Annotated in this window: 47 protein-coding genes (2 of these 47 cut by a window edge); 21 read left to right on the forward strand and 26 right to left on the reverse strand. The window is 59.7% G+C overall.

Going from position 1 to position 57,671, the window contains the following annotated elements; translation table 11 throughout:
* The 3 genes from JFT66_RS04470 to JFT66_RS04480 all read right to left on the reverse strand — a co-directional run.
* Positions 1-512, reverse strand: partial view of an MFS transporter gene (locus JFT66_RS04470; RefSeq protein WP_198858841.1) — the beginning only. It extends 643 nt beyond the left edge of the window; the window shows 512 of its 1,155 coding nt (coding positions 1-512); it begins with the start codon at positions 510-512; its stop codon lies beyond the left edge, outside the window.
* 22 nt (positions 513-534) lie between these two features.
* Entirely contained in the window at positions 535-1,410 is an 876-nt protein-coding gene (locus JFT66_RS04475; RefSeq protein ID WP_198858842.1) for a transporter, read from the reverse strand.
* Positions 1,411-1,507: 97 nt separating this feature from the next.
* Complete coding sequence (locus JFT66_RS04480; RefSeq protein WP_153839689.1) at positions 1,508-2,479, reverse strand: helix-turn-helix transcriptional regulator; 972 nt, start codon at positions 2,477-2,479, stop codon at positions 1,508-1,510.
* Positions 2,480-2,706: 227 nt separating this feature from the next.
* Here JFT66_RS04480 and JFT66_RS04485 point away from each other — a divergent pair, with 227 nt between their 5' ends.
* Positions 2,707-3,219 (forward strand): GNAT family N-acetyltransferase, encoded by a 513-nt coding sequence (locus JFT66_RS04485; RefSeq protein ID WP_153839690.1) that lies wholly within the window; start codon positions 2,707-2,709, stop codon positions 3,217-3,219.
* On the opposite strand, the gene JFT66_RS04490 is transcribed toward JFT66_RS04485, so the two are convergent.
* On the reverse strand, positions 3,153-3,908 hold the full coding sequence (locus tag JFT66_RS04490; protein ID WP_233097012.1) for an aspartate/glutamate racemase family protein: 756 nt from the start codon (positions 3,906-3,908) through the stop codon (positions 3,153-3,155). The genes JFT66_RS04485 and JFT66_RS04490 overlap by 67 nt on opposite strands.
* A 347-nt stretch (positions 3,909-4,255) precedes the next feature.
* Between JFT66_RS04490 and JFT66_RS04495 the strand changes: the two genes are divergently transcribed.
* The 5 genes from JFT66_RS04495 (at position 4,256) to JFT66_RS04515 (ending at position 9,124) form a co-directional block, all read left to right on the forward strand.
* Entirely contained in the window at positions 4,256-6,352 is a 2,097-nt protein-coding gene (locus tag JFT66_RS04495) for a cytochrome P450 (protein ID WP_233097013.1), read from the forward strand.
* On the forward strand, positions 6,349-7,146 hold the full coding sequence (locus JFT66_RS04500; protein WP_198858844.1) for a class I SAM-dependent methyltransferase: 798 nt from the start codon (positions 6,349-6,351) through the stop codon (positions 7,144-7,146). Before JFT66_RS04495 ends, JFT66_RS04500 begins: the two co-directional genes overlap by 4 nt.
* 89 nt (positions 7,147-7,235) lie before the next feature.
* On the forward strand, positions 7,236-7,778 hold the full coding sequence (gene idi / locus JFT66_RS04505; protein ID WP_198858845.1) for an isopentenyl-diphosphate Delta-isomerase: 543 nt from the start codon (positions 7,236-7,238) through the stop codon (positions 7,776-7,778).
* A gap of 79 nt (positions 7,779-7,857) precedes the next feature.
* Positions 7,858-8,352: a hypothetical protein gene (locus tag JFT66_RS04510; protein ID WP_034119616.1), complete on the forward strand. Its 495-nt coding sequence runs from the start codon at positions 7,858-7,860 to the stop codon at positions 8,350-8,352.
* A 100-nt stretch (positions 8,353-8,452) separates the two neighbouring features.
* The gene (locus JFT66_RS04515; RefSeq protein WP_034119615.1) at positions 8,453-9,124 is read left to right on the forward strand and encodes a DUF3313 domain-containing protein; all 672 of its coding nucleotides are present in this window, start codon (positions 8,453-8,455) and stop codon (positions 9,122-9,124) included.
* Positions 9,125-9,178: 54 nt separating this feature from the next.
* Here JFT66_RS04515 and JFT66_RS04520 read toward each other — a convergent pair whose 3' ends face one another.
* The 3 genes from JFT66_RS04520 to JFT66_RS04530 all read right to left on the reverse strand — a co-directional run bounded on the left by JFT66_RS04520 (position 9,179) and on the right by JFT66_RS04530 (position 14,818).
* Complete coding sequence (locus tag JFT66_RS04520; protein ID WP_198858846.1) at positions 9,179-10,579, reverse strand: DUF1254 domain-containing protein; 1,401 nt, start codon at positions 10,577-10,579, stop codon at positions 9,179-9,181.
* A gap of 145 nt (positions 10,580-10,724) precedes the next feature.
* On the reverse strand, positions 10,725-11,087 hold the full coding sequence (locus JFT66_RS04525) for a response regulator (protein WP_034119613.1): 363 nt from the start codon (positions 11,085-11,087) through the stop codon (positions 10,725-10,727).
* Positions 11,088-11,290: 203 nt separating this feature from the next.
* The gene (locus JFT66_RS04530; protein ID WP_198858847.1) at positions 11,291-14,818 is read right to left on the reverse strand and encodes a hypothetical protein; all 3,528 of its coding nucleotides are present in this window, start codon (positions 14,816-14,818) and stop codon (positions 11,291-11,293) included.
* Between the two features lie 283 nt (positions 14,819-15,101).
* On the opposite strand from JFT66_RS04530, the gene JFT66_RS04535 reads away from it, so the two are divergent.
* The 5 genes from JFT66_RS04535 to JFT66_RS04555 all read left to right on the forward strand — a co-directional run bounded on the left by JFT66_RS04535 (position 15,102) and on the right by JFT66_RS04555 (position 21,669).
* Positions 15,102-18,599, forward strand: coding sequence for a response regulator (locus JFT66_RS04535; protein WP_198858848.1), 3,498 nt, complete (start codon positions 15,102-15,104; stop codon positions 18,597-18,599).
* Positions 18,600-19,430, forward strand: coding sequence for a CheR family methyltransferase (locus JFT66_RS04540; RefSeq protein ID WP_019817062.1), 831 nt, complete (start codon positions 18,600-18,602; stop codon positions 19,428-19,430).
* A complete protein-coding gene (locus tag JFT66_RS04545) occupies positions 19,427-20,026 on the forward strand; it encodes a chemotaxis protein CheB (RefSeq protein ID WP_198858849.1) in 600 nt (199 codons plus the stop codon). Before JFT66_RS04540 ends, JFT66_RS04545 begins: the two co-directional genes overlap by 4 nt.
* Positions 20,020-21,213: a hybrid sensor histidine kinase/response regulator gene (locus JFT66_RS04550; RefSeq protein ID WP_153871960.1), complete on the forward strand. Its 1,194-nt coding sequence runs from the start codon at positions 20,020-20,022 to the stop codon at positions 21,211-21,213. Before JFT66_RS04545 ends, JFT66_RS04550 begins: the two co-directional genes overlap by 7 nt.
* Before the next feature lie 78 nt (positions 21,214-21,291).
* Positions 21,292-21,669, forward strand: a complete 378-nt coding sequence (locus JFT66_RS04555; protein WP_003217591.1) for a response regulator — start codon at positions 21,292-21,294, stop codon at positions 21,667-21,669.
* A gap of 116 nt (positions 21,670-21,785) precedes the next feature.
* Here JFT66_RS04555 and JFT66_RS04560 read toward each other — a convergent pair whose 3' ends face one another.
* The 5 genes from JFT66_RS04560 to JFT66_RS04580 form a co-directional block, all read right to left on the reverse strand.
* Positions 21,786-25,091 (reverse strand): hypothetical protein, encoded by a 3,306-nt coding sequence (locus JFT66_RS04560; protein WP_198858850.1) that lies wholly within the window; start codon positions 25,089-25,091, stop codon positions 21,786-21,788.
* A 50-nt stretch (positions 25,092-25,141) separates the two neighbouring features.
* On the reverse strand, positions 25,142-26,812 hold the full coding sequence (locus JFT66_RS04565) for an ATP-binding protein (protein ID WP_198858851.1): 1,671 nt from the start codon (positions 26,810-26,812) through the stop codon (positions 25,142-25,144).
* The gene (locus JFT66_RS04570; protein WP_034119733.1) at positions 26,812-28,311 is read right to left on the reverse strand and encodes an ATPase domain-containing protein; all 1,500 of its coding nucleotides are present in this window, start codon (positions 28,309-28,311) and stop codon (positions 26,812-26,814) included. The genes JFT66_RS04565 and JFT66_RS04570 overlap by 1 nt, the downstream gene beginning before the upstream one ends.
* Positions 28,312-28,428: 117 nt before the next feature.
* The gene (locus JFT66_RS04575; protein WP_198858852.1) at positions 28,429-29,487 is read right to left on the reverse strand and encodes a HEAT repeat domain-containing protein; all 1,059 of its coding nucleotides are present in this window, start codon (positions 29,485-29,487) and stop codon (positions 28,429-28,431) included.
* Between the two features lie 64 nt (positions 29,488-29,551).
* Positions 29,552-30,445, reverse strand: coding sequence for a bestrophin family protein (locus tag JFT66_RS04580; RefSeq protein WP_034119606.1), 894 nt, complete (start codon positions 30,443-30,445; stop codon positions 29,552-29,554).
* 327 nt (positions 30,446-30,772) lie between these two features.
* Between JFT66_RS04580 and JFT66_RS04585 the strand changes: the two genes are divergently transcribed.
* Genes JFT66_RS04585 through JFT66_RS04605 form a run of 5 tightly spaced genes read left to right on the forward strand, consistent with a single transcriptional unit; the run spans position 30,773 to position 36,330 of the window.
* Positions 30,773-32,422 carry an AMP-binding protein gene (locus tag JFT66_RS04585; protein ID WP_153839700.1) on the forward strand — a complete coding sequence of 550 codons (1,650 nt, stop codon included), beginning with the start codon at positions 30,773-30,775 and terminating at the stop codon, positions 32,420-32,422.
* 21 nt (positions 32,423-32,443) lie between these two features.
* Positions 32,444-33,211 (forward strand): SDR family NAD(P)-dependent oxidoreductase, encoded by a 768-nt coding sequence (locus JFT66_RS04590; protein ID WP_198858853.1) that lies wholly within the window; start codon positions 32,444-32,446, stop codon positions 33,209-33,211.
* A gap of 12 nt (positions 33,212-33,223) precedes the next feature.
* Complete coding sequence (locus tag JFT66_RS04595) at positions 33,224-34,408, forward strand: acetyl-CoA C-acyltransferase (protein ID WP_198858854.1); 1,185 nt, start codon at positions 33,224-33,226, stop codon at positions 34,406-34,408.
* 9 nt (positions 34,409-34,417) lie between these two features.
* Positions 34,418-35,545, forward strand: a complete 1,128-nt coding sequence (locus tag JFT66_RS04600; protein WP_153839703.1) for an acyl-CoA dehydrogenase — start codon at positions 34,418-34,420, stop codon at positions 35,543-35,545.
* Positions 35,546-35,556: 11 nt separating this feature from the next.
* Positions 35,557-36,330 carry an enoyl-CoA hydratase gene (locus JFT66_RS04605; protein WP_034119601.1) on the forward strand — a complete coding sequence of 258 codons (774 nt, stop codon included), beginning with the start codon at positions 35,557-35,559 and terminating at the stop codon, positions 36,328-36,330.
* 916 nt (positions 36,331-37,246) lie between these two features.
* Here the strand turns inward: JFT66_RS04605 and JFT66_RS04610 are convergent.
* The 12 genes from JFT66_RS04610 to arnC form a co-directional block, all read right to left on the reverse strand.
* Entirely contained in the window at positions 37,247-38,398 is a 1,152-nt protein-coding gene (locus JFT66_RS04610; RefSeq protein WP_034119599.1) for an acyl-CoA dehydrogenase family protein, read from the reverse strand.
* A gap of 2 nt (positions 38,399-38,400) precedes the next feature.
* Complete coding sequence (locus JFT66_RS04615; RefSeq protein WP_198858855.1) at positions 38,401-39,504, reverse strand: enoyl-CoA hydratase/isomerase family protein; 1,104 nt, start codon at positions 39,502-39,504, stop codon at positions 38,401-38,403.
* Positions 39,505-39,635: 131 nt separating this feature from the next.
* A complete protein-coding gene (locus tag JFT66_RS04620; protein WP_153839706.1) occupies positions 39,636-40,346 on the reverse strand; it encodes an HPP family protein in 711 nt (236 codons plus the stop codon).
* Between the two features lie 166 nt (positions 40,347-40,512).
* Entirely contained in the window at positions 40,513-40,722 is a 210-nt protein-coding gene (locus JFT66_RS04625; RefSeq protein ID WP_267910985.1) for a type VI secretion system contractile sheath small subunit, read from the reverse strand.
* A 303-nt stretch (positions 40,723-41,025) separates the two neighbouring features.
* Positions 41,026-42,648: an ArnT family glycosyltransferase gene (locus tag JFT66_RS04630; protein WP_198858856.1), complete on the reverse strand. Its 1,623-nt coding sequence runs from the start codon at positions 42,646-42,648 to the stop codon at positions 41,026-41,028.
* The gene (locus JFT66_RS04635; RefSeq protein ID WP_198858857.1) at positions 42,649-44,031 is read right to left on the reverse strand and encodes a UDP-glucose dehydrogenase family protein; all 1,383 of its coding nucleotides are present in this window, start codon (positions 44,029-44,031) and stop codon (positions 42,649-42,651) included. It abuts the gene before it with no gap.
* Positions 44,028-44,441, reverse strand: a complete 414-nt coding sequence (gene arnF / locus JFT66_RS04640; RefSeq protein WP_198858858.1) for a 4-amino-4-deoxy-L-arabinose-phosphoundecaprenol flippase subunit ArnF — start codon at positions 44,439-44,441, stop codon at positions 44,028-44,030. The genes JFT66_RS04635 and arnF overlap by 4 nt, the downstream gene beginning before the upstream one ends.
* Positions 44,438-44,785, reverse strand: coding sequence for a 4-amino-4-deoxy-L-arabinose-phosphoundecaprenol flippase subunit ArnE (arnE, locus tag JFT66_RS04645; protein ID WP_198858859.1), 348 nt, complete (start codon positions 44,783-44,785; stop codon positions 44,438-44,440). The genes arnF and arnE overlap by 4 nt, the downstream gene beginning before the upstream one ends.
* Positions 44,782-46,437 (reverse strand): lipid IV(A) 4-amino-4-deoxy-L-arabinosyltransferase, encoded by a 1,656-nt coding sequence (arnT, locus tag JFT66_RS04650; protein ID WP_198858860.1) that lies wholly within the window; start codon positions 46,435-46,437, stop codon positions 44,782-44,784. Before arnT ends, arnE begins: the two co-directional genes overlap by 4 nt.
* On the reverse strand, positions 46,434-47,318 hold the full coding sequence (arnD, locus tag JFT66_RS04655) for a 4-deoxy-4-formamido-L-arabinose-phosphoundecaprenol deformylase (protein WP_034119591.1): 885 nt from the start codon (positions 47,316-47,318) through the stop codon (positions 46,434-46,436). Before arnD ends, arnT begins: the two co-directional genes overlap by 4 nt.
* Positions 47,318-49,321 carry a bifunctional UDP-4-amino-4-deoxy-L-arabinose formyltransferase/UDP-glucuronic acid oxidase ArnA gene (gene arnA, locus JFT66_RS04660; protein WP_198858861.1) on the reverse strand — a complete coding sequence of 668 codons (2,004 nt, stop codon included), beginning with the start codon at positions 49,319-49,321 and terminating at the stop codon, positions 47,318-47,320. The genes arnD and arnA overlap by 1 nt, the downstream gene beginning before the upstream one ends.
* Positions 49,318-50,352: an undecaprenyl-phosphate 4-deoxy-4-formamido-L-arabinose transferase gene (gene arnC, locus JFT66_RS04665; RefSeq protein ID WP_153839711.1), complete on the reverse strand. Its 1,035-nt coding sequence runs from the start codon at positions 50,350-50,352 to the stop codon at positions 49,318-49,320. Before arnC ends, arnA begins: the two co-directional genes overlap by 4 nt.
* Positions 50,353-50,763: 411 nt before the next feature.
* Here arnC and JFT66_RS04670 point away from each other — a divergent pair, with 411 nt between their 5' ends.
* The gene (locus JFT66_RS04670) at positions 50,764-51,576 is read left to right on the forward strand and encodes a M949_RS01915 family surface polysaccharide biosynthesis protein (protein WP_198858862.1); all 813 of its coding nucleotides are present in this window, start codon (positions 50,764-50,766) and stop codon (positions 51,574-51,576) included.
* Between the two features lie 108 nt (positions 51,577-51,684).
* Positions 51,685-52,599 carry a site-specific integrase gene (locus JFT66_RS04675; RefSeq protein ID WP_034119587.1) on the forward strand — a complete coding sequence of 305 codons (915 nt, stop codon included), beginning with the start codon at positions 51,685-51,687 and terminating at the stop codon, positions 52,597-52,599.
* A 21-nt stretch (positions 52,600-52,620) separates the two neighbouring features.
* Here JFT66_RS04675 and JFT66_RS04680 read toward each other — a convergent pair whose 3' ends face one another.
* The gene (locus tag JFT66_RS04680) at positions 52,621-53,478 is read right to left on the reverse strand and encodes an SDR family oxidoreductase (RefSeq protein WP_198858863.1); all 858 of its coding nucleotides are present in this window, start codon (positions 53,476-53,478) and stop codon (positions 52,621-52,623) included.
* A gap of 95 nt (positions 53,479-53,573) precedes the next feature.
* The gene (locus tag JFT66_RS04685) at positions 53,574-54,764 is read right to left on the reverse strand and encodes a multidrug effflux MFS transporter (protein WP_198858864.1); all 1,191 of its coding nucleotides are present in this window, start codon (positions 54,762-54,764) and stop codon (positions 53,574-53,576) included.
* A gap of 207 nt (positions 54,765-54,971) precedes the next feature.
* On the opposite strand from JFT66_RS04685, the gene rbsK reads away from it, so the two are divergent.
* The 3 genes in view from rbsK to JFT66_RS04700 are tightly spaced (at most 28 nt apart) and all read left to right on the forward strand, a layout consistent with a single transcriptional unit that may run on beyond the window.
* Complete coding sequence (gene rbsK, locus JFT66_RS04690; protein WP_198858865.1) at positions 54,972-55,892, forward strand: ribokinase; 921 nt, start codon at positions 54,972-54,974, stop codon at positions 55,890-55,892.
* 28 nt (positions 55,893-55,920) lie between these two features.
* Positions 55,921-57,252 (forward strand): L-fucose:H+ symporter permease, encoded by a 1,332-nt coding sequence (gene fucP / locus JFT66_RS04695; RefSeq protein WP_198858866.1) that lies wholly within the window; start codon positions 55,921-55,923, stop codon positions 57,250-57,252.
* On the forward strand, positions 57,249-57,671 hold the start of the coding sequence (locus JFT66_RS04700; protein WP_034119582.1) for an aldose 1-epimerase family protein. The gene runs 624 nt beyond the window's last position; only the first 423 of its 1,047 coding nucleotides appear in the window; its start codon is at positions 57,249-57,251; its stop codon lies off the right edge, out of view. The genes fucP and JFT66_RS04700 overlap by 4 nt, the downstream gene beginning before the upstream one ends.

Below are 57,671 nucleotides of genomic sequence, written 5' to 3' on the forward strand. Positions count from 1 at the left end.
ATCAACCCCGCCAGGAGCAGGTAACAGGCATTCAACCCAAACCGTTCGAACAACCCAGGCAGCACCACAAGGCCGACGGCGCCGACGACCAATTGCCCCATCACCCACAACCCATACACCCGACTGGGGTTGACGGTAGTGGCGGCACTGGCCAGGCAGAGGATCATCAATGAACCGCCGGCCAAGGCGCTGGTAAAGCGCAGCATCAGTAAAACCGCATAGGTGTCGGCGAGCATCGACAACAGGTTGGCCGCGATAAACAGCAGCGCAGCGACCAGGGCCGCTACTCGCCAGTCAACGCGTTTGAGCCACCACCAGGCGGGCAACGTGGCCAGGCTCATCGCGCCCAGCTCGACGGAAAACAAATCGCCAATGCGCGCCGGGCTCAGTTGCCACTGGCTGGCCAACTGCGCGGCCACGGCGGGAGCGGTCATCAGGATGGTCGGGGTGATCGCGGCAAACAACACGATCGCCGCCAGCCGTGCCTTTGCCGCATAAGATTGAGTGGGCATCTTCAAGCTCCAGGAGTGGGGGTCAGAACACGTGGACCAGACGCAACAACGCCTCGGTCCCGGCATAGCCATTGGAAGCCGCGACGTTCTGCGAAAGGCTGACCATCAGTTGGTTCTGCGGGTCGAGCCAATGCCCGAGTTCGAAGCCGACCTGGGTGTAGCGCTTGTGGGTGTCGTCAATGCGGCGATTATTGATGCGCAGCGCACCGCCGTCGGCCTGGATCAGGCGCAATGCCCCGTACGTGGTGGCGCTGAAGTCATAAGAGGCAAAGGCTTGAAGGCGATACAGCGGAGCTTGCTTGAGTTCGCTGCCAAAGTAGTCGTCATTGCTGGCATAGAGCTGGGCTTCGAGGTTGGCTTCGAGCACCCATTTTTCGCCGATGCCCTGGGTATAGTTGTAGACAAAGGTGGCACCCCAGCGATTGGCACCGGGGGACACATCCGGGTTTTGACTGTGGTATTCGCCCACCGGTACGGTGATCAGGCTTAGCAGGCCACTGTAGGTGCGCGAGGCCGGATCATTGATGAAAAACACCGTGCCGCCTACCTGTGGGTCGCCCATGCCACGTTCGCGGCTACGTTGTTCGGCGCCGGGCAAGCGCGCGGTGATGTCGGCAAAGGGCAAGATGAATTGCGGCGTACACAAAGTGCCGCAGGCATCGGTGAAATACACCTGGCGGTAGGCCACAGCGTTGACCTTCAGATCGGCCTTGCCGGTGCTGTCAGCCGGGCCATGAAAATCCCCGGCACGGGTGGCGGGCAGGTAAAGCGCACCCAGGCTGGTGCCCGGTGGGGCGCCAAAAAAGTCCCGGGCGTTGAGGTCGGCAGCCTGGCTGTCGAGGCTGAGCAGGGTGCCGCCGAGCAGCACCGTCAGTTTATATAGGCGTGTGCGAGTCATAGTGAGGCGTCTCTTGTAATAGGCAGCCAAAAACTGGGCAACAGCAGCCCGTGACCGTGAAAACGATCGGGGCAGAACCGCGAGATCAGGGGCGGGATCAGTCGGGCGGGGCGTGTACCAGGTGCGCTATGCGCGCCTTGTCCTTGACCCCGAGCTTGGTGTAGATGGCGCGAAGATGATGGCGCACGGTATTGGGCGAGAGGCCAAGGTCGCGGGCCACCTCTTTATAGGTTTTGCCCTCGCCAAACCCTTGGGCCACGTCGTTCTCCCGTGGGCTGAGCTGGGGCAGGGTGCGGTTGATGCGCGCCGCCAACAGCCATTGGTCGCCCACTGCCGAGGCCTGGATCTGGATGTGTTTGCCCTCATGGCCGCGCTCATCGAGGGGCACCGGCAGGGTGGGGCCGTTCCAGCGTGGCCATTCACTGAGCAGCAAATCGATAAAGCCGCGCTCGGCGCATTGCAAGACGCCTCGCGGGTCACACACCGCCAGGGCCAGACTGCGCGGGCTGGTGAGGGTTTCACGCATGGCCACCAAGGTGCGGATCTGGTTCGCCGAGACTGCCGCCACCAGGTGCAGCATCAGGTTGTTGAGTAACAGGCAGTCATGGGCGCTGAACCGGGGCGCACCGGGTTTGCGGTACAGCGTCAGGTGGTCGCTGAGGTGGGTTTGCGGGTCGATATGGATCACGCACAACAATTCGCCCAAGCCGTGGCGTTGCCCCAGCCAATTCAAGGCGCTGCCGTTGTCGGGGTCGCGCATGTCGACGATCACCGCCTGGCCTGGCGTTGCATGTACACGGCCGACGGTCACGTCCAGATGGCGGATCGACTGCCAGTCCACCAGATAGCCAGGCGGCAAATGGTAGAGGCAGCTGCTGTGCTCTTGCGGCAGGCCCTCGATCACCGCGGAGCGTCCCCACCAGGCGCTGTCGAATGCGAGCAACTGGCTGAGGCGCGCCAGGGCATGGTGTTGAAAATGTTCGATTTCCTGGTGCTGGGCAAGGCGTTGCAGATCCAGGGTCAACGTGCTGAAGGCTTGCAACAGGCCCGGGGGATCAAGGTGGCTCATGGGTATTCCTCTGTGGGACATTTTTGTTGTTTTCGTCACAGGGTGAAGGCCGGAACCTTGGGTTGAGGTGGCAGGGCCTGGGTTGAGTATCAACGCAGCCCAGCCTGATCGCCATCGTTCAGATGCAGGATGGCGCCGGTTCAATTGTGGGAAAACGTCGGGCTCGTCAGGCTGGCGACTTTGCCTCTACACTGGCCGGCCACTTGTCTTTCATAGGATGAAACGCAATGCACACACCTGAACCCCATATCGTGATCCAGCGCTTTACCGAGGCCCACCTCGAGGGCGTCGCCGCGCTCTACAACGAACCGGCCGTCTGCCGTCAGGTGCTGCAAATGCCTTTCCAGTCAGTTGAAGCCTGGCGCAAACGCTTGGTCATGGATAACGAGCGGCGCCTGCAACTGGTGGCGGTGCATGGGGGAGAGGTAATTGGTCAACTGGGACTGGAGCAGTACCTGCGCGTACGCCAGAGCCACGTCGGTTCGTTCGGCATGGGCGTGGCGACCGCCTGGCAGGGCAAGGGCGTAGGCTCGCGGCTGTTGACGGCCGCGCTGGATGTGGCCGACAACTGGATGAACCTGCACCGTGTAGAACTGACGGTCTACGCCGACAACGAAGCCGCACATAACCTGTATCGCAAGTTCGGCTTCGAAGTGGAAGGGCGGTTGCGCGATTACGCCCTGCGCGATGGTGTGTTCGTCGACACCTTGAGCATGGCGCGCCTGCGCAAGTCAGCTTGATCCGCTAGAGCAAACGCCACCGCAGCCTGCGCATGCAGCGCGGTGGTGTCCAGCAAGGGCAGCTCGCTGTGTTCGGGCTGGATCAGCAGGCAGATTTCCGTGCAGCCCAGGATGATCGCCTGGGCGCCGCGTGCGGCGAGCGTCTGGATCACCCGCTGGTATACCTGGCGAGAGGCGTCGCTGATGAGCCCCACGCACAACTCCTCATAGATGATTCGGTGCACATCCCTGCGCTCGTCCGCGTCAGGCACCAGCACGGTCAGGCCCTGGGCAGCGAGACGGGATTTAAGGAAGTCCTGTTCCATGGTGAACGCGGTACCGAGCAAGCCCACCGTCAAGGTGCCCGCCTCAAGGGCCGCGGCTGCCGTAGCATCCGCAATATGCAGGAAGGGAATCGAAACTGCCGCCTCAATCCGCGGCGCCACAAGGTGCATGGTGTTGGTACACAGCACCACGCACTCGGCGCCACCCGCCTGCAAACGGCGCGCGGCGTCTTCCAGGATCAGCGCGGCATCGTCCCAGCGCCCGGCATGCTGGGCCTGTTCCACCGGGCCGAAATCCACGCTGTACAGCAAGACTTGCGCCGAGCGCAGTGGACCGAGCTGGTCGCGCACGCGCTGGTTGATGAGGCGGTAATACTCGGCGCTGGACTCCCAGCTCATGCCGCCAATAAGGCCGATGGTGCGCATGCGATGCTCCAGCAAAAGGAATGTGGCTTCACCTTACCCATCGAAGCTTGATTAGTCATACGCAGTTGTCAGCCAAATCACCGGAGCAGTTCAAACAACGTTGATTACCCGCTCCGGCTTCGAGCTCTGTTGAGACAGCTTCAGATATTTCCCACACCCTGGACTGTTAATTTTCGAATACCGTCAGGCGCTTAAAAAACTGACTCAAGAGCATCAACATGCCACCTGCCCATTGCGAAGGCGATCCTGGAACCCGCCACAACGGAGATTTACCGCCGACACCACTCATCATTCCCGAGATCCGGCTTCCTTTCGCCAGTTCGCCCCCGCGCTGCGACAGTGACCGGTTGCGCGCACATGCGCTCGCTTGGGCACAGCGCTATGGCTTGATCGGCCGCCGCGGTGCGCATCGGTTGAGCACCACCACGCTGCTCGACCTGGGAATGGCGTTGTGTGGCAGGGCACCCACGCCCCGAGCCGAGATTCTGGTGTGCTGGTATCTCTGGGCGCTCACGCTTGATGACCGCATCGATGATGGACCCTGGGCGGAAAACGGTGCGTTGGACCGTTTCATCACCGCCGTGAAGGCTTTGACAGAGAGCGCCGAGGCTGACCCGTCAGGTGAAACCGGCCGATTTGATGACCCTATGCTCGTCGTGCTGGCCGATGATCTGTGGCCCCAGACCCAGTGTTGGGGCGACGACCGTTGGCGGCATAGGCTCGTGGGGCATCTGATCCAACATTTGCGCGCACAGGCGACGCTGGTACGGCTGCGGGAAACCGGCGCGGCACTCACGCTGGACGAGTATCTGCCGTTGCGTCGGGATTCGTTCGGCGCACTGTTCTTCTTTGATCTCATCGACGGGGCCGAAACCCTTGACCCATACGCGCATCCGGCGGACACCCAATGGTGGAATACGCTGCGTGAACACGGCGCCGATATCATCGCCTGGACCAACGATATCCATTCGATTGCCAAAGATGTGGTGTGTGGTGAGCGCTTCAACCTGGTGTCGATCCTGGCGGACACCGCTGGCACAGACTGGCCTGGCGCAATTGAATCCGCCCACCAGATGGTCAACACGGCGGTTGCGCAGTTCACTGCGGTCGCTGCCCAGCAAGCCGATCATCGGCCATGCGCAGCACCTGACCCGGACCGGCTGCGTCAGGTTGTCCGTGCGGCTGGCGACTGGCATCGCAGCGTTTCTCGCTATCACCTGCATGCCGCCGACTCTGCGGCTCAGGGCGACCGGCAAGTGGACCTCGCACTTACCCCGCCGACCCTGAAATCCCGGCAGTTTGAAATCGACCCTTACCCCTTGTATGAGCGTTTACGTACCACACTGCCGATCGTGTATGACGAGGCCACTGATGTGTGGCTGGTCAGCCGGCATGTGGATGTAAAGGCGGCATTGACCCATCCCGGGGCGAGCAACAATAACTACACCTGGCAGATTGGACCGCTGCTGGGGCACACGATTGTCACGATGGACGGGTGCGAACATGCACAGCACCGCGCGTTGCTCAGCCCTGCGTTTCGCAGCAAGGCGCTCGTAGCCCTTGAAGCATCGATCATTTCAGTGACCACAGACCTGCTGGCGCAGATGCGCGGCCGACCTCAGGTAGACCTCATTGCCGATTTCACCGCTGCCCTGCCGGTGCGGGTGATGGCGCGTGCGCTGGGTCTCCCGGCTGAAACCTGCGAGGAAGTGGAGCAGCTAAAGCGTTGGTGTGCCATCGGCTTCGCTTACATGGGCAACTATCGACAGGACCCGGCACTGTTGACCGGTGGGTTATCCAATCGAGACAGTTTCTACGATTTCATTCAGCCACACATCGACGCTCGCCGGGCCGAGCCCGCAGACGATTTGATCTCGCTGCTCCTGGCGGCAAGCATTGACGGTCAACCGTTGTCCGAGACGTTCGTGAGATCCTACTGCGCGATCCTGATGACTGCAGGCAGCGAGACCAGTCACGGCGCCCTGGCGAATCTCATTGCCAACCTGTTGAACGAGGCTGGCGTCAAAGAGGCGGTGATGGCTGATCCAGAGCTGATGGACGCTGCGCTCGCCGAAACCCTGCGACGCAACCCGCCGTTGCAACTCGTCCTGCGGGAGGCCCGTGAACCGCTGCTACTGCCGTCAGGGACGATTCCCGCTGGCGCGACCCTGGCCTGTCTGATCGGTTCGGCCAACCGTGATCCGGACCAGTTCAGCGACCCGGACACCTTCAATATGTCGCGCACCGACCAGGCGACCAGCCATTTCGCCTTCGGCGCAGGGCGTCACTTCTGCCTGGGATCGATGCTGGCACGCATGGAGATCACCATTGGCGCGCGCATGCTGCTACAGACCTTTCCAAACGTGCGCTGGGCACCTGGATTCACGCCCACCGAACGTGGGTTCCTCAACCGCTGCCCTGATCGACTGGAGGTCGTACTGTGACCACTACTGACACTGCCCAAGCGTCGGGCTACACCAGCAGCTATCTCGCCGACCAGCACGCAGGCCAATTGGAACGCTTGCGCACTCTTGAGCGGGCCTTCGACCCGTTGAGCCACGCGGTTTTTGATCAGCTGGAGCTTGCCGGCAAGCCTGCCATCCTCGATCTTGGCGCCGGTGCCGGATCGCTCGCCGCCTGGCTGGGCAAGCGATACCCCGATGCGACTGTCACCGCGACCGACATCGACACACGATTCCTGACCAATATCCCCGGTATTCGGGTGATGACCCATAACGTCGCTACCGATGATTTTCCGGCTGCCTCCTTTGACGTGGTGCACGCTCGAGCACTGCTGTGCCACCTCACCGAACGTGAGGACATATTGACGCGAGCCGCCACCTGGGTCCGTCCGGGTGGCTGGCTGGTGATCGAGGACGTCAGCCTGCAACCGAGCTTGAACACCGCGAACCCGTTGTTCCGAAAAATCGCCCAGGCCGGAGTCACTCTCCTCGAGCGGTCCATTGGTTCCGACATGCTCTGGGCCGATACGCTCCCCGGCCGCTTGCGTGATCGAGGGTTCTCCAATGTGGGGCATCGCACCCTCGAAGGCCGAATCGGCGACAACAGCCCAGCCGACATCTTCTGGGCTGCGACCACCGCACAGGCAGGGCCAGCGCTGCTCAAACTCGGGTTGCTGACCCAGGACGACCTGGATGCCATGGCCAGCCTGCGTGCCGACCCAGCGTTCACGGCCGCAGCCTTGACATTAGTCAGTGCGTGGGGACAAGTCCTCTAACTTGGGCAGAAAGACGCAGCGTCACATTGGCAGCCCGACAAACACTCTGAGCGGGGAGGGCGCGCGTCATTCACCGATGGGAATACCAAATGAGCAATGATGTAGTGTTAGTTGACGTACACGATGTACAGATCGGTGTCTGTGATAAACGCGATGCACACCTCGGCGCGGGGCAGCTCCATCGTGCATTTTCGGTGCACTTGATCGACAGCCACGGGCGTCATCTGCTCCAGCGACGTGCCGCAGGTAAAATGCTTTGGCCAGGTTTCTGGTCGAATGCGTGCTGCAGTCATCCGGCACCTGGCGAAACTATCCTGGATGCCGCGTCTCGTCGCTTGCGCGAAGAACTGGGCGTGCAGGCCTCCTGCCGCTTTCTGTATAGCTTTGAGTACCATGCCAGCTATGGCTCGATCGGGGCAGAGCACGAACTCTGTCATGTGTTGGTTGCCCAGTCTGATGCTGAGGTATCACTGGCGGCTGAAGAAGTCAGCGAGATCCAGTGGCAGACTCGGGCCGAGGTATCAGCCCAGCTTTCAGAATTGCAAGCGCACTTCACGCCCTGGTTTCGGATGGAGTGGCAGCACCTTCTCTCGGAGCACCCTTCGTTCGATACACCTGCATTACGGGCCTAGGGGACGTTTAGTCATACACCAGGCGGCCGCATCTGCCATGATCACGCTTCGCAACCTGGCTCACCCAAGGAACTCCACAATGGACGATGTACAGCAACTGGGCGAGATGCTTCGTCATTACGCCGATAGCGAAGCGCACAAAAAACAGCAGTTTGACCTGCAATCGGCCCGTTGGGCGCAAAAACTCAGCGAATTGTTCCAGCAGATAGAGCAGTGGCTGGAACCCGTCAATACCGTGGGCCTGCTGACCGTCCAGCGTGAGGTCTACATCGCCAGCGGCCCGAGCGTGCCGGCAGAAAGTTCGCCTTTCAAGAGCGAAAAGCTGACCGTTCATATCACCGGTAAAAGCGTGGAGTTCGTGCCGGACGTCATGGGCGCCGGTGGTTCGATTTCAGTGTCGGTGATGGGGCTCACCGCTGCCCGCCATGGCAGTGTGTCGCTGGTGCTGCCGGCAGACAAGAATGACTGGCTGTGGAAGAAAACCAATGGCCTTAAAGACCCCGACACCTATAGTTTCGACGCCAACTTCCTGGCCTCCCAGTTGCAGAGCCTGATACCCCGCGACCGTCTCTGACGCCCCAAGGCACGCCGGCCCCGACCAATGAGGTGAAATCCCCAGAGTTGGCTATACCTAAAGCTCACGCTTACGATGAAGGTCGCCAGGGAGTTCAACAATGAAACTAAGGCTAATGATCAGCACGGTGTGCATCGCTTCGATCGGCATTGCCGGTTGCGCAAGCCAAGTCACGCCACCGGATGAATATTCAGGTTTCCTTTCCGACTATAGCCAGCTCAAGGAAGCCAAGTCGCCTTCAGGGGTCGAGGTCATGCGCTGGGTCGATCCGCAACTGGACCTGCGCCGTTACAACGCGGTGTACATCGAACCTACGCAGTTCTACCCCAAGCCCCAAGCCACCAGCAAAATCCCGGACAGTACCCTGCGTGGCATCAACGACTACTACAACCAGGCGCTCAAGCGTGAACTGACCAAGTCGATGCCCTTGGCCAACGCTCCCGGCCCCGGTGTGATTGTGGTGCGTGCCGCGATTACTGCCGTGAGCAGCAAGACCGAAAGCCTCAAGCCATACGAATACGTTCCCGTCGCATTGGTCGCGGCAGCCGTGAGTACCGGCGCCGGTATCCGCGACCAGGAAACCACCTTGGGCACCGAGGCGCAGTTCCTCGATGGTGCCAATAACAAAGTCATTGCCCAGGTGGTGCGCAGGGGCACCGGTAAGCCGTTGAAGAACGACACCCAGGTGATGAAGGCCGACGATGTGAAAAGCGTCATTGATGGCTGGGCTTCAGACTTGCATCAGTCTTTCGCGAAGCTGAAAAAACACTGAGTCGCCGCCGGCGCGGCGGGTTGTCAGCCGCCGCGCCTTCAAGCCAGGCACGGGTTATTTTAACGGCGTCAACGGCGGCAGATTCCATTGACCGTTACCCACCTCAGGCTTGGGCAGGTAGATCCGCAGTACCGCGTAAAACGGGCCGGGCGGGGCCGGCAGCCAGTTGCTCTGCGCAGCTTTAGGGGGCTCGTGGTGCTGCAACGCCAGGGTCAAGCCGCCATCGGCGTCGCGTTTCAGGCTCGTCAGCATCTGCGAGTTGATCAGGTAGCGCTTCTTGTGGTTGGGTACCAGCAGTTTGGTCTTGGCGTCATACAGGGTCAGCGACCAGAACGCTTCGGCCGGTGGCAACTGGTCCTTGGCGAAATGCACGGTGTAGCTATGACGTGCACCGTTAGCCGGCTTGCCTTCGCTGTCGATGAGGTAGGTCAGGTACGCGGCTTCATCGCTGGAGTTTCCGAAAATGCCCATTTCGGCGCCGGCGTAGCGGTACAGGTAGTTGTTTTTCAGGCGGTCGCGACTGCCATACAAGTCATTGCGGGGCACCTGGTGGGTGTCGACCTTGTCCTTCTTGAACGCGGCGAATTCAGCCCGGCCATCGGCGATACCTTCTTCCAGGGCCTTGCGCTGCTCGGCGGTCAACTGGTTGACCTTGAACGGCGCGCCCGGGGCGATACCGATCTTGGCAAAGCGCGCCAGCTGTTCCTTCTCACTGTCCTGGGGGGCGGCGAAGGCCAGCATGAAGTTCAGGTAGCGAAACAGTTGTGGGCCTTCGGTCATCGTCGCCATCGGCTTGGGCCATTCGATCTTCGGCAACTTGGCCGGCGCAGGCTGCTTCACGTAACTGCTCAGGGGCTGCACTTTGTAGCCGGCCTGGATCTGCTTGACCTTGCCCAGGTCCTTGTCATCGAACAGCTGTGTGCGGTACAGCGCGTAGGCGATATTGCTTTCGCTGTAGACCACGCGGTCGATGTCCACCGGTTGCTGACCTTTCCAGTCAGGCCCGGCGACCATGTAGTGGCCACCGTTGTTGCCGGTGCTCCGGGTGCCCAGGTAGGCGAAGTTCTGGGTATAGAGGTCAATCAACTGCACCGAGTAGTAGCGGTTGTCGTCGACCTTGGGCAGGGTCAATACCAGAGGCTCTTTGCGCAGGTCCATCCACACGAACGAATAGGGGGTGTCGGCGCTCGGGCTCGCGACCGCCGTGTCCTTGGGGGTGAACACCTGGGCGGTGTTGCCTATATGGTTGAACGGCGCCTTGAAGTTGGCACCGCCTTTATCAACGGCCTGGGTGTAGAGCGTCTTGTACATCTGCACCACAGGGAAGCCATACAGGTAGGCTTCCTTGGCGATGGCCCGGGCTTCACTGGGGCTGGCGGTGAAGTCGGCCCAGGCGCCGGTACTCATGAATATCGAGAGGCTCGCCAACAGCAGGCGCGTCGGTTTTCCAATCATGTTGTTGCGTCCTTCCTGATGTCTATCTAAGAGCGTGGCGTGAAGGCGCTGAGTTTCCAGTTTTATTTGCCGAACGTCACGTTAATCCCTGCAACAACGTGAACTGAGGCAAGCCGTAGCCCTCAAGCGCACCGCGTTGACAGGATCAGGCTGGCAGCATGGCTTTGACTTTGTCACGCAGTTGGTCGATGGAGAATGGCTTGGCGATTACCTGCATGCCGGCCGGCACATCGATATTTTCAGCATAGCCACTGGCAAACAGGATGGGCAGGGTGGGGCGCAGTTCGCGCACTTTGGTCGCCAACGCCTTGCCGTCCATGTCTGGGAGGCCGACGTCGGTCATCATCAAGTCAATTACCTGACCAGTGTCTTGCACCACCACGAGTGCTTCTTCGGCGTCAGCCGCCTCAAGCACCTTGAACTCCAACTCTTCGAGCACATCGACGATCAACATGCGCACGATGGCGTCGTCTTCGACTACAAGGATGGTGGAGGGCGAGTGCGACATAGGGAACGTTCCTGAAAAATGGTGAGGGTAGGGTGATCGAAAGACACTTTACCAGTGAGTCGCGCGCGCCCAGGCAAGTTCCCTCGGAGTGCTATTGTGCGTACTGCTGCGCGTAAAGTCTCTTGCTGAAGCAAAGCTGCATTGCCTTTCGCTGAAAAAGGCGCGCCAATGGTTCGCAGGCCCATTGGCGCGCCGGGCGTGCGTTACAACGTTGCGTCTAACAGCCCTTTATAAACGCTATTCACCGTGCTCATATCACCAGCGCCGAACTCGCTGACTTCGTAATGACGGACGCGATTGACGCTATACGAGTTTAAGGTCTGGGCAATTCCGCCACTGTTCAGTGCTTTTTCCATGCCCTCTTGCATCGATTTCAGGGTTGTGAACTTGACCATCCCGGAATTAGGTTCGTAGAAGAACCATTCTGTCTTGCCCGCTTCAACTTTTATTCCAGCAATCATTCCGTGGTCTTTTGTCGCAATCCTCAGGGTTTTCGACGTTGTCGAATTGGTCAGGTCGTCAATGATATTTTGATAACTTTCCTGCTTGAAAGGCTTGCCCATGTGGAAACTGGATCGTTGACCAACGACCCGCTGAAAGTTTTCCAACTCATCAATAAATTCGGCTGCGATTGAATCTGTCGGGTTTCTCGCGGCCCTGTAGAGGTTTTGCATCAATAAGTCTTCTTTGCCGGTCATGATGGCCAGGGCCATGAGATTGGACAAGGCTGCGCACTCGCCCCTTGACGTCAAGTCCACGTGAGCCAGGTAATCGACCTGGGATACGGGGGTGACGCGCACACCTGGGGCATGTACATCATTGTAAAGAACCTTGGAAATGTACTGGGCCTCGAAAATTTTTCGATCCTTGATCTCCCTCGTCAAAGTGCCCATTTGTTCAGGCGTCAGGTGCCTTTGCAGCGCAATTTGTTTTAAATTCTCGGCATCAAGATGGGGGCTATACCCCGGAATGCTATGCACAGCCCCCTGAGTGAGGCCCCGCTGGTAATCAGCCACACTCGCTTGGGCGCGATCAAGGATTGCGCGAAAAGCTGCGTCATGAGTACCTTGTCCCGGCCGTACTAATAACGGCGCACCAATGGGAGTGAAATGCTTGATCGGCGAACCATATACTTTGTTGTTGGCCGGATTGTAGTGGTACCACTGATCGTTCTTGAGTACAGCGACCGTGTCGAAGCTGCTATTTCCGGATTTATAGGTGCCGAGTAACGCGGTTCCATGTTCTTTGCTGACCGCCTTGAGCACATCATAGCTACCCGTAGCGCCCCGTACGGTATTAATGGCTTTGGCGCCGTTGTTGGCAAGAAATTGAATACCTTTGCCCGCCTGCCGCGCACCGCCCACCGCCAGGTCACCCAGCCCTCCCAACGGATTGAGCGTACTGAATGTCGCCATGCCGATGGCTCTGGCCGCCTTCAACCCCTTGGCCACACGGGATGCTGCGGTACCGGCAATTTTGGCGATCTTTCCGGCCGTTGCTGCCCCCGCGGTCACGAAGCCAAACAGGTCCAGGCCGAGATCGAAGATGCCTTCGCCGATATTGCCCGCACGAAAATTCTGGATCGCAGAGCGAAAAGGCACCAGATCGAACAGGAACTCTTGAACGACCTCGGCCCTGTCTTGATTGTTGTCGGCAGTGGTCTGGCCGCGTGCTTGCTGCTTGATGGCATTGTTATCAAGATTGATGTGTTCGACGAACGCTTTCGCGATGAGCCCAACGCGGGGTGATGCGAAGGCATCCGTTGGCGACCCATCAGGTGGTGTCTGCGCCTGTTCTTTCAGGGCCTCGGCCCCGGCAGGCTTGAACTCCTTTATTTCGTATACACGGTTGGCGACCCGGTACGAACGAAGTTTTGCCGTTCCCGTCGGGACTTCGTCGATACGCCCTTCGTTGAAGTTGATTCTGTACTCTGTCTCTACGCCGTCACGTTCAATCTTGACCAGCAATTCTTCGCCTATGGGATTAGCTGTCGTGCCGTAGAGCTCCAAACCAAGTGTCTTGGAGTGTTCTTGATAAAAAGTAATTTTGCCAAATTCAAAGTTCTTCAGATGCTCCCCGGTCAGTTGGGAGATCATGTGCTTTATATAGGTTTCGGTCCCCTGTTTCTTTTCCTCGATTACGCTTTTGAATTCTGATTCGAACGCCTCGGGCACGCCAAAGCGCGGATTGGCGATCAACTGCTCCACGGGGATACGCTTATCTTTCGAGGTAAACACCAGGTCTGGCCCGGGCAGGTCCATCATGGCGATGTCCAGCAGCGAATGCGGGCCTACCTCCACGGTTCGATACCCGGTTATATGCCCGTGAACGTTGCGTTCTGCACGACTGACGTGAATCAGCTTCTCTTCAAACAGCGCTTCCAGTCCGGGAAAGCGTTCTTTGCAGACGGCTCGCGCCATCTCTTTGCGCGATGGGATGTCCTTTTCAAGTGCCTCTGCGGCGACCGCCATTTCTGCTTTGCGCGCATTAAAGGTGGTCACCAAGGTGTTCAGGTCGTCGGCGGTATACAAGTGATCGTCTTTTTTGCCCAGCACGCCATGAACCACCCCCCAATCGATCAACGCCTCACGCTGCGCGGTTTCGGTCACTAGGGGGTCGGCCAGGCTTGCGCTCTCGGCCTCCAGCATGACCTGGGCAAACGTCATATTGGGTAATTTCCCGGGTGTGCGGGCCTCTATGGTCGCCGCGGCCACCGCCAGATTGACCCAGGCAGGGCTGCCATAGGTCACACTGGCGGGAATGTCCTTGATCAGAAACGCTGGCGCGCGGCTTGCCAATAACAGGTAGGCGCCCACTTTGGCCATTTCCGGGCTGGTTTTGCCCTTGTCGCTCAACCATTGGGCCAGGCCATCCACGACCGCGGACAGGGGTTTACCCCAGTGCTTGTCGCTGGCCAGATCGAAACCGGCGATCTGGTTGCGATGAGGGGCGGTGATCGATTCCGGGTCCAACTGCAATGCAATCCCAGCCAGCAGGTAGTCCGTTACGCTGCTGTCATTGGCGATGCCCTGCATTCTCTGTTGCAGGTCTTGACCCATCAGTTGTGCCTGCGGGGTACTGATCAGCGCTTCCAAGGTTTTGGCAGGGGCATCCTGAGGTTGCGCCCCAAGGGGTTGCTGATAACGCAGGAACTCCAGCACACCGCCTTTGGTTTGCATCACCAGCGGCTTATCTCCCAAGGCGTGCTCGTGATTCAGGGTAATAGCACGCAAGCGCTGTTGTTCGTCCGCATTCAAGGGCACGGGCCAGGAAAGTGCGCCCCCCAAGTCACCCAACGGGTGCTCCATACTCTTGTTGATCACCGCGCGGGCGAGGCCAGAGAGGTGGAAATGGCTACTGGGCAACGGCAGTTCCAGGAAGGTTTCGATGAAGGTTTCCAGCGTCACACTGGCACCCGCTTGCTCTGCGTATGAAGACGCCGAATGAATATCCATCGGTGTACTGGCCAGCGCCGCCAGTACCGCCTGGGGCGAGGCGTCGTTGCCAAGCTTTGTTGCAAGCTGGTTGAGCGTTTGCCCGAGTGATTTCAAGTTTTCTTTGTCAGCTAATTGTGCAGCCAGGTCGGCTTTTCGCGGCGGCGTTGGTGTTGTGGGTGGCGGGCTATCGGCTGGGCTTTCTTCAGCCCGCAGTAACGGTTGCGGTGCTGCCGGTTCAGGGAATAGCGCGACAGCGAAGGCGTGAGGAGAGGCGCTTTGCGTGATATTCAACATAAGAGGTTTTACCTTTGAGGATAGGAAATGCGTCCTCCTGATGGAGCCTCCCTGTCCCGAGACGCCCTTTTGGGTGGGAGCCCAGAGCCCTCAAGTTCCGAAAGATCCTACTGCGCAGTGTGTGAAAAAAAGTCAATGAGCGGATGTAAAAAGCCTGATGCCACTGCGACCTTTTTTGTTCGAGCGAGGTGTTTCTTCGTCGTGGTTGACCGCATAAAAATAGCGTTCGAGCGCCACTTTGGGGCAAACTCCCGGTTTTTCCGTACTTGGCCAAGGCATGCCCATGACTCCCGCGTCGTCCGTCGATGAAAAGAGCTTTCGTACCCTGCTGAGCCGCAACGTGGCCCTGCCTTTGGGCGTGGGCGTGCTCAGCGCGGTGTTTTTCGTTTGCCTGATTACCTATTTACTGTCGGTGATCCAGTGGGTGGAGCACACCGATCGGGTCATCAATAACCTGAATGAATCGTCCAAGCTGACGGTGGACCTGGAAACCGGCATGCGCGGGTTTCTGATCACCGGCGACGAGCATTTCCTCGACCCCTATGAAGTGGCCAAGCCGCGGATCATTGCCGACCTGCGCAATTTGCAGGACCTGGTGGCGGACAACCCCCAGCAGGTCGACCGCCTCAAACGCCTGGAAGCCCTGCAGGTCGAGTGGAACAATTACGCCCAGTCGATGATTGAGATGCAGCGCGAAAGCGGCGACTACCGCAGCGCCGTCAAGGCTGGGCGTGGCAAGCGCCTGACCGACGAGATCCGCAAGGAATACGATGACGCGGTGGCGATGGAACAGCAGTTCCGCATCACCCGTAACGAGGAGGTCACCCGCACGACGGTGATCAGCGTCACCCTGTACTTGGCGTTCGTACTGGGGCTGAGTGGTTTTCTTGCGTACGTAGGCAGGAAGAATTTACTTTCACTATCAAATAGTTACAGCGCAAACCTCGCGTCGCAACAGAAGATAGCGCGACGCCTGGAACAGCAAGCCTGGCTGCGTAATGGCCAGACCGAATTGGCCGAACAAGTTCTCGGCCAACTGACCCTGAACTTGCTGGGGCGCAATATTCTGCAGTTCTTCGCCCAGTACATGGGCTCGGCTGTCGCGGCACTGTACGTACGCGAAGAACACGGCGGCCTCAAGCGCGTGGCCACCTATGGCTTCTCCCGTGAGCAGGAGCAACGGGAACAGTCGATCTACAGTGACGAAGGTATCGTTGGGCAGGCCGCCCAACTGGATCGCCTGATTCGGCTGGACGACGTGCCAGTGGATTACTTCAAGGTCAGCTCCGGCCTGGGCGAAGGGGCTACCCGCAGCGTGCTGGTGATGCCGACCAGCGACGACGACCGTGTCAACGGCGTGATCGAACTGGGTTTCCTGCGCCCGTTGGAAGAGCGCGACGTGGAGTTGGTGGAACTGGTCGCCGGCAATGTCGGCACTTCCATCGAAGCTGCCCGTTATCGCCAGCGTTTGCAGGAAGTGCTGGCCGAGACCCAGCAGCTCAACGAAGAGCTGCAAGTGCAGCAGGAAGAACTCAAGACCGCCAACGAAGAGCTGGAAGAGCAGTCGCGCATTCTGAAGGAATCCCAGGCCCACCTGGAAACCCAGCAGGCCGAACTCGAGCAAACCAACGAACAATTGGCCGCACAGACCCAGACCCTGGCCGAGCAGCGCGACGCCATGGACCGCAAGAACGTCGAGCTGAACCAGGCCCAACTCCAGTTGGAAGATCGCGCCGATGAGTTGCAACGGTCCAGCAAATACAAGTCCGAATTCCTCGCCAACATGTCCCATGAGCTGCGCACGCCGCTGAACAGCTCGTTGATCCTGGCCAAGTTGCTGGCAGAAAACCCCCAGGAAAACCTCAGCGCCGAGCAGGTCAAGTTTGCCGAGTCGATCTATTCGGCCGGCAATGACTTGCTCAACCTGATCAACGACATCCTGGACATTTCCAAGGTCGAAGCCGGCAAGTTGGAAGTGCGCCCCGAGAATTCCAGCGTGGTGCGCCTGGTGGAGGGACTGCGCGGCATGTTCGAACCGCTGGCGGCGGATCGCAAGCTGGGCTTTCAGGTGGACGTGCAGGAGGGCGCACCGACCTTGCTGTTTACCGACCGCCAGCGCCTGGAGCAGATTCTCAAGAACCTGTTGTCCAACGCGATCAAGTTCACCGAGCAGGGCGAGGTCAGCCTGACGGTGTCCCGTGCGCCAGGGGAGGGCATTGCCTTCACCGTGCGCGACTCCGGCATCGGTATCGCTGCGGACCAGCAGGAAAGCATCTTCGAAGCCTTCCGCCAGGCCGATGGCACCACCAATCGCCGTTACGGCGGCACTGGCCTGGGGCTGTCGATTTCTCGCGACCTGGCTGCCTTGCTGGGCGGTTACATCAGCGTGACCAGCGAGCCCGGCAAGGGCAGCATTTTCACCCTGGTGTTGCCGGAGCAGTATGTGGAGCGTGAGGAAGACGCCACACCTGTCGAGCAGCCGCGCCAAGCCATCGTTGTACCGGCCCCCGCGCCCGTAAGAATTTCCCCGCTACCAGTCGCCGACACCCAGCAGATTCCACGTTTTGCCGATGACCGCGAAAAAGCCCCGTTCACCACCCGTTGCATCCTGGTGGTGGAAGACGAGCCGAATTTTGCGCGCATCCTGTTCGACCTGGCCCATGAGCTGGGCTACCACTGCCTGGTCGCCCACGGTGCCGACGAAGGCTACAGCCTTGCCGAGGAATACATCCCCGACGCGATCCTGCTGGACATGCGCCTGCCGGACCATTCCGGGCTGACCGTGCTGCAGCGTCTCAAGGAACACGCCAACACCCGCCATATCCCCGTGCACGTGATTTCCGTGGAAGACCGCGTCGAAGCCGCCATGCACATGGGGGCTATCGGCTATGCGGTCAAGCCGACCACTCGCGAAGAGCTCAAGGACGTGTTCGCCCGCCTGGAAGCCAAGCTGACCCAGAAGGTCAAGCGCGTGTTGCTGGTGGAAGACGATGACCTGCAACGCGACAGCATTGCCCGCCTGATCGGCGACGATGACATCGAGATCACCGCCGTAGGTTTCGCCCAGGAGGCCCTGGACCTGCTGCGTACTCACATCTATGACTGCATGATCATCGACCTCAAGCTGCCGGACATGCTCGGCAACGAGCTGCTCAAGCGCATGGCTACCGAAGATATCTGCTCGTTCCCGCCGGTAATCGTCTACACCGGGCGCAACCTGACCCGCGATGAAGAGGCCGAACTGCGCAAGTATTCGCGCTCGATCATCATCAAGGGCGCCCGCTCACCCGAGCGCCTGCTGGACGAGGTCACACTGTTTCTGCACAAAGTCGAATCCCAGCTGTCCCATGACCGCCAGAAGATGCTCAAGACTGCCCGCAGCCGCGACAAAGTCTTTGAGGGACGCAAGATCCTGCTGGTGGACGACGATGTACGTAATATTTTCGCCCTGACCAGCGCCCTGGAGCACAAAGGCGCCGTGGTGGTGATCGGGCGTAACGGCCGCGAAGCCATCGACAAACTCAATGAAGTCGACGATATCGACCTGGTGCTGATGGACGTGATGATGCCGGAGATGGACGGTTACGAAGCCACCGCGTTGATCCGCCAGGACCCACGCTGGAAGAAACTGCCCATCATTGCAGTGACGGCCAAGGCCATGAAGGACGATCAGGAGCGTTGCCTGGCGGCAGGTTCCAACGATTACCTGGCCAAGCCGATTGATCTGGATCGTCTGTTCTCACTGATTCGTGTATGGCTACCCAAGATGGAACGCATTTAAGTGGAGCAGTGTTTTTTGGACAAAAGCAGCGACATTGAGCTGCGCCTGTTGATCGAGGCGATTTACCTCAAGTACAGCTATGACTTTCGCGACTACTCTGGCGCGTCGGTCAAACGGCGAGTGGCTCACGCCTTGCGCCAGTTCGACTGCGCGACCATTTCTGCACTGCAGGAGCGTGTACTGCACGATCCGGCAGCGTTCATGCAGTTGCTGCAATTCTTGACGATCCCGGTGAGCGAGATGTTCCGCGATCCGTCGCACTTCCTGGCAATCCGCCAGGAAGTCGTGCCGCTGCTCAAGACCTACCCGTCGATCAAGATCTGGATCGCCGGCTGCAGCACGGGCGAGGAGGTGTACTCCATGGCCATCCTGCTGCGCGAAGAAGGGCTGCTGGAGCGCACTATCATCTATGCCACGGACATCAACCCGGCGTCGCTGGATAAAGCCAAGCAGGGCATTTTTTCCCTGGAGAATGTGCGCGCCTACACCGCCAATTATCAGCAGGCCGGCGGGCAACGTTCATTTGCCGATTACTACACTGCGGCTTACGATTACGCGATCTTCGACAAGACCCTGCGCGAGAACGTGACCTTTGCCGATCACAGCCTGGCGACCGATAGTGTATTTTCAGAAACTCAATTAATTTCATGTCGTAACGTGTTGATTTATTTCAATAAAAAATTGCAAGATCGTGCGTTCGGATTGTTCCATGAGTCGCTTTGCCATCGCGGCTTCCTGGTACTGGGCAGCAAGGAAACCCTGGATTTCTCCGCCTATAGCAAGCAATTCGAACCCTTGGTCAAACAGGAACGGATCTACCGAAAATCATGAGTGATGCGCCACACCCCCCGGTTCGCGGGATTGAAGCCATCGTCGTCGGCGCCTCCGCCGGCGGTGTGGAGGCGTTGCTGAGTATTTTCGGCCTGTTGCCGGACACCTTCAGCCTGCCGATCATTGCCGTGCTGCACCTGCCGGATGAGCGTCGCAGCCAGCTGGCGGAAGTCTTTGCGCGACGCCTGAACATTCCGGTCAAGGAAGCCCGGGACAAAGAGGCGGTGGAGGCGGGCACCTTGTACTTTGCCGGGCCCGGTTATCACCTGTCGGTGGAGCACGACCGCAGCCTGTCCCTGAGCCAGGAAGATCGGGTGCATCACTCCCGGCCGGCCATCGACTACCTGTTCGCCTCGGCCGCCGACGTCTATGGGCAACGCCTGCTGGCGATTCTGTTGACCGGCGCCAACCAGGACGGCGCGCGCGGGCTGGCCCACGTCAAGCAATCAGGCGGCACCACCGTTGTGCAGGACCCCCAGGAGGCGCGGATTGCCGTAATGCCCCTGGCTGCCCTGGCGCTATACACACCTGACCATATTCTTTCCTTGAGCCGTATTGGCTCATTGCTGGCTTCCCTGGAACCTTTCCCATGTTAAGTACTGTCCAGGCCAAACTGCTGATCGTCGACGATCTGCCGGAAAACCTGCTGGCCCTCGAAGCGCTGATCAAGCGCGAGGATCGCCAGGTGTTCAAGGCATTGAGTGCCGACGAGGCGTTGTCCCTGTTGCTGGAACACGAATTCGCCATGGCCATCCTCGACGTGCAGATGCCCGGCATGAACGGTTTCGAGCTGGCCGAGTTGATGCGCGGCACTGAAAAGACCAAGAACATCCCGATTGTGTTCGTCAGCGCCGCCGGCCGCGAACTCAACTACGCCTTCAAGGGCTATGAAAGCGGCGCCGTGGACTTCCTGCACAAGCCGCTGGATATCCACGCGGTCAAGAGCAAGGTCAATGTGTTCGTTGACCTGTATCGCCAAAGCAAGGCGATGAAGCTGCAAGTGGAAGAGTTGGAGCGCAGCCGCCGCGAGCAGGAACTGTTGTTGACGCGCCTGCAGGCCACCCAGGCCGAATTGGAGCAGGCGGTGCGCATGCGTGACGACTTCATGTCGATTGTCGCCCATGAGGTGCGTACACCGCTTAACGGGCTGATCCTGGAGACCCAGCTGCGCAAGATGCACCTGGCCCGGGACAATGCCGCAGCGTTCACCCTGGACAAGATGCACGCCATGGTCGACCGCGATGAGCGCCAGATCCAGAGCCTGATCCGCCTGATCGAAGACATGCTCGACGTGTCGCGTATCCGCACCGGCAAGCTGTCGATTCGACCGGCACGCTTTGACCTGGCGCAACTGGTGCGCAACCTGGTGCAGAACTTCGCGCCGCAGGTGGCGGCCGCCGAGTCTTCCATGCAATTGCAGGCCGAAGACGTGGTGGAGGGCAATTGGGATGAATTCCGCATCGAGCAGGTGATTACCAACCTGCTGACTAATGCCCTGCGCTACGGAGCCAAGAGCCCGGTGGAGGTACGGGTGTACACCGAGCACGGCGAAGCACGGGTAGAGGTGCGCGACCATGGCATCGGTATCAGCGAGGAAAACCAGAAGCGCATTTTCCAGCAGTTCGAGCGGGTTTCCGCCAGCCACGTGGCAGCGGGTCTGGGCCTGGGTTTATTTATTTCCGAGCAGATCGTTGCAGCCCACGGCGGCACCATCGAGGTCGAGAGCCAGATAGGCGAGGGCGCCTTGTTTCGCGTGTGCCTGCCCCTTGAGGCGGCCGAGTGAAATCAATCGTCACCTCGACGCAACCTCTGCGTGACCCCATGGTCGTAACTGCAGCAACTGACCGGACAAAGGCTTCCCATGAGTGAAGATGCACAAGATGTCGTACTGATCGTCGAGGACGACGAATCCATTATGTTTGTGCTGGGTGAGTACCTGGCAGGCTTGGGCTACCGGGTCCTGAAGGCGATCGACGGGGAGCAGGCCTTCGAAATCCTCGCGACCAAGCCGCACCTGGACCTGATGGTCACCGACTATCGCCTGCCGGGTGGTATCTCTGGGGTGCAGATCGCAGAACCCGCGATCAAATTGCGCCCGGAATTGAAAGTGATCTTTATCAGCGGCTACCCGCAGGAAATTCTCGACTGCAACAGCCCGATCACGCGTAACGCGCCGATCCTGGCCAAGCCGTTTGACCTGGATACGCTGCAGGAACATATCCAGCGATTGTTGGCGTGATGCCGTTGAGACTCAGACGGTGCGCGTAAGCATTACATAACTGCCAGGTTCTTCTCGGAACACCGAAAAGAACCTTATCATTTAATCTAGCGTGCTTGTTTCCAGCCCACTGACCTTTATGCAGAGGGCACGAAATCCTTTGAAGGAAGACCCAAAGGCTCCTTGCTGACGGGATCAAGAGGATACCATTTGCCGTTTTTCTGGGTCGCCGCAATTTCAGTCATAACGCCCTGCACGGTGGCTTTGCCTATTGTGGCGTTCTCAACGTCCCTGAAGATTTTGACCGGGTCATACTTGATCCTGATTCGCGGTTGGTTATTGTCCGCAGGCCCGCTGTTTGTGAAGTAAGTTATACCTGTTTGCACACTGGCCTGCACAATACCCTTAGCATCGATGGGGTTGAACGCGCCTAGTGTGCCACGCAATAATTTTTTTGCGGTACTCCCGAATGTAGATGACCCTACCTTGGCACCAGCGCCAACGACCTTCCCGGCGCCGGCCAAGAGAAAGCCAAAAATATCAAACGACAAATCGACGAGGCCTTCGCGCCAGTTGCCCTCTATAAAGTTTTTGGTGGCGTTGTAACCTGGAATAAGGCCTACCACGAAATCTTCGATTTGTTTATAAAAAGGTACTTCACCATCGAACGTGGTAGTACTGCGCAGCGACGCTGCCTGCTCCCGTATGTTGAAATGTTTTACCATGGCATCAACGATGTACTGCGTCTTTTCGCTGGCGAAGCTGTTAGGCGCGTCATTAACGCCGTCATGGGTCCAGGCCTCGAGAACGTTTGCCTTGTAGTCGCCATCAGGAACAAGAGGCACAAGACGATTTACGCCCTTCCCGTCGGAGGAGACGGAGCCAACGGATCTCAGATCGGGACGTGGGCGAAGGGTATTGTCTGTGCTGTTTAATTCATATCTGTGGGTCTCTATATGGCCCTGTTCATTCACAATCTCGCTTGTTATAAAGATACTGCTGGGTGAGGCGTCTTTTGTGCTTTCAATGAGCGTGTAAGGGTCCTTCGTAAAAGTGACTTCTTTAAAAACTGCAAGCTTCCCGTGTTCAATTATCTTTCGGTCTTCAAGGGAAAGCGTTGAGACCAAGTACTTGCCTTGCGTACGGACGTCGCGCTCGAAGCGATCGAAATAAACATCAAGCCCATTTTCAAACTGGTAAATGATGTCACTGTTTGACATGGGCTTAAAATTTATGCTGCTTAGGTCAATGTTTTCATCGCTGGATCGATACCTGTCTAATTCGGCCTTGTTGTGTTGTTGCCCGCTGTGGATGAATATGTCCAGCAGTGAGTAGGGGCCTGGAAACGACAAAAAGACGGATGTCTTTGGAACGAGAACTTTTTGCCTGATTTGCTCTTCCGATAAGTGCGGGTTTTGGGCCTTTATTTCAGCCGTTGCCCTGTCGTGAAGATCCGGTATTAACGCTGCAAACGTATCAGACGCCTTACTCAATGCCTCTATTTGCAGGGTGTAGGCAGAACGTACCTTGTCCATTTCTTCTTCTGAATATTGACCCGTGCTGTTCCAATCCAACACACCGTTGTGAACGCCCCACTCTTTCAGTGCGTCGCTTTGAGCCTGCTGTTCAACCAGTTTGTCTGCCAGCGTTATGGGTGCCAGCTCATGTCGCATCATGACTTGCGAATATGTCATTTGGCTGGTCGAGCCAGGAGCCTGCGCCTCGAGACGGGCTACCGCGGTAGTAAAACTGACCCAGGAGTGGGTACCCTTGGTCAACGTTTCAGGTATGTCCTTGACCAGAAGCTCCGGCGCCTTGTGGGATAACAATAACGTTACGGCAAGGTCTACGGTTTTAGGCGTTGCTTTTTTTTGCTCGATCAAATGTTCAGCCAGCGCTTTGCGGATCATCGATGCGCTGTGCCCGAAGAGCTTCACGTCGGCGAGGTCAAATCCAGCGGCTTTGGTTCTCTGCGACGGGTCTGAGCCCCCCCATAGATCCAATGAGTTATAGAGTGCTGTTAGCACCCAATCGCTGACAGGGTCTGGCGATAAAAGCTCGCCAACCTCGCGGTCAGCGGTGGCGGCTAAATGTTTAGCATTAGATGATTTGAGTATATCGTCGAGCGCAAGACGAGGGTCTTTGTTGAGGGTTGGGAGGTCGCGGGTCAGATAGTCGAACACGGTCTCCCCTGGCTCTGTCAGCACGGAACGATTAATGGCGAATCTGAGCTCGTTCTTATCGTTGTCACTCATCGGTGTCGGCCACGAATGCGCGCCACCCAGATTGCCGTACGCCGGTGTTGGTAGTGGAAGGCTTGCCAAAGACTGCGCAATGTTCCTTAACTCCGACGCATCAGTTGGAACCAACAAGCCATGACCTACCAGGTAATCGCGCAGCGTCACGGCCACACCTGATTTGAGCGTGTGGTCCCGGGAGTAGGAAGAAGTGGGATCTATCTGGATTGGCGTATCCAGCGCAACCTGCATTCTTTCCTTAATAATTTGATTGTATTCTGCGCGATCTTCTTCCTTGGCAAATGTACTTTTCGAGAAGTGGTGTTCCAGGCCCTTGAGTACATCGTCAACCGCTTTTGGTATGGCTGCAATCACAGCCCTTCGGTTGTTCAGATCACCCAGTTTCGCCGCTTGGTCATCCAGGTATTTCTGCGAGGGAATATTGAAAGTTTCAGGGAAAAGGTCATCTTCACGCTGCCACTTGTTGATGTACTCCGTGACGGCTGCCTGTTGCTCGGAAGGCGAGAGAGCACTGTCAAAAGGCAGGGTATGGCCATGAAACTGGGCTATGTCTGCGATCTTCGCAGCGGTCGCGGTGGCCGCGGGATCGAAGCTTACGGCGTTGCCGGAGCCTGCCAATGTTTTGGCCACGCTCTTGAGCAAGGGCCATCCCATAAAGCTGTGAATATCGATGGATTGAGCGGTGGGCTTGGGCGCCGAAAAGTCGAAGGCATTTTGGGGGCGGGTGCTCAAGGTGGTGCCGCTGAGAGTGCCGCTGTCGACATTGATGGTGATCTCTTTTGAAAGATCGATGTCATGCTCTTTGGCCCATTCCATGAACGCCGGGTTTTTAAGGAAGTTACCCAACAGCGTACGCGACTGGCTGAAGGACGAATCCCGCGGGATATTCTCCACGGTGTGTTGGCGATAGTCTTTATTGGCACCCGACAATTCTTTCAAGTCCAACTTGTATAAGTCGGCTAACACTCGATCCCCCCGTTGCTGAGGGCTTTCGTTCTTTCCCGGAAGCTCTGTCGCGACCTCGAGGTGGGCGGGTCGCGGTTGTAAATCGGCTTTTGCCAGTTGGGGCGTATGCAGCTCGGGCAGGCGTGAATTGGAAATAAAAGTCATGAGAAATGTTCCTGTTCGATGTGGGTAATACGTTGTTCGCCAACGTATGTGGAAAAAAACCCACATCGATTCCATCGATTGCTCCTTAAATCATGACACCTTATTGCGAGCCCTGGCGGCTTGCTCTACGCCTGGATCATCTCCCGGACCTTGGCGGTCAACAAATCAAAGGTAAATGGCTTGGTGATCAACTGCATGCCTGGATCCAGGAAACCACCGCGCACTGCCGCGTGTTCGGCATAGCCGGTGATAAACAGCACCTTGAGTTCCGGGCGAATCTGCCGGCCGATTTCCGCCAGTTGCCGACCGTTCATACCGGGCAAGCCTACGTCGCTGATCATCAAGTCAATGCGCTGTTCGGACTCAATGATCGGCACTGCCGTATCCGCGTCCCCCGCCTCGACAAATCCATAACCCAGCTCTTTGAGCACGGCGCTGACCAAGACCCGTACCGCCGGGTCATCCTCGACGATCAATACGGTTTCGCCCGCATTGGCGAAAGGTAGCAATGTGGGGTTCAGAGGCTCCTGGTGCGCTATCTCGCCAACGAAACGCGGCAGGAACAAGCTGACAGTGGTGCCTTTACCGACTTCGCTGTGAATCGTGACATGGCCGTGGGGCTGACGCGCAAAGCCGTAGATCATCGACAGCCCCAGGCCCGTGCCTTGCCCAATGGGTTTGGTGGTAAAAAACGGATCGAAAACCCGGCCGATCAAGTGCTCTGGAATGCCGCAGCCGGTATCACTGACGCTCAGTTCGACGTAATCGCCAGGCTTCAACGTGCCATAGGCGGCGGTGAATACGCTGTCCAGATGACGGTTGCCCGTCTCGACGGTCAACTTGCCGCCACCCGGCATGGCATCCCGCGCATTGATCACCAGGTTGAGCAGGGCGCTTTCCAATTGGTTGGGGTCGGCTTCAGCAGTCCACAACGAGCTGGCGAGGCGCATGTCGAGGGCGATGCTTTCATTGATGCTGCGTTGCAGCAGCTCGCCCATGGAGGTCACCAGTTGGTTGATCTCCACCGGTTTGGAGTCCAGCGACTGGCGCCGCGAGAACGCCAGCAGCCGATGGGTCAGGCCTGCAGCACGGTTGGCCGAGGTGACGCCCAGATCGATGAGGCCGTCCAGGTCATCGAGTTTGCCCCGTGCCACGCGCCTGCGCAGCAGCTCCAGGCTGCCGATAATCCCGGTCAGCATGTTGTTGAAGTCATGGGCGATGCCGCCGGTCAACTGGCCGACGGCTTCCATTTTCTGCGATTGGCGCAACGCTTCTTCGTTATGACGCAGTTGCGCGGTGCGCTCTTCCACCTGCTGTTCGAGGGTTTCCAGGGTGCGCTGCAGGCGCAATTCACTTTCGCTCAGGTCGATCAGGCGATCCCGAGCCTCGTATTGGCGCCGCCGTCCGCGCAGGGCTGCGCTGACCAGGCTGATCAGCGTCACCGGATGAAACGGCCGCTCCAGGAATGTCACGTTGCCCAACAAGCCACTCAGGTGCGATGAACCGTTCTGTTCCTTGCCGCCGTGATGGGTCATCAGCACGATCGGCAGGTCAGACCAGGCTGGCTGTTGATGCAGGTGATCGAGCAGTGGCTCCAGGTCGACACCGCGTAGTGCTTCGGCAGCAATGATCAACAGGCCAGCGCCTTGCTCAATTGCTTCGCACAGCTCGGCCAGGTTACCGGCAACGATGCCACTGTAGCCGGCTTCGTTGAGCATCATCAGCGCCAATGAGCCGTCGCGGCCCATTGGCGCCAGCACGATGGCGCGCTCGGAGACGGGAGAAAGGGCCGGCACTAGCCCTCATCCTTAAGCAGAGGAGAACCGGCACCCATGTAAGTCGGAATGCCACGCAACACGCCTTGAAAGTTATCCAGGGGTTCACCAACGGTCATGCCACGGTGACCGATACGGTATTCACGGATAGTCGACTCATGGGAGCCGGTCCTTTTCTTGATCACCGAAATGGCGCGGCGGACTTTGCCCAGGGCTTCGAAGTAGCGCAGCAAAATGACGGTATCGGCCAGGTAGGTAATGTCTACCGGCGCCTGCATATCGCCGACCAGGCCATGCTGGGCCACCGTCATGAACGTCGCTGCACCGCGGCGGTTGAGGTAGAGCAGCAGTTCGTGCATATGCAGGATCAATGCGTTCTCTTCCGGCATCGCAGCCTGGTAGCCGTTGATACTGTCGATGACCACCGTCTTGATGCCGCGCTCGTCCACGCAGCGGCGTACCCGATGGGAGAACTCGCCAGGGGAGAGTTCAGCCGCGTCGACCTGCTCGATCAACAGGTTGCCGGTGTCTTGCAGGGCGACGAGATCAATACCCATGTTTTTCATGCGTTCGAACAGCAAGCCCAGTTCTTCATCGAAGATGAACAGCGCGGCTTTTTCTCCGCGTTCCACCGCGGCGGCGGCGAAGATCATCGAGATCAGCGACTTGCCGGTACCCGCCGGGCCGAGAATCAGGCTGCTGGAACCGGTTTCGATACCACCACCCAGCAGGGAGTCCAACGCTTGAATACCGCTGCTCAACGTCTGGCGGTTGTAGCCACCCCGATGCTCGGCTGCCACCAGGCGCGGGAACACGTGGATACCATCGGCCATGATGGTGAAGTCGTGAAAACCGCCACGGTATTTCTGGCCACGGTATTTCACCACTCGCACGCGACGACGCTCGGCGCCGTAGTTGGGGGTCAGTTCTTCCAGGCGAATCACGCCGTGGGCCACACTGTGTACGGTTTTATCCAAGGACTCTGTAGTGAGGTCGTCCAGTAGCAGCACGGTTGCGTCGTAGCGCACGAAGTAGTGCTTGATCGCGAGGATCTGCCGGCGATAGCGCAGCGAGCTTTGCGCCAGCAGGCGGATCTCCGAGAGGCTGTCGACCACGACACGGGTCGGCTTGACCCGTTCCACCACTTCAAAAATCTGCCGGGTGGCTTCACCCAGTTCCAAATCTGAGGAATACAGTAGGCTTTGCTGGTGCTCGGCGTTGAGCAGGCTCTCTGGCGGCGTCAGTTCAAAGATATGGATGTTGTCATCCAGGTCCCAGCCATGGGACTCGGCACCCTGGCGCAATTCGCGCTCGGTTTCGGACAGGGTGATATACAAAGATCGTTCACCGTTTTTCGCGCCGGCCTGCAAGAAATGCAGCGCTACGGTGGTTTTACCCGTGCCGGGTTCGCCTTCCAGCAGGAACAGATGGCTGCGCGATAAGCCGCCGGCAAGAATGTCATCAAGACCTTCGATGCCAGTAGCCGCTTTTTCACTGAACAGCTCTTTGGATGTAGACAAGAAGTGCCCTCGGGTCACGTACAAGTAGAGGGGCACGTCCACTGGGACGCGCCATATTTACTTGACCGTAGTGGCCTTTGGCGGTTCAACGTTTTGTAAAATTTGTGCTCACCGGGCCTAAAGACCTTGTTGCAGCGCCGGGTCATCCGGGTTCTGTTGCTCCAGTTGTGCGAGCAGCACTTGGACGTTTTGCAGTTGCCCGGTTTCTTTCCAATAGTTGACCAGCAGCACGCGGGCTTTGCGGTTGGCCGGGTGGCGCTGGATGATTTCTTCCAACTGACGCTGGGCCGCTTCCACTTCCTCTTGGGCATGCAGGGTGGTGGCCAAGTCGTAGCGATAATCCTGATTGTCCGGCTCCAGCTCCACCGCTTTAGAGAGGCCGAGCAACGCGTAGGGGCGTTCGCCGTGGTGCAGCAACCACATGCCCAGGGCATGTTGCAGGTAAGCCGACTCTGGGTGCGCGACCAATTGCCGTGCCAATAGCTGGCGCGACTCGTCGGTCTTGCCTTGCTTGTCCAGCAGTTCGATTTGCGCCACCACGGCTTGCAGGTTATCGGGCTGCAAGCGCATCGCCTGTTCCAGGGCATTTTGCGCCTCCGGCAGCAGTGCGCTGTGGATGTACAGGCGCGCCAGTTGAATCCAGCCGTCGGCGGTTTCAGGCTGGGCCTTGAGGGTTTTAACGAATTCGTCGAGTACTTGCTGCAGGGGGCCGAAGTACAAGCCCAAGGTGTCTGGCGACAGGCCGAGCAAGGCGTTGGCGGCGGCAAAGCGAACTTCCTGTTCGGGGTCATCCAGCACCGGGCCGAGCAGCAAGGTGCGTTGGCCGCTGGGCACCAGGCCGACGATGCTGTGAATCGCGGCCTCACGTACCAAGGGTGATTCATTGGCCAGGTCTTTATCCGCCAGCTTCAGTGCTTGGGGGCTGGGGTAATTGGGCAGTTCAGCGTGCAGGGCGGCACGGCGCTCGGGCGACAGGTCCGGCCGCCCAAGCTGTTGATACAAGACCCGCGCTGCGCCCGGCTCGCCGTTGTGTGCCTGTTTCAATGCCTTGGAATAACCATGGGCAATGGCCGGTGGCACAGCGACCGGCGCGCTGCGGGAGAACAACCAGATGATCAAGACGATCAACAACAGGGCGCACAGGCCGATGATGGAGTAACGGCGTGACTTAGACATGCAGGCGTCCAGCTAGTACAAAGCCGTCAGCTTCGGTCAGTGCAGGGCGGGTGTCAAACCGGCGTCAGGTCAATACGTAATCCAACGGCTCCAGGGTCGGGGGCAGGTTGATTTCGCCAAGGGCGGCGAGGGTCTCGCGCTCCAGGGTACGCAGGATGGCGTCGCACGGCAGGTCGTTTTCATCGAAGCCGAACGGGTCTTCCAATTCGTCGCCAATGGCATCCAAACCAAAGAAGGTGTAGCTGACGATGGCGGTGAACACCGGTGTCAGCCAGCCCAATGGTTCGGCCATGGCGAACGGCAACAGAATGCAGAACAGGTAAATGGTGCGGTGCAGCAGCAGGGTGTAGGGGAAGGGCAGCGGCGTGGTTTTGATCCGCTCGCACGACGCCTGCACCTGGCTCAGGCTGACCAGCCGGGCTTCCAACTGGGTGTAGCGCCAATCGCTGATCACACCCTGCTGGGCCAATACAGAAAACCTGGCACCGAGTGTCTGCAGGACGCGGTCAGGCAAGTTGGGGTGGCTCGTGTCCACGACTATCCAGGGTTTAACCGCTTGCGCTTCATCTTCATGGCGCAAATGGGCGATCAAGCCATGGGCAAAACCGCACAGGCCACGCAACAACCCGGCACGCTCGGCAGTGTCGCCCAGCACCTGGGTTTCGCGAATCAGCGAACGCACCTCAATAATCATTTGCCCAAGCTGCTTGCGGCCTTCCCACCACCGGTCGTAGCAGGCGTTGTTACGAAAGCTCATGAAGATCGACAACGACAAGCCCAGCAGGGTGAAGGGCGTGGCATTTACCTTGGAAAAGTAGGCGGGGTGCAGGGTTTCCACCAGCACGATTACCGAGGCAAGAAGCGTGACCATCAGGCTGCGCAAGGCAATCCGCTTGGCAATCGAACCCTTGAGGGAAAACAGGATACCCAGGAGGTTGGGTTTGGGGCGAACGATCATGACAGGCTTCTGTGGTGGTGCAGGCCGTCAGGTTAGAAGCTGGCGGGCAGTGGGTCCAATCGCTTGGATCGACCGGTTGATCAGTGGGATCGATGATAGCTTGCATGGCGGCCTGGCAGCCGACCAGGATATTGGATCAGGCCGGGTAAATATCCATTCCTGCGGTAACGGTAGCTATGGGTTGCGCCCTTACGACGGCTTGGCCAAACCAGTCAGCCAAGTTGAAAGCTTTGACCATTGTCGCTGCAGCCCTCTAGAGCGACTATTTCAACCGATTTACCTGCTCGAAAACGTCCTGAAAATAAAAACACAGAAGGATTTGAAGCGATGCGTGAATATTTGGCTGCCACCACCGAGTTCGATTACCAGCACACCGTCGACGCCGCACTGGCCGGCAACTTGCAGGCGCTGAATGCATGCGTGGAATGCTGTGATCGCCACGCGCTGCCTGGGCGCATCGCATTGTTCTGGGAGAGCAAGGACGGGCGCAGCGCCACGTCGACCTTTACCGAGCTGCAGGACCAAGCCGCACGCTTCGCCAACTTCCTCCTGACCCAGGGCGTCAAGCGGGGTGACAAGGTCGCCGGTCTGCTGCCGCGCACGGCCGAACTGCTGGTGGTGGTGCTTGCCACCTGGCGCATCGGCGCGGTGTACCAGCCGCTGTTTACCGCGTTCGGCCCCAAGGCCATTGAACATCGCCTGAACAGCTCCGGCGCAGCACTGGTGGTCACCGACGCGGTGAACCGCCCCAAGCTGGCCGAAGTCGCTGGCTGCCCGACCATCGTCACAGTCGCCGGTGCCAAGGGCGAAGGCATCGTTCGCGGCGACTACAGCTTCTGGGCCGAACTGCCCAACCACTCCAACGTCTGTGAGCCGGTGCTGCTGAGTGCGGATGATCCGTTCCTGCTGATGTTCACCTCTGGCACCACCGGCCCCTCGAAGGCGCTGTCGGTGCCACTCAAGGCGATTGTCGCGTTCCAGAGCTACACCCGTGACGCCGTGGACCTGCGCCCCGATGACGCGTTCTGGAACGTCGCTGACCCGGGCTGGGCCTATGGCATCTATTTCGGCGTGACCGGGCCGTTGGCCATGGGGCATCCGATTACCTTCTACGATGGCCCGTTCACCGTGGAAAGCACCTGCCGAGTCATCAATAAATACGGGATCACCAACCTGACTGGCTCGCCCACCGCGTACCGCCTGTTGATTGCCGGCGGTGAGCAGTTCGCCCGTGCGATCAAGGGCAAGCTGCGCATCGTCAGCAGTGCCGGCGAGCCGTTGAACCCGGAAGTGATCCGCTGGTTCGCCGATAACCTGGGCGTGACCATCCACGACCACTACGGCCAGACCGAGCTGGGCATGGTGCTGTGCAATCACCATGGCCTGACGCACCCGGTGCATGTGGGTTCGGCGGGGTTTGCCTCGCCAGGGCACCGCATCGTAGTGCTGGATGACGGCCATCAGGAATTGCCCGCCGGCCAGCCCGGCATTCTTGCCATCGACCGCGAGCAATCGCCGATGTGCTGGTTCGCCGGGTATGAGGGCGTGAAGACCAAGGCCTTTGTCGGCAAGTATTACCTCAGCGGCGATACGGTGGAGCTGAACCCGGACGGCAGCATCAGTTTTGTCGGGCGCAGCGACGACGTGATCACCACCTCCGGCTACCGCGTGGGCCCGTTCGATGTGGAAAGCGCCCTGGTCGAACACCCGGCCGTGATCGAGGCCGCCGTGGTCGGCAAGCCTTGCCCGGAACGCACCGAGCTGGTGAAAGCCTTCGTGGTGATCAGCGAGCAATACCGCGCCACCCCGCAATTGGCCGAAGAGCTGCGCCTGCATGTGCGCCAACGTCTGGCAGCCCACGCTTACCCACGAGAAATCGAATTTGTCAGCGACTTGCCCAAGACCCCGAGCGGCAAGCTGCAACGCTTTATTTTACGCAATCAGGAAATAGCCAAGGCCCAGGCGGCCTTGGCTTGATCCCTTTGAAAGGAACCAATGATGCAGATTGAAAACAAGGTCTTCCTGGTCAGCGGCGGTGCTTCGGGCCTCGGCGCGGCCACCGCTGAAATGCTGGTAGCTGCGGGTGCCAAGGTGATGCTGGTGGACTTGAACGCCGACGCGGTCGCCGCCAAGGCCAGGCAACTGGGCGACAACGCCCGCAGCGCCGTGGCGGATATCAGCCAGGAAGCCGCTGCCGAAGCGGCCGTTAACGCGGCTGTCGAGGCGTTTGGCGGTTTGCATGGGTTGATCAACTGCGCAGGTGTAGTCCGCGGCGAAAAAATCCTCGGTAAAAATGGCCCCCATGGGCTGGCCAGCTTTGCCCAAGTGGTCAACGTCAACCTGATCGGCAGCTTCAACCTGTTGCGCCTGGCCGCTGCGGCGATCGCCGAAACCGAAGCGGATGCCGACGGCGAACGCGGTGTGATCATCAATACCGCTTCGGTGGCGGCGTTCGATGGCCAGATCGGCCAGGCGGCGTATGCCGCTTCCAAGGGCGCGATTGCCAGCCTGACCTTGCCTGCCGCACGGGAACTGGCACGCTTCGGGATTCGGGTAATGACTATCGCCCCGGGCATTTTCGAAACGCCGATGATGGCCGGCATGACCCCGGAAGTACGCGAGTCCCTGGCCGCCGGCGTGCCGTTTCCGCCACGCCTGGGCAAACCCGCCGAATATGCCGCGCTGGTGCGGCATATCCTTGAAAACAGCATGCTCAATGGCGAGGTGATCCGTCTCGACGGTGCCTTGCGTATGGCCGCCAAGTAAGGAGCCACCTGTATGAATGACCCAATCGTTATTGTCAGCGCCGTACGCACGCCCATGGGCGGGTTCCAGGGCGACCTCAAGAGCCTGACCGCACCGCAACTGGGCGCGGCCGCGATTCGTGCCGCCGTCGAACGTGCCGGTATCGCCACCGATGCCGTCGACGAAGTGCTGTTTGGCTGCGTGCTGCCGGCTGGGCTCGGGCAGGCACCTGCGCGCCAGGCCGCCCTCGGCGCTGGGCTGGACAAGGCCACTCGTTGCACCACGCTCAACAAAATGTGCGGTTCCGGCATGGAGGCAACGATCCTTGCCCACGATTCATTGCGCGCCGGCAGCGTCGACGTGGTGATTGCCGGCGGCATGGAGAGCATGTCCAACGCGCCATACCTGCTGGACCGTGCGCGCAGCGGCTACCGCATGGGCCACGGCAAGGTGCTGGACCATATGTTCCTCGATGGCCTGGAAGACGCCTACGACAAAGGCCGCCTGATGGGCACCTTTGCCGAGGACTGTGCCGAGCACAACGGCTTTACCCGAGAAGCCCAGGACGCCTTCGCTATCGCGTCCCTGACCCGTGCGCAGGAGGCCATCACCCACGGCAGCTTTGCCGCCGAGATTGTCCCGGTGCAGGTCACCGTGGGCAAAGAGCAGAAAACCATCCTCCACGATGAACAGCCACCCAAGGCCAAGCTGGACAAGATTGCCAGCCTGAAACCGGCGTTCCGTGAAGGCGGCACCGTGACGGCGGCCAACTCCAGCTCGATCTCCGATGGCGCAGCGGCGCTGTTGCTGATGCGCGAGTCCGAGGCGCACAAACGCGGCCTCAAACCGTTGGCGGTGATCCATGGGCATGCGGCGTTCGCTGATGAGCCAGGGCTGTTTCCGGTGGCGCCGGTGGGCGCGATCCGCAAATTGATGAGCAAGACTGGCTGGACCCTTGAGGAAGTCGACCTGTTCGAAATCAACGAAGCCTTCGCTGTGGTCAGTCTGGTGACTATGAGTAAGTTGGAGATTCCCCATAACAAGGTCAATGTGCATGGCGGCGCCTGCGCTCTGGGCCATCCGATTGGTGCCTCGGGCGCGCGGATCCTGGTGACGCTGCTGTCGGCCCTGCGCCAGAAGGGCCTCAAGCGTGGCGTCGCAGCCATCTGCATTGGCGGCGGTGAAGCCACGGCCATGGCCGTTGAATGCCTGTACTGAGGATGACTTATGCTGCCCAATGACGAACAACTGCAAATCAGCGACGCCGCCCGGCAATTCGCCCAGGAACGCTTGAAACCGTTCGCCGCCGAGTGGGATCGCGAGCATCGCTTTCCCAAGGAAGCCATCGCTGAAATGGCCGAGCTGGGCTTTTTCGGCATGCTGGTGCCGGAACAGTGGGGCGGTTGCGACACCGGCTACCTGGCCTACGCCATGGCCCTGGAAGAAATCGCCGCAGGCGATGGTGCCTGCTCGACGATCATGAGCGTGCACAACTCGGTGGGCTGCGTGCCGATCCTCAAGTTCGGTAATGATCAGCAAAAAGCCGAGTTCCTCACGCCTCTGGCCAGCGGCGCCATGCTGGGTGCTTTCGCGTTGACCGAGCCCCAGGCCGGTTCCGATGCCAGCAGCCTGAAAACCCGCGCGCGCCTTGAAGGCGATCACTATGTGCTCAATGGCTGCAAACAGTTCATCACCTCCGGGCAAAACGCCGGGGTTGTAATTGTGTTCGCGGTCACCGATCCAGCAGCGGGCAAGCGTGGCATCAGTGCGTTTATCGTGCCTACCGATTCACCGGGCTACAGCGTGGCGCGGGTTGAAGACAAGCTTGGGCAACATGCCTCGGATACCTGCCAGATCCTGTTTGAGGATGTGAGGGTGCCGGTGGCCAACCGCCTGGGCGAGGAGGGCGAGGGCTACAAGATCGCCCTGGCCAACCTGGAAGGTGGCCGCGTCGGTATCGCATCGCAATCGGTGGGCATGGCCCGCGCCGCCTTCGAAGCGGCCCGCGACTATGCCCGTGAGCGTGAAAGCTTCGGCAAGCCGCTGATCGAACACCAGGCCGTGGCCTTTCGCCTGGCGGACATGGCCACGCAAATTGCCGTCGCCCGGCAGATGGTGCATTACGCCGCGGCCCTGCGCGACAGCGGCAAGCCGGCGCTGGTAGAGGCGTCCATGGCCAAGCTGTTTGCCTCGGAAATGGCCGAAAAAGTCTGTTCTGCCGCCTTGCAAACCCTGGGCGGTTACGGTTACCTGAGCGACTTCCCCTTGGAGCGGATCTACCGCGATGTGCGGGTCTGCCAGATTTACGAAGGCACCAGCGATATTCAGCGCATGGTCATCTCACGCAATCTTTAAGGAGCCGATACATGAGTTACGAAACCATCTTGCTTGACGTCCAGGGCCGTGTCGGGCTGATTACCCTCAACCGTCCCCAGGCGCTCAACGCCTTGAACGCGCAACTGGTCAGCGAATTGAACCAGGCGCTGGACAGCCTGGAAGCCAACCCCGAGATTGGCTGTATCGTGCTGACCGGCTCGAAGAAAGCCTTTGCCGCCGGTGCCGACATCAAGGAAATGGCCGAGCTGACCTACCCGCAAATCTACCTGGACGACCTGTTCAGCGACAGCGACCGCGTGGCCAACCGCCGCAAGCCGATCATTGCTGCCGTGAATGGCTTCGCCCTGGGCGGCGGCTGCGAGCTGGCGTTGATGTGCGACTTTATCCTGGCCGGTGACGGCGCCAAGTTTGGCCAGCCGGAAATCAACCTCGGCGTGCTGCCAGGCATGGGCGGCACCCAGCGCCTGACCCGGGCGGTGGGCAAAGCCAAGGCCATGGAAATGTGCCTGACCGGGCGTTTTATCGATGCGGTGGAAGCTGAACGCTGCGGGATTGTGGCGCGCATCGTGCCGGCCGATGAGCTGCTGGAAGAAGCGTTGAAAGTCGCCACCCTGATCGCTGGCAAATCGGTGCCGATCAGCATGATGGTCAAGGAAAGTGTGAATCGCGCCTTTGAAGTCAGCCTGTCCGAAGGCGTGCGCTTTGAGCGCCGGGTGTTCCATGCGGCGTTCGCGACCCAGGATCAGAAGGAAGGCATGGCTGCGTTTGTGGCCAAGCGGGCGCCGGTGTTCAAGGATAAATAGCAAGGTCGCTACAACATGGGGTGGTTGGGCTGAGTACATATCCGTTGCTGCGGTAACGGCTGCTATTGGTTCCGCTCTTACAGCGGGTCACTTTGGAAAAGAGCCCCAAAGTAACCAAAGGGCTCTTGCCCCACCACTCGGCACCTCGCCTAGGCTCGGTGTGCCCGTAATCCGACATTGATTTGGGGGGCCGCCGCCACGCGCCATCCATGGCGCGGGGCGGCTAAACCGGCATCCCTGCCGGTTTACCCCCCAAATCAATATCGAATTACGGCCAGCGTGGTTTAACGGGGCGCCTCAGATCAAAATCAAAAACACAGCGAGGCGGCCTTATAGCCGACCTGATCGTTGAGGCGTATGCGTACCCCCTGTGGGAGCGGGCTTGCTCGCGAAAGCGGTGGGTCAGTCAACATCTATGTTTGCTGGGCCGACGCCTTCGCGAGCAAGCCCGCTCCCACATTTGATCTTCGCTGCCTTGAGCATTTCGTTCGCTTAACTGACCCGCTCCCACGGAAAAGCAGAAGCGCCGCCAGCGTATCAACGATGCGAAGCGAGTCGCTCTTGATCTTGATCTTGATCTCAAGCGCCCCGTTAAACCACGCTGGCCGAACGCAGGCTTGAATCCGTGGGTAACCCGGCAGGACGCCGGGTTAGCCGCATTGGGCCATGGATGGCCCATTGCGGCGGCCCACGGATTCAAGCCGGAGTGAGGGCATGCCGAGCCTAGGCGAGGCACCGAGTGGTGGGGCGAGGACCTTTTGCTTACTTTTGGCTGGGCCGGCATTCCGGTCCCTCCAAAAGTGAGCCGCTGTAAGAGCGGAACCAATAGTGGCCGTTACCTAAATAACGGATATGTACTCGGTCAAAAACCCAACATCCCGCTCGGCTGTCACGCCCCTCCCACAGTTTTTGTCAATTAGAACGGGTAATTCTTCAGCTCCCTGGCAATCACCATCCGCTGAATCTCGCTGGTGCCTTCGTAAATCTGCGTGATCCGCGCATCCCGGTAGTAACGCTCCACCGGGTAATCCTCCAGATACCCATACCCGCCATGGATCTGCATCGCCTTGGAGCAGACCCGCTCGGCCATCTCCGAGGCGAACAGCTTGGCCTGGGAGGCTTCGGACAAGCACGGCTTGCCGGCACTGCGCAGGCGTGCAGCATGGAGGATCAGCAGGCGCGCGGCGTTCAGCTGGGTTTGCATATCGGCCAGCAGGTTGGCCACGCTCTGATGCTCGATGATCGCCTTATCGAACTGCACCCGATCACGGGCGTAGGCCAGCGCCGCCTCAAAGGCAGCGCGGGCAATGCCCAGGGCCTGGGCGGCGATACCGATGCGCCCGCCTTCCAGGTTGGAGAGGGCAATGGCCAGGCCCTTGCCGCGCTCACCCAACAGGTTGGCTTCGGGCACGCTGCATTGGTTGAGGGTGACGGCACAGGTGTCTGACGCACGGATGCCCATCTTGTGTTCGGTACGGTCGACCACAAACCCCGGCGTGTCGGTCGGTACCAGGAACGCCGAAATACCTTTCTTGCCCAGTTCCGGGTCGGTCACTGCAAACACGATGGCCAGCTTGGCGCGCTTGCCGTTGCTGACAAATTGCTTGGCGCCGTTGATCACCCACTGACCGTCTTTCAACTCAGCACGAGTACGCAGGTTATGGGCTTCGGAGCCGGCCTGAGGTTCGGTCAGGCAGAAGCAGCCGATGGCTTGGCCGCTGGCGAGTTCGGCCAGCCAGGTTTGTTTCTGCTCTTGTGTGCCGTAGTTGAGGATCGGCCCGCAACCCACTGAATTATGGATACTCATCAGGGCGCCGGTGGCGCCGTCACCCGCGGAAATTTCCTCCACGGCCAGCGCGTAGGCTACGTAGTCGACGTAGGTGCCACCCCATTCCTCCGGGACCACCATGCCGAGCAGCCCCAGCTCGCCCATCTTTGCCACCAGCCCGTCATCGATCCAGCCTGCTTTTTCCCAGGCTTGGGCATGGGGGGCGATTTCGCCACGGGCAAAGTCCCGCGCCATATCGCGGATCATCACTTGTTCTTCTGTATATTCAAGATCTTGCATGGTTAATCCCCACTCTGCACGAAGTCACGGAAGAAGCTCTCGACATGGCTGGCATCCAGCGCATTGAGGGTGGGCGGGTTCCAGTGCGGGGTTTTGTCCTTGTCGATGATCAGCGCGCGAACCCCTTCGATCAGGTCGCCACGCTTGAACCACTGCCGGTCAAGGTGCAACTCCAGGGCAAAGCACTGCTCCAGCGGCAGATGGCGGCCACGGCGCAACATCTGCAGGGTCACGGCCATGGCCAGGGGCGAGCGGGTTTGCATCAGATGGGCAGTATTCAGCGCCCACTCATGGGTGTCGGCGACGGTAACTGCCTGCAATTGCTCGACAATGCTCGGCACGTCCGGCAGGGCGAAGAAGTGGTCGATGACCGGGCGCAAGGTCGCCAAGGGCGGGTCGGGCAACTGCTGTACGGCAAGCTTGGCGAGCACACCTTGCAGATCCTTGAGAGGCGAGCCGTGCCATTGCAGGCTATCGAGTTGCTGGTCGAGGTCGATGAGCTTGGCGCTGTCGATATACCAGTCAGCCAGCCCGCAATACAGGGCGTCCGCCGCGCGGATCTGCACACCGGTCACGCCCAGGTAAGTCCCCAGTTCACCAGGAATACGCGACAGGAAGTAGCTACCGCCCACATCCGGAAAGTAACCGATGGCCACTTCCGGCATCGCCAGGCGGCTGCGGTCGGTGACGACCCGCAGATCGGCGCCTTGCACCAGGCCCATGCCGCCACCGAGGACGAACCCGTCCATCAGTGCCAGCACGGGTTTAGGGTACTGGTGGATGGCCAGGTCGAGGGCATATTCCTCCACGAAGAAATCTTCGTGCAGGGTGTCGCCCTGCTTAAAGCTGTCGTACAGCGAACGGATGTCGCCACCGGCACAGAAGGCTTTCTCGCCGGCGCCGCGCAGTACCACGGCATGAACTTGCGGATCGTCGGCCCAATCCTGCAGCTGGGCGGTCAGTTGGCGCACCATGTTCAGGGTGATGGCATTCAAGCCGGCGGGGCGGTTGAGGGTGAGGTGGCCGAGATGGTTACGCACCTGCGCCAATACGTCCTGCGGGTGAACCTCGGCGTGGCTTGCTTCGGATGAAACCTGAGCAGTCATCTCTAACTCCCTGCTTTTATTGTTCTTTATCAAGATGTTCGCGGTCGAACCTTCTCGCGATCGTACCAGTGCAAATTTGCCCAGTACAACCCGGAATCATGCAGGTCGTTGTTGCATTTATGCAGTGCGCATCAAACCACGCGGCGGGCCAGGACTTCACCGATACTGCGACGACGGGCATGGCCTTCTGCTGCGTGGATCAGTTGCTCCAGCTCTGTGGGTTCGACATCGTAGAACTGCTCCATCTCAGCCAACGCCAACTTGAGGTCGGCCGCGGTGATCGTCGCGTCGCTGACGGGTGCGGTAGAGCCCAAGACGACAGGGGCAGGCTCGCCCAACCCTTTGGGATAACGCGTGCGCGTGGCATTGTTGTAGGCCAGCGCGCACGCTAGCAGGGCGCCGGCGCCGAGCATGACGGGCGCCAGCTCCTGCCAGCCCAGGGCAATCGATGCGGGGTCGGCCAGCACCAGAGTCATGGCCAGGCCACCGGCCGGCGGGTGCAGGCAGCGTAACCAACAGATCAGGATCACCGTCATGCCTGCCGCCAGGCACGCGCTGCCCAAGGTACGCCCCAGTACCCGTGCGACCAGCAACGCCACGACGCCAGCACACAGATAACTGCCGATGATCGACCACGGCTGGGCCAGCGCACCCGATGACACCGCAAACAACAGCACGGCCGAAGCGCCAAGGGGGCCGAGCAGGTGCAGCGCGACTTCCATGCCGTATACCTGGGCGCAGGCCCAGACACTGAGTAGCGTGCCCAAGGCCATGCCGATGGCTGCACGGCTCCATTCAGCGGGGCGGGTGTTGATTGCAGCGGGTATCCAGCGAGCGAGCATTGAAAGACGGTCCATAAACGGCGGGCGAAAAAAAAGGCCTGCCTGGTTTCCCGGGACAGCCCTTAGAAGGTTCCAACATTTGGGGGAGGAACATGACGCAGTGTGCCGGTGTTGATGCGCTGGCGCCACTGCATATTAATGAGGGTTGAATGCAAAAGTAATGCAGTTAAAGGGCATCGCCGAATGTAATCGGGCCTGCCATGGTCGGCGCGGTGCCGCAGACTTTACCCAGCACACGGCTATTGGCCTCTTCATTGAACAGGCGTTCCTGCAGGTCTTCGCGCAGCTTGAGGTCCTCGGCCAGAGGTCCCTTCAGCGCCACCAGTGCGTCGCGCAACTCCATTAAACGATCGAGTCTCGGTAAAGGTACATTCAACAGTTCCTCTCGCACGGCATTGTCCTCTTAATGAAGTAAGCCATCGCGCGTGGGCAGCCTACCGCGTCCTTGTGATGGAGTGCCTTTGATCCAAGCATTTGCGGATCAGCCCTGACGATCGAGCGGGTAGTAGATACTTAGCGCACTGTGGCAGCGAGTCTACAGTCGGGTTCCAAGCGCAGGAAGGGAAAGTGCACCAGCCATTACGCAAAGAAACGTAGGTGTTTTCTCGGTACCTTTGATGAAAGTCGCCCACTGGTTTAAGAGTGGGCGTTCTTTCTTACGATGCCGTTGGAAAACCGCTCAAGGCGCCGAGGTTTTTGCCAGATGCAGCAGCACATAAGGGTTCTTGTCGAACTCCCCCGTGAGCGTCGGGGTGATCGAACGCAGGCGTGGATCGTCCAACGCGTCAAAGTCAGCCTGGCTCATGATCAACCATGCCGGCGCCTGGATCGGTTTGAGTTCGATGGGCAGTTGGGTAAACAGCGGTACCTTGTCGCAATCGAAGTTGACCATGAACTTGATGGCTTTCGCGTCTTTGCCCAACGCGTGCAGCACCACCGGGGCCGGTTGTTGCAGGACCTGGGCCTTGACGGCGAGACTGAACGTGCGGGTGTCGTACAACCGCCGCTCCAGGGGTTCAACCACCATGATGTAGGTTGTCCAGAGGGCCAGCACCGCGGCCAAGGCTGGGCCGTACGTGCGTAGCCGGGGCTTGAGTAGCGCGAGCAATGCCAGCACCTGAAGCCCCCCAAGCACGACGAAGATCAGCTCGAGGCTGGCCAGTGCTTCTGGATAACGCCGTCGCGCCATCACCAGGCCGATTGCCAACAGTGTCGGCAGCAGCGTCCAGATACCCAGCATCAGGCCGCGCAGCCAGGCAAAGATACGGCCTTGAGTCACCTGGAAAGGGTACGCGGCGATGATGGCTGCAAACGGCAACATCGGCAGGATGTAGCGCGCCTTCTTGGCCTGAGGCACCGACAAGCCCAACATCACCAACACACCCGCCGCCGTGCAATAAAGCACCAGTTTCAACGCGGGGTCCGGCGCGCGCCGCCCCCCCATCACAACGGCCAGCAGCACCAACACCGCCAACGGATAGGCCAGGGCATAGTTGCCCATGGAGCTGGTGAAGTAATACAACACGCCGCCGGAGCCTTCGCTGCCGTCCATGCGCCCAAGGAACTGCATGCGAATCACGTCGTGCATGAAGTCTTCGCCGCCGCTGAGCTTGGCCAGCAGTAGCAATAGGCCCACACACGCCGCCAGCAGCGCCAATGCCAGCAGGCCGAAGCTGAACAGCTGGCGCCATTGCCGGTTGATCAGGTAATAGCTGCACAGCATGCCGGTGGGGATCACCAAGCCAATCGGCCCACGGATCGCAAACCCGAGCAGCAGCAACACAAACACCCAGTGCAGGCGCTTGGCCGCAGCAAAGTGATCATGGGCATAACCCAGGTAGAACACCGCCAAGGCCACGGCGGCGAGCATCTGGTCGAGGGAGACCGCACGGGTTTCGCTGATAAAGGTACTGCTGAGCAGCAACAGCGCAATACTCAGCAAACCCCAGCGAGCGGAATAGGGCGCGGTCAGCCGATACACCAGCACCACGATCAGCGCCGACGCGACAGCGGTGGGCAGCCATGCTGTGAGGCTTGTCACCTGGCCGAACGGCAACGACAGCAGCCAGGTCAGCAGGGTCGATGTCGCCAGGTAGTCGGCATACGGCTGGCCGTAAGTGGTGGGGAAAAAGCTTGGCCCATGGCGCAGCATCTCCTGGGCAAACATCACGAAGCGCGAGTCGAAGCCGATGATTGCCTGGTGCCAGTTGCCGACGATGAACAGCACCAGCGCCAGGAGCCCAAGCCCCAGCGACTGGCGGCGGATCGTTGCACTCTGCAGGGATGGGAAAGCCTTGTTCACCTAGCCGACATCCCTGACCTGTTGCACCCAGTTTTGCTGGGGAATCGGCAACTCGCAGGAATCGCCACGGCCGATGGGGAAATACTTGAAGCCTTTGCGCGTCAGACGTTCACCGTCATACAGGTTGCGGCCGTCGAAGATCACCGGTGTTTTCAAGCGGTCATGGATCAGGTCGAAGTCCGGCGCCTTGAATTGCTGCCATTCGGTGCACACGATCAGCGCATCGGCGCCGCCCAGCGTGGACTCCGGAGTGCCCATCAGCATCAGGCGTGGGTCGTCGCCGTAGATGCGCTGGGTTTCCTGCATGGCTTCCGGGTCGAAGGCGCGCACGTTGGCGCCGGCGGCCCACAGGGCTTCCATCAGCACGCGGCTCGGCGCGTCACGCATGTCATCGGTGTTGGGCTTGAAGGCCAGGCCCCACAGCGCGAAGGTCTTGCCCTTGAGGTTGCCCTTGAAGAACGCGTTGATGCGCTCGAACAGCTTGCTCTTCTGCCGCTGATTGATGGCTTCCACGGCTTCCAGCAGGTCGCTGGAGCAGTTGGCTTGCTTGGCGCTGTGGATCAAGGCGCGCATGTCTTTGGGGAAGCACGAGCCGCCATAGCCGCAGCCCGGGTAGATGAAGTGGTAGCCGATCCGCGAGTCGGCACCGATGCCCAGGCGCACCGCTTCAATGTCGGCCCCCAGGTGTTCGGCCAATTCGGCGATCTGGTTGATGAAGCTGATCTTGGTGGCCAGCATGCAGTTGGCGGCGTACTTGGTCAGCTCGGCGCTGCGCAGGTCCATGAAGATGATGCGGTCGTGGTTGCGGTTGAATGGCGCGTACAGGTCGCGCATCACATCACGCACCTCTTCACGTTCGCAGCCGATGATGATGCGGTCCGGGCGGCGGCAGTCGGCAACGGCCGAGCCTTCCTTGAGGAATTCCGGGTTGGAGACAATATCGAAATCCAGGTGACGACCCGCGCTATGCAGGTTCTTTTCGATATGGGCGCGCAAGGTGTCGCCCGTGCCGACCGGCACGGTGGATTTCTCCACCAGGATCACCGGCTCTACACGGTGGCGGGACACGGCGTCACCCACCGACAGCACGTATTTGAGATCGGCCGAGCCGTCCTCATCTGACGGCGTGCCCACTGCAATGAACAGTACTTCACCATGCTCGACAGCGAGTTTTTCGTCGTAGGTAAAGTGCAGGCGGCCGCTTTCCAGGTTGTCCTTGACCATGGCAGCAAGACCCGGCTCGAAGATGGTCACATGACCTTTCTGGAGCGCTTCGACCTTGCTCTTGTCAACGTCCATGCAAATGACATCGTGACCGACTTCGGCTAATACAGTGGCCTGTACCAGACCAACGTAACCACTACCAAATACACTGATTTTCATGGGGTATTCCTGGGACTTGAGGTGCTAGCACGACGAGAGTTGATAACCAGAACACCGAGGATGACCAAGGCCACCCCCAGGGTTTTTGAAAGCGAAAAATCTTCGTTGAACACCGGCAGGCTGGCGGCCAGCAGGTAAACCAGCGCATAGCTGATGCTGAGCAGCGAATAGGCACGACCAAGGGGCAAATGCTTCAGCGCGCCGAGCCAGCAGAGCATCGACAGCGCATAGGCGATGATCGCCAGGCTCACCACACCCAGGGCTGCCAAGTCGATGCTGTTACCGGTGAAGGCTGCCAGCCATTCGGTGGGCAAGGGCAGGCGTGTCATGCTCCAGCGCATGCCCAATTGGGCCGCACTCACCAGGCCGACACTGCCCAGCGCCAGGGCGAAGCCCCGTAAGCGGCTCATACCTGGCGCCCCAGCAGGACAACGCCGGCAATCACCAGCGCAACACCCAGCCAATGACGGCCATCGATGGGTTCGTGAAACACACAGCGCGCCATCAGCGTGACCAGTACAAAATTCAGGCTGAGCATCGGGTAGGCAATGCCCACTTCCAGGCGTTGCAACACCAGCAGCCACACCAGCAAACCCAGGCCCAGGCACACCAGCGCTGCCCACAACCAAGGCGAACGCAGTTTCAACGCCCAGCCGTCTGGCATGTCACGCCAGCTTTCCACGGCGAACTTTTGCGAGACCTGACCCATGCAGGTGAGCAGGCAGGCCGTGAGTAAAAGCAGCAGGGTGATCATGGCGCGACCTGCGGGAAGATCAGGATCACGATCTTGCCCTGCGCATAGCGCTTGCCATCGGCAGGCAGCAGCGCAAGTTCTTCCTTTTCGCCCGCGCTATTGACGCGCATCACCACGCCAACAGCACCGGTACGACGGGTTTCTGCCATCCACGCCTGGATCGCGTTACGGTCCACGAGGCGCGGGGCCGTGTCCGCGTAGGTCAAGCCGTACTTGACCTCGCCAGAGGTGTTGTACAGCGTGATGTCTGGGCGTTTCAGGCGCCATGACAGCGCCGAGGCGGCGCCCAGGTCATTGCTCAATAGAGCGACGGTGGGCTGCAGTTCTGCGAGGTGATCAATGATGAACTGGTCCGGGGTCTTGTTATAAACCACCGAATGGGGCAACGCCGCGGGCACCAAGACCACCAGTAACCCACTGCCGATCAGTGGTGCGGCCCACAATTTCAAAGGGCGTGCCGCTTGCAGCAGATTGACGACGATCCAACCAAACAAAAAGGTGAACACCAGCACCAGGCTGAGAGTTTCCTCGCCGTGTTCGTACACGGGCTTTTTCAACTGGAACCAGCTGAGTGCGAGCAGGGCCAGCACCCCCAACACCAGGTTCAACCCGCCGTTGATGCGCAGGACGCGCCCACGGCCCTGAGTCAGCTTGTCGCTCAGGGTCGAGCCCATCAGTAAAGCCAGGGGCAACATGCACGGCATGATGTAGGAGGGAAGCTTGCCCTTGGCCAGGCTGAAAAACGCCAGGGGCATCAGCAGCCATAGCAGCAGGAACGCCGTTTTTGGCACGCGCTTTTGCAGCCAGGCCTCTTTCGCTGTAGACGGCAGTAGCGCGATCCATGGCAGCGCGAACGCCACCAGCAGTGGCAGGTAATACCAGAATGGCTCGGCGTGCTGGGCGTCTTCACCGGCAAAGCGTTGGATATGCTCGTGCCAGAAGAAGAAGTTCCAGTAGTCCGGCTCTTGCAGGTGCACGGCCAATGCCCATGGCACGCTGACAACAACCGCTACCACCACGGCCACGACGCCGAACCTGAACAATTCACCCAAGCGTTTCTGCCAGAGGGCGTAGGGCAGGGCGATCAATACCGGCAGCAACCACGCCAGGAAGCCCTTGGTCATGAAACCCATGCCGCAAGCCAGGCCCAGCAGGGCCCAGGACCACAGGCGGCCGCGCCGCGTGGTGCTGTCGAAGCAGAACCACAACGCAACACCGGTCAGGTTGACCCAGAAGGTGAACTGCGGGTCCAGGTTGGCATAGCCGCCGAGCGCCGCCACACTGACGAAGCTCATGTACAGAACGGTACTGACCAGGGTTTTCTGCGGGTCGTTCCACAGCCGGCGGGATACCAGGTAGACCAGCAGGATGCTCAAGCCGGTGCTCAAGGCCGAGGCAAACCGCACGCCGAACAGGTTCTGCCCGAAGATCGCCTGGCCCAGCGCAATCATCCAGTAGCCCGCAGCGGGTTTTTCGAAGTAGCGAATGCCCATGAAGTGCGGCGAGGCCCACTTGCCGGTCAGCAGCATTTCCTGGCTGATCTGCGCATAACGCGTTTCATCCGGAATCCACAGACCATGGGTCGCCAGCGGCAGCAGGTAGAACACAGCAAACGCCAGCAGGAGCAGGGGCAAAGCCCAACGGCGGATCATGCCTGCTGAACCCCCAGCCAACCCTCACGGCCGCTCAATACGCCGCGCACCAGCTGTTGCTGGGGCAGGGTGGTCACATCCGCCGGCAACAGCTCGCCCAGGGTTTTGAACTCGATGCCGCGCTGCCCTGCCTGGGCGAGCAACTGGCGAAAATCATTGGCCATCAGAATCCCTTCTACTTCTGCGTGGATCGTGTAGACGTTCAGCTTCGAGGCGCTGAACCGGTCAAGAATGAAGCTATTGAAGTCTTTGGCAGCCACCACCGGCCCGACGACTTCGTCGAAGGTCGGCAGGTCTACCGGAATTTGTGGGGTGCCCGCGCTGCCATCGGCCAAGGTCGGTCGAAACAGGCTGGTGCCCCGGCAATCACTGTTGTAGCGAAAGTTGAACCCTTGCTTGGCTTGCACCACCCGCTCATCAGCACGCCAACCGGCGGCCGCGGAACAGTCGATACGTTCGCCCAGGATGTCGCTCAAGGTCTGCACACCACGCCGAATCTGCTCGACCAACTGCGCCTCGCTCCAACGCCCGGTGTTGGCCTGCCAGCCATGGTGGTCCCAGGCGTGCAGGCCGACTTCATGCCCGGCGGCCTTGGCCTGGCGCATCAGATGCCCCAGGTCACGGCCAATCGGCTTGCCTGGCCAGGCGGTGCCGGCCAGCAAGATGTCCCAGCCATACAGGCCGGCGGCGTTGGAGCGCAGCATCTTCCACAGGAATTGCGGGCGGATCAGGCGCCACAAGTGGCGCCCCATGTTGTCCGGCCCGACACTGAAGAAGAACGTCGCCTTCACCCCGGCTTCATCCAGGGATTCGAGCAACCGTGGCACACCTTCACGGGTGCCGCGGTAGGTATCGACGTCGATGCGAAGACCTGCCTTCATTATTTGGCTTCGTCAATAGACTGGGCGATTTCGAGCATGGCCTCGCGCAAGAAGAAGTCGAGCGTGTTGCCGATGGTTTCGCTCATCTCCACGGTCGGCTCCCAGTTCAGCAGGCGCTTGGCGTTTTCGATGCTTGGCTTGCGGTGGGCCACGTCCTGGTAACCGGTGCCGTAGAACGCCTTGCTCTCCACGTCGCGGAAACCCGCGAACGGTGGGAAGTTGTGGCGCAGCGGGTGAGCCTCGAACTGACGCAGCAGCTCTTCGCCCAACTGACGGATACTCGCTTCGTTTTCCGGGTTGCCGATGTTGATGATCTGGCCGTTGCAGACATCGTTGTCGTTATCAATGATACGGGCCAGGGCCTCGATGCCGTCGGCGATGTCGGTGAAGCAACGCTTCTGCTCACCACCGTCGAACAGGCGGATCGGGGTGCCTTCAACCAGGTTCAGGATCAACTGGGTAATGGCGCGGGAGCTGCCGATACGAGCCGAATCCAGGCGATCGAGGCGTGGGCCCATCCAGTTGAACGGACGGAACAGGGTGAAATTCAAGCCCTTGTCGCCGTAGGCCCAGATCACGCGGTCCAGCAGTTGCTTGGACACCGAGTAGATCCAGCGCTGCTTGTTGACCGGGCCGACGACCAGGTTGGAGGTGTCTTCGTCGAAGTACTGGTCCTGGCACATGCCATACACTTCGGAGGTCGACGGGAAGATCACGCGCTTGTTGTACTTGACGCAGTAGCGCACCAGTTTCAGGTTTTCTTCGAAGTCCAGCTCGAACACACGCAGCGGGTTACGCGTGTATTCGATTGGCGTAGCGATGGCCACCAGCGGCAGGACCACGTCGCATTTCTTGATGTGGTACTCGATCCACTCGGAGTGAATGCTGATGTCGCCTTCCACGTAGTGGAAGTTGGGGTGGCTGCGCAGGCGCTCGATGGCGTCGGAGCCGATGTCCAGGCCGTAGATTTCATAACGGTCGTCACGCAGCAGGCGCTCGGACAAGTGGTTACCGATAAAACCGTTCACGCCCAGGATCAACACGCGGGTACGACGTGGCTTGCGGCCGGACTCAGCGCCGCGCAACACGGAGCCGTCCACCAGGCCGAGTTCGTCGGCCAGCGCCGGACCGGCCAGGTACAGACCGTTTTCATTGCGTTGGCCAAACTTGACCACCAGGGAATCTTCACCGCAGGCAATACGCAGCGGGTTGACGCTGATCACGCGACCAGGCGCCAGGCCGTCGTTGCCCTTGACCACTTCGGCTTGCCATACGATCAGCTTGTGCTCGCCAACGGCGCAGAAGGCGCCCGGGTATGGTTGGGTCACGGCGCGAACCAGGTTGAACAGGGTTTCGGCAGGGTTTTTCCAGTCCAGCTTGCCATCGGCGGCGGTGCGGCGGCCGAAGTAGGTGGCCTGGCTTTCATCCTGGGCGGTTTCCGTCAGCTTGCCCTGGGCCAGCTGTGGCAGCGCGTCGCGCAGCAGGGCCGCGGCGGCATCACGCAGCTTGGCGTGCAGGCTCAGGCCGGTGTCGGTACGGTCGATGATGACTTTCTGCTGGGCGAGGATGGCGCCGGCATCGGCACGCTTGACCATGCGGTGCAGGGTCACGCCGGTTTCGGTTTCGCCATTGACCAGTACCCAGTTGGCCGGGGCGCGGCCACGGTATTTAGGCAGCAACGAGCCATGCAGGTTGAACGCGCCTTTGCGGGCGGTGGCCAGCAGCGGGTCGCTCAGCAGGTTGCGGTAGTAGAAGGAAAAAATGTACTCCGGGTTCAGCTTGGCGATGCGCTCGATCCACAGTGGGTGGTTGGCGTCTTCCGGGGCGTGTACCGGGATGCCGTTGCGCGCGCAGAGCTGGGCGACGGAGCCGTAGAAGTTGTTTTCCTTGGGGTCATCGGCATGGGTGAACACGGCAGCAATTTCGTAACCCGCACCGAGCAGGGCTTCAATGCCTGCACAGCCAATATCGTGGTAAGCGAAGACAACAGCTTTTGAATTCATGACGAAACCTGATCGGAAGGAGAAGTAGAAGTGTGGGAAGACACCAAGCCGTCAACCACGACGACTGGAGCCGGTGCTGCCGGTTGGTTGCGCAGCACTTTTTCAATAAAGAAACGCGGGCGGGCGCGGACATCGCTGTACATGCGGCCCAGGTATTCGCCCAGCAGGCCCATGCCGATGAACTGGCCACCGGTGAACACGAACAGCACGGCGAACAGCACGAACAGACCGTCACCCGCCCAGTCGGCACCGAAGGCCAGGCGCATGAAGATCAGCGCAAAGGCGAACAGCACGCCCAGGGCCGCCAGGCTGAAGCCGACGATGGACAGCAGGCGCAATGGCGTGGTGGTCATGCAGGTCAGCAGGTCGAACATCAGGCTGATCAGGCGCATGGCGCTGTATTTGGATTCACCGTGCTCGCGCTCGGCGTGGTGCACGAGGATTTCCGTGGTATGGCGGGCAAAGCCGTTGGCCAGGATCGGGATAAAGGTGCTGCGTTCACGGCAGGCGAGCATGGCGTCGACGATGGTGCGGCGGTAGGCGCGCAACATGCAGCCGTAGTCGCTCATGGCCACGCCGGTGGAGCGTTGCACGGCCAGGTTGATCAGTCGCGAGGGCCAGCGGCGGAAGGCGGAGTCCTGACGATTGTTGCGCACAGTGGCGACCACGTCATAGCCCAGGGCAGCTTGCTCTACCAGGCGCGGGATTTCTTCCGGCGGGTTCTGCAGGTCGGCGTCGAGGGTAATCACCACTTCGCCCCGGCACTGCTCAAAGCCGGCCATGATCGCGGCGTGCTGGCCGTAGTTGCGGTTGAGGATCACCGCCACCACATGGCTGCCTTCTTCAGCCGCAGCGTCTTCAAGCAGTTGGGCCGAATTGTCGCGGCTACCGTCATCCACCAGGATGATTTCGTATTCGTAGGCCAGTTGCTTGCAGGCTGCCGTAGTGCGGCGCAGCAGTTCAGGCAGGCTCTCTTGTTCGTTGTAGACCGGGATAACGATCGACACGCAATGAATAGGGTAGGGTTTCAAAGATTCATGACCTCGGGCTAGAGCAACTTGACGCGTGAAAACAGCAGCAATTGTTGGGCAAAACTACAGCCCGCAGATTACAAGGCGGCGCTAAAGATAAAGCGTAATCAACAGGTTAGTAGGTAAACCACGGATTGCACTGAAGTTCTGCCTACAAGGTTAAGCGCAAAAATGTGCAACGAATATGAAAGGCGGATGAAAAACTCGTTTATTTGACAGGTAGACAGCTAGGGTTCAGCTAAGTAATCAGGGCGTTACATGTAGCCGTCAGCCAGCGAGATAGGAGCGTCGTGCAGGGCGTTTGGTTCAATCTGAACGAGCGGGCCCGGCGAACGAATGTCATTCAACAAACTTCTCTGCATTGGCGCTCAAGTGCCGGTAAAGTAAGCCATCTCTTGCCAGGGTAGTCGGATGAATAGCGTGCAACTTTTACGCGGCCAGTTGCGGCCCGCACTGATGGGATTGTTGATGGCGGTGGCCTGTGTCACCAGTGTGCGGGCCGATGACGGGGTCGCACTGACCAGCATCGAGCAGGTGCCGGAAGGCGTGGAAGTACGCGGCAAACAGGTCGCCGCCTATACGTGGGACGACCGCCAAGGCAAAAACCTGCTGGTACTTGCCGAACAGGTCAGCGAGCGGGATGACGATGGCACTCAATCGGCGTTTGTCTACGCGGCACAGTACGTGCTCGGTGGCGACCGCCCCAAGCGGGTCTGGATGCTGTACGACGACGTGGAGCATTGCGAATTCGATGCAGGGCTGCGCTTTGACCGTGCGGCTACCAAGGTCACCGACCTGCTGGGCGACGGCAATACCCAGGCTACGGTGGGTTATTCGCGTACCTGTACCAGTGATGTCAGCCCTAACGAATTCAAGCTGATCATGCACGTCGGCAAGTCTGAGAAGTATCGTCTGCGCGGCCTCGACCGCGTGGGCGCCAGTTGGTGGGATGAGGATGCCGGGGCCTTGCGCGGCATGCCATTGCCCACCGACTGCAGTGTCGCGGCACAGCAGGCGCTGGTCAGCCAGTACAAGGAGCAGGGCACTGAGCTACCGCTGCCAGGCTGCTATGGCGACGAGAAGGACTTTGCCAAGGCGCCGGGCGCCTACCTCGCCTTTATGCGTCACCACTGGTTTGCGCTGATGCAGCAGCAGGACGCCGACTGGAGTCAATCCCAGGCCCAGCCCGAAGAACCCATCGAGGACGACGAATCGGCGCCGTAATTTGGTGCCTGGGCCGCTCCTGGGTTAGACTCAGCCTTCGCCAATTCACTAAATACATCTATTAATCAATGAGTTGTTAGATGTATTTAATCCAAAGGCTGATCTATTTTGACTGAGTCTATCCGCAACCCGCTGACCCTCTACCTCACCCGCCTGGCTCCCTCCAGCCAACTGACCATGCGCTACGTGCTGCAGGACGCCGCTGACCGCCTGGGCTTCGAAGACCTCAACCTCGAAGAGATTGACTGGCACCTGCTGCAACCGGAACACGTCATCGCATTGGTGGCCGCATTACGCGAGGACGGCTACGCGCCGAATACTTCTTCGTTGTATGTGAATGCGGTGCGTGGGGTGATGAATGAAGCGTGGCGCATGAGCTTGATCAGCCAGGATCACTTGCTGAAGATGCGCTCGGTGAAGGCCGCACCTGGTACACGCCTGGGGCAGGGTCGCAACCTGCGTCGCACGTTGATCCGCGAAATGCTCGACGTCTGTGCCGCCGACCCACGCCCCCAGGGCCTGCGGGACGCCGCGGTGATCGGTTTGTTGTATGGCTCGGGGATGCGCAAGTCAGAGTCGGTCAACCTCGACCTGGCGCAGATCGACTTTGAAGAGCGCAGCCTGCGGGTGATCGGCAAGGGGAACAAGGAACTGGTCAAATACGCGCCAGACTGGGCGTTCGCCAAGCTACAGGCCTGGCTGGAGTTTCGTCGCGAGCAACTCAAGGAAGGCGAGCAGGACGACACCTTTCTGTTCAATCGCATTCGACGGGGCAGCCATATCACCCGCGAACGCATTACCAAGCATGCGATTTACTACATTGCCCGCCAGCGCGGTGATCAGGTAGGAGTGAAGATCATGCCCCATGATTTCCGCCGCTCGTTCATCACACGGGTGATTGAGGAGCATGATTTGTCGATTGCACAGAAGCTGGCGCACCACACCAATATCCAGACCACCGCCAGCTACGACGTGCGTGACGACAATGAGCGGCGGCGGGCGGTGGATCGGTTTGATTTGTAATTTCCAGATTGATTGGGAGGTTCAGAGAATGGGTTTGCCACCGGTCACGGCGTACCGCGAGCCAGAGATATAACTGGCCTCATCCGACGCCAACAACACATAGATCGGCGCCACCTCCACCGGCTGCCCAGGGCGCCCCAGCGGGGTTTCGCTGCCAAAACTCTTGACGTCTTCATCGGGCATGGTCGACACAATCAGCGGCGTCCAGATCGGCCCCGGTGCCACGCTGTTGACGCGGATGCCCTTGTCGCCGAGCAACTGCGCCAGGCCGCCAGTGAAGTTGGCAATCGCGCCCTTGGTGGCGGCATAGGCCAGCAGCGTTGGCTTGGGCATGTCCGAATTGACCGAGCTGGTATTGATGATCGAACTGCCGGCTTTCATATGGGGCAGGGCGGCCTTGCAGATACGAAACATCGCGGTGATGTTGATATCGAAGGTCTTGACCCATTCCTCATCCTCGATCTCTTCCAGGGTTTCGTGGGTCATCTGGAACGCGGCGTTATTGACCAGCACGTCGATACGGCCGAACTGTTCGACGGTCTTGTCCACCAGCGCCTGGCAGTTGGCTCTTTGCGCGATATCGCCAGGCAGCAGCAGGCATTGGCGGCCGGCTTCTTCGACCCAGCGCGCAGTTTCCTTGGCGTCTTCATGTTCATCCAGGTAAGCGATGGCCACGTCGGCGCCTTCACGGGCAAACGCGATCGCTACAGCACGGCCGATGCCGCTGTCGGCGCCGGTGATCAAGGCGATCTTGTTGGCCAGGCGACCGGAGCCTTTGTAGCTTTTCTCACCGCAGTCGGGGTACGGGTCCATTTTCTTCTGGGTGCCGGGAACGGACTGGGCTTGAGGGGCGAAGGGGGGGCGCGGGTAGTCGGTCATTTCAGTCTCCATAGCTCTTTAAGGGTGCTATGGAGTTAGTAGTTGGGTGGGCGCCGTTAGTTGTAGCGGATGCGGCGCAGGCCCGACGAATGGTGTCAGCCCGTATGAGCCGGCAAGCGGCGCAAGGTCCACCCGGTGACGAGCATCGCCGCCACCGTACACAGCGCGATACCCACCAGCATGGGTGCCGGAGTGTGGTCAGCGAACAGGCCGACCAGCGTCATAGATACTGCGGCTGTGATCATCTGGATCGCCCCCAGCAGCGCCGATGCAGAACCGGCCACGGCACCATGATCCTCCATGGACAACACACCGGCGGCGGGCAGCAACAGCCCCAGAAAACCAAAGCCGATAAACAGCAGCGTCATCATCATGGCCAGGTTATCGCTCCACAGCGTGGTGGCAGCCAGCAGCGTCATGACAATGGCCACCCCCACCACCGACCAGCGAATCAGCGGCGCCAGGCCAAAGCGTGCGCTCAGGCGTGCAGTCAGTTGGCTCATGGCAAAGAATGACGCGGCGTTCAGCGCAAAGCACAGGCTGAACTGGGTTGGGGTCAGGCCGAAATACTCGATGTAAACGAACGGCGCACTGCCAATGAATACAAAGAAGGTCGCCAGGCCAAAACCACACACCACCGACAAACCGGTGAAGACCGGATCGCGCAGTAACGCCCCGTAGCTGCCGATAGCGCCGCGAAGGGTCTTGTTCAGGCGGCGCTCGGCGGGATGAGTTTCTGGCAACTGCACAATGGTCATCACCAGGCACAACACGGCCACCACCGCCAGTACGGCAAACACTTCGCGCCAACTCCAGAGTGAAATCACCACGCTGCCAGCCAGCGGTGCCAGGATCGGCGAAACACTCATCACCAGCATCAGCAACGCCATCAAGCGTGCGGCTTCGTGGCCGGTATACAAGTCACGCACGATCGCCCGGGGAATGACCATGCCGGCGCACGCGCCAAATGCTTGCAGCGCACGAAAACCGATCAACACTTCGATAGTCGGGGCCAGCGCACAGCCGACACTGGCCAGGGCAAAGATCGCCAGGCCGGCATAGATCGGCGGCTTGCGGCCGAACACATCGCTGATCGGCCCGTAGAACAGTTGGCACACGCCGATGATCATGAAGAACACCGTCAAGCTCATCTGCACCGCAGCCGGTGACGCCTGCAGGCTGGCACCCAGTGTGGGCAGCGCGGGCAAGTAGCTGTCGATGGCAAACGGACCAATAGCGGTGATCAGCCCCAGCAACAAGGCGAGATGGGCAATGGTTCGAGGCATGGGAAGTCCGGGTCACAGCGAAAGATCGGCCAGCTTAGTGAGCGACCCGGCGACGCACAAGGTGAGGTTTACATAGACGCTACATTTTCGTGCCTGTTGATCCATCACCGCGAAATAAAGATTGAATAATCACACATAATGTTATTTAAATAACAAAACAAGAGCGCTGCGGCCTGCCTGGCCGTGCCGCAACAAGGTGGAATAGCAATGGGCAAGATCGCAGTCATCGGCAGCAATATGGTGGATTTGATTACTTACATCGACCGCATGCCGGACCAGGGCGAAACCCTGGAAGCGCCGGGCTTTGCCCTGGGGTGCGGCGGCAAGGGCGCCAACCAGGCGGTGGCGGCAGCCAAGCTTGGGGCTGATGTAGTGATGTTGAGCAAGGTCGGTGACGACATGTTTGCCGATAACACATTGGCCAACTTCCAACGCTTTGGCATTGACACCCGTTATGTGCAACGTGTGCCGGGTGTGTCCAGCGGCGTGGCGCCGATCTTTGTGCGCGCCGACTCCCATAACAGCATTTTGATCGTCAAAGGCGCCAATGCGTATTTGTCCCCGGCCGATATCGATGCGGCCGCCGATGACCTGCGTGAGTGCACGCTGATCGTGCTGCAGTTGGAGGTCAACCTGGAGACGGTCTACTACGCCATCGAATTCGCCCACCAGCATGGCATCGCCGTGCTGCTCAACCCCGCACCGGCGCTGCCGGGCTTAAGCGCTGAACACCTGGCACATTTGGATTTCTTGATTCCCAACGAATCGGAACTGGCATTGATCACAGGCCATACCGTGGACTCGCCGGACTCGGCCCGCGCCGCGGCGCAAACCCTGGTAGCCAGCGGCATTCGCCACGTGATCGTCACCCTCGGCGAGCACGGCGCGCTGTACGTAGGCGAGGAGGGCGAGTTTCAAGTTCCGGGCCGGCGGGTTATCGCCCGTGACACCACCGGTGCGGGTGATGCGTTTATTGGGTGTTTCATCCAGCACTGGAACCGCGATGGCGGGATTCGCCATGCCATGGAGCAGGCAGTGGCGTATTCGGCCTGCTCGGTGATGGCGCTGGGTACGCAGACCTCGTATCCCGACAGCGAAGCGTTCGCTCGCTTCCAGCAACAACGGTAAGCCCCCCCCTTCAGCCCGGAGAACAATAATGAACAAACCTGCGCTGCAACAGACACCCGATGGTTTTTACCTGAACCGCACACCCTGGTTCGCCTTTATCCTGCTGTGCAGCATCTTTGCGTTGTGGGCGGCAGCGGCGAGCATGAACGACGTGCTGATCGCGCACTTCAAGAAGGCGTTTTTACTCAGCGATTTTCAGACCGCCTTTGTGCAGTCGGCGTTTTACCTGGGTTACTTCTTCGTGGCGATTCCCGCCGCGATGGTGGTTCGTCGCTTGAGCTACAAGAGCACGATCCTGATTGGCTTGCTGCTGTATATGTTCGGCTGCCTGCTGTTTTTTCCCGCAGCGTCCACGGCCAAGTACGGCATGTTCTTGCTCGCGCTATTTGTGATTGCCGCCGGCCTGTCGTTCCTGGAAACCGCGTGCAACACCTACTCGACACTGATGGGCCCACGGGAAACCGGCACACGTCGCTTGAACATTTCCCAGACCTTCCACCCGTTCGGCGCGATGGCCGGGGTGTACGTGGGCAGCTTTGTGATGTTCAAGGACACCGATGCCACCACCGAACAATTGACGCAGATGAGCGCCTCCGAGGCCGCTGTGCAGCAATTGCAAATGATCCAGTCCACGCTGCTGCCCTACAAGTGGATGATCGCGGTGCTGGTGCTGATGTTTATCTTGATCGCCATAACCCGGTTTCCGGCCTGCAAGGGCAACAAGCCCGCCAATAACAAGTCCGGCAGTTTGCGCAAAAGCCTGGGGCGGTTGTGGCGCAATCCGCGTTTTACGTTTGGCGTGCTGGCGCAGTTTCTGTATGTCGGGGCACAGGTGGGCGTATGGAGTTTCACCATTCGCCTGGCGATGCAAATGGGCGGCATGAATGAGCGCAGTGCTTCATGGTTCCTCCTGACCACCTTTGCCGCCTATTTTGTCGGCAAGCTGATCGCCAACCTGCTGATGCGCCGCCTGCACCCGGCCAAGGTGTTGGCGATCTACGGCGTATTGTGCATTGTGCTGCTGGCCTACACGATTCTGGTGCCGAACATTTCGGCGGTGTATGCAGCGGTCGGCGTGAGCATTTTCCTCGGTCCGTGCTGGCCAACCATCTACGGCCTGACCATCGATGGCCTGGGTGAAGACACCGGTGTCGGCGGTTCATTGCTGGTGATGAGTATTGTCGGTGGCGGGGTGATACCGATCTTCCAGGGCCTGTTGTCTGACGCCAGCGGCGGCAATATGCAGCTGGCCTACAGCGTACCGCTGCTGTGCTTTATCGTGATCGTGATGTACGCGTTCAAATGCCTGCGCCAGTCAGACACTTCGCCTTCGGCCACGGCAGCGGCGGTGGCCTCATGAACACACGTATCCCGTTGTATCGGGCAGTGTTCGCCGAGCAGGAAAAGGTCCTTTTACAGTCCGAGGATTTCAAGGTCAGTGCCTGGGCTTACCCGTCCGGCGTGCTGGCGCTGAGCCTGGAGAACAGCCGTGGACGCCTGGTGGTGCTGCCTTATCAAGGGCAGATGATTTGGTCGGCCGTGTTCGACGGTTGCGACCTGACCATGACCAACCTGTTCGAGCAGCCCAGGCCCAGCCCGACGATCATCGACACCTATGGCTGCTTCATGTTCCACAGTGGTCTGCTGCGCAATGGCTGCCCGGCGCCCGATGACACCCATGCCTTGCACGGCGAGATGCCCTGCGCACCGATGGACACGGCCTGGCTGGAGTTCGGCGAGGGCTTTGTGCGCCTGGGCGGCACCTATCACTATGCCAAG

Origin of the sequence: Pseudomonas sp. MF6755, from assembly GCF_016405635.1 — a bacterium.
In the GTDB taxonomy this organism is placed as follows: domain Bacteria; phylum Pseudomonadota; class Gammaproteobacteria; order Pseudomonadales; family Pseudomonadaceae; genus Aquipseudomonas; species Aquipseudomonas haemolytica.

What these genes read in the sequence shown, in the direction of transcription:
- JFT66_RS04475 (WP_198858842.1), bottom strand. Translation starts at nt 1,410, where the DNA reads ATGACTCGCACACGCCTATATAAACTGACGGTGCTGCTCGGCGGCACC.
- JFT66_RS04480 (WP_153839689.1), bottom strand. Translation starts at nt 2,479, where the DNA reads ATGAGCCACCTTGATCCCCCGGGCCTGTTGCAAGCCTTCAGCACGTTG.
- JFT66_RS04485 (WP_153839690.1), top strand. Translation starts at nt 2,707, where the DNA reads ATGCACACACCTGAACCCCATATCGTGATCCAGCGCTTTACCGAGGCC.
- JFT66_RS04490 (WP_233097012.1), bottom strand. Translation starts at nt 3,908, where the DNA reads ATGCGCACCATCGGCCTTATTGGCGGCATGAGCTGGGAGTCCAGCGCC.
- idi (WP_198858845.1), top strand. Translation starts at nt 7,236, where the DNA reads ATGAGCAATGATGTAGTGTTAGTTGACGTACACGATGTACAGATCGGT.
- JFT66_RS04510 (WP_034119616.1), top strand. Translation starts at nt 7,858, where the DNA reads ATGGACGATGTACAGCAACTGGGCGAGATGCTTCGTCATTACGCCGAT.
- JFT66_RS04515 (WP_034119615.1), top strand. Translation starts at nt 8,453, where the DNA reads ATGAAACTAAGGCTAATGATCAGCACGGTGTGCATCGCTTCGATCGGC.
- JFT66_RS04520 (WP_198858846.1), bottom strand. Translation starts at nt 10,579, where the DNA reads ATGATTGGAAAACCGACGCGCCTGCTGTTGGCGAGCCTCTCGATATTC.
- JFT66_RS04525 (WP_034119613.1), bottom strand. Translation starts at nt 11,087, where the DNA reads ATGTCGCACTCGCCCTCCACCATCCTTGTAGTCGAAGACGACGCCATC.
- JFT66_RS04530 (WP_198858847.1), bottom strand. Translation starts at nt 14,818, where the DNA reads ATGTTGAATATCACGCAAAGCGCCTCTCCTCACGCCTTCGCTGTCGCG.
- JFT66_RS04535 (WP_198858848.1), top strand. Translation starts at nt 15,102, where the DNA reads ATGACTCCCGCGTCGTCCGTCGATGAAAAGAGCTTTCGTACCCTGCTG.
- JFT66_RS04545 (WP_198858849.1), top strand. Translation starts at nt 19,427, where the DNA reads ATGAGTGATGCGCCACACCCCCCGGTTCGCGGGATTGAAGCCATCGTC.
- JFT66_RS04550 (WP_153871960.1), top strand. Translation starts at nt 20,020, where the DNA reads ATGTTAAGTACTGTCCAGGCCAAACTGCTGATCGTCGACGATCTGCCG.
- JFT66_RS04555 (WP_003217591.1), top strand. Translation starts at nt 21,292, where the DNA reads ATGAGTGAAGATGCACAAGATGTCGTACTGATCGTCGAGGACGACGAA.
- JFT66_RS04560 (WP_198858850.1), bottom strand. Translation starts at nt 25,091, where the DNA reads ATGGAATCGATGTGGGTTTTTTTCCACATACGTTGGCGAACAACGTAT.
- JFT66_RS04575 (WP_198858852.1), bottom strand. Translation starts at nt 29,487, where the DNA reads ATGTCTAAGTCACGCCGTTACTCCATCATCGGCCTGTGCGCCCTGTTG.
- JFT66_RS04580 (WP_034119606.1), bottom strand. Translation starts at nt 30,445, where the DNA reads ATGATCGTTCGCCCCAAACCCAACCTCCTGGGTATCCTGTTTTCCCTC.
- JFT66_RS04585 (WP_153839700.1), top strand. Translation starts at nt 30,773, where the DNA reads ATGCGTGAATATTTGGCTGCCACCACCGAGTTCGATTACCAGCACACC.
- JFT66_RS04590 (WP_198858853.1), top strand. Translation starts at nt 32,444, where the DNA reads ATGCAGATTGAAAACAAGGTCTTCCTGGTCAGCGGCGGTGCTTCGGGC.
- JFT66_RS04595 (WP_198858854.1), top strand. Translation starts at nt 33,224, where the DNA reads ATGAATGACCCAATCGTTATTGTCAGCGCCGTACGCACGCCCATGGGC.
- JFT66_RS04600 (WP_153839703.1), top strand. Translation starts at nt 34,418, where the DNA reads ATGCTGCCCAATGACGAACAACTGCAAATCAGCGACGCCGCCCGGCAA.
- JFT66_RS04605 (WP_034119601.1), top strand. Translation starts at nt 35,557, where the DNA reads ATGAGTTACGAAACCATCTTGCTTGACGTCCAGGGCCGTGTCGGGCTG.
- JFT66_RS04610 (WP_034119599.1), bottom strand. Translation starts at nt 38,398, where the DNA reads ATGCAAGATCTTGAATATACAGAAGAACAAGTGATGATCCGCGATATG.
- JFT66_RS04615 (WP_198858855.1), bottom strand. Translation starts at nt 39,504, where the DNA reads ATGACTGCTCAGGTTTCATCCGAAGCAAGCCACGCCGAGGTTCACCCG.
- JFT66_RS04620 (WP_153839706.1), bottom strand. Translation starts at nt 40,346, where the DNA reads ATGCTCGCTCGCTGGATACCCGCTGCAATCAACACCCGCCCCGCTGAA.
- JFT66_RS04635 (WP_198858857.1), bottom strand. Translation starts at nt 44,031, where the DNA reads ATGAAAATCAGTGTATTTGGTAGTGGTTACGTTGGTCTGGTACAGGCC.
- arnF (WP_198858858.1), bottom strand. Translation starts at nt 44,441, where the DNA reads ATGAGCCGCTTACGGGGCTTCGCCCTGGCGCTGGGCAGTGTCGGCCTG.
- arnE (WP_198858859.1), bottom strand. Translation starts at nt 44,785, where the DNA reads ATGATCACCCTGCTGCTTTTACTCACGGCCTGCCTGCTCACCTGCATG.
- arnT (WP_198858860.1), bottom strand. Translation starts at nt 46,437, where the DNA reads ATGATCCGCCGTTGGGCTTTGCCCCTGCTCCTGCTGGCGTTTGCTGTG.
- arnD (WP_034119591.1), bottom strand. Translation starts at nt 47,318, where the DNA reads ATGAAGGCAGGTCTTCGCATCGACGTCGATACCTACCGCGGCACCCGT.
- arnA (WP_198858861.1), bottom strand. Translation starts at nt 49,321, where the DNA reads ATGAATTCAAAAGCTGTTGTCTTCGCTTACCACGATATTGGCTGTGCA.
- JFT66_RS04670 (WP_198858862.1), top strand. Translation starts at nt 50,764, where the DNA reads ATGAATAGCGTGCAACTTTTACGCGGCCAGTTGCGGCCCGCACTGATG.
- JFT66_RS04680 (WP_198858863.1), bottom strand. Translation starts at nt 53,478, where the DNA reads ATGACCGACTACCCGCGCCCCCCCTTCGCCCCTCAAGCCCAGTCCGTT.
- JFT66_RS04685 (WP_198858864.1), bottom strand. Translation starts at nt 54,764, where the DNA reads ATGCCTCGAACCATTGCCCATCTCGCCTTGTTGCTGGGGCTGATCACC.
- rbsK (WP_198858865.1), top strand. Translation starts at nt 54,972, where the DNA reads ATGGGCAAGATCGCAGTCATCGGCAGCAATATGGTGGATTTGATTACT.
- fucP (WP_198858866.1), top strand. Translation starts at nt 55,921, where the DNA reads ATGAACAAACCTGCGCTGCAACAGACACCCGATGGTTTTTACCTGAAC.